The sequence below is a fragment of the Mesorhizobium sp. WSM4845 genome (assembly GCF_055811455.1).
In genome coordinates, this window is sequence record NZ_JBVVQA010000023.1 from 55117 (window position 1) to 111932 (window position 56816).

At 64.0% G+C, this 56816-nt stretch carries 51 protein-coding genes and 2 pseudogenes (2 of these 53 only partly in view); 30 read left to right on the forward strand and 23 right to left on the reverse strand.

Annotated features, from left to right (window positions below; all coding sequences use genetic code 11):
• From AC0L2C_RS23665 to AC0L2C_RS23680, 4 genes are all read right to left on the reverse strand, one after another.
• Window positions 1-251, reverse strand: the 5' portion of a protein-coding gene (locus AC0L2C_RS23665; RefSeq protein WP_287230031.1) for a hypothetical protein. It extends 178 nt beyond the left edge of the window; only the first 251 of its 429 coding nucleotides appear in the window; its start codon is at window positions 249-251; its stop codon lies beyond the left edge, outside the window.
• Window positions 252-516: 265 nt separating this feature from the next.
• The gene (locus tag AC0L2C_RS23670) at window positions 517-1854 is read right to left on the reverse strand and encodes a phosphatase PAP2/dual specificity phosphatase family protein (RefSeq protein ID WP_473524589.1); all 1338 of its coding nucleotides are present in this window, start codon (window positions 1852-1854) and stop codon (window positions 517-519) included.
• 2 nt (window positions 1855-1856) lie between these two features.
• Window positions 1857-3638, reverse strand: a complete 1782-nt coding sequence (locus tag AC0L2C_RS23675; protein ID WP_287240722.1) for a bifunctional alpha/beta hydrolase/class I SAM-dependent methyltransferase — start codon at window positions 3636-3638, stop codon at window positions 1857-1859.
• Between the two features lie 30 nt (window positions 3639-3668).
• Window positions 3669-4271 (reverse strand): CDP-alcohol phosphatidyltransferase family protein, encoded by a 603-nt coding sequence (locus AC0L2C_RS23680; RefSeq protein ID WP_473524590.1) that lies wholly within the window; start codon window positions 4269-4271, stop codon window positions 3669-3671.
• Between the two features lie 243 nt (window positions 4272-4514).
• On the opposite strand from AC0L2C_RS23680, the gene AC0L2C_RS23685 reads away from it, so the two are divergent.
• Genes AC0L2C_RS23685 through AC0L2C_RS23710 form a run of 6 tightly spaced genes read left to right on the forward strand, consistent with a single transcriptional unit; the run spans window position 4515 to window position 10980 of the window.
• On the forward strand, window positions 4515-5504 hold the full coding sequence (locus AC0L2C_RS23685; RefSeq protein WP_128247003.1) for a TIM barrel protein: 990 nt from the start codon (window positions 4515-4517) through the stop codon (window positions 5502-5504).
• Window positions 5505-5538: 34 nt separating this feature from the next.
• Window positions 5539-6597 (forward strand): sugar ABC transporter substrate-binding protein, encoded by a 1059-nt coding sequence (locus tag AC0L2C_RS23690; protein ID WP_128247004.1) that lies wholly within the window; start codon window positions 5539-5541, stop codon window positions 6595-6597.
• A gap of 56 nt (window positions 6598-6653) precedes the next feature.
• Entirely contained in the window at window positions 6654-8207 is a 1554-nt protein-coding gene (locus AC0L2C_RS23695; protein ID WP_128170724.1) for a sugar ABC transporter ATP-binding protein, read from the forward strand.
• Window positions 8204-9181, forward strand: a complete 978-nt coding sequence (locus AC0L2C_RS23700; RefSeq protein WP_128170725.1) for an ABC transporter permease — start codon at window positions 8204-8206, stop codon at window positions 9179-9181. Before AC0L2C_RS23695 ends, AC0L2C_RS23700 begins: the two co-directional genes overlap by 4 nt.
• Window positions 9178-10056, forward strand: coding sequence for a MurR/RpiR family transcriptional regulator (locus AC0L2C_RS23705; RefSeq protein ID WP_091598869.1), 879 nt, complete (start codon window positions 9178-9180; stop codon window positions 10054-10056). The genes AC0L2C_RS23700 and AC0L2C_RS23705 overlap by 4 nt, the downstream gene beginning before the upstream one ends.
• Before the next feature lie 33 nt (window positions 10057-10089).
• Entirely contained in the window at window positions 10090-10980 is an 891-nt protein-coding gene (locus AC0L2C_RS23710) for a ribokinase (RefSeq protein WP_473524591.1), read from the forward strand.
• 316 nt (window positions 10981-11296) lie between these two features.
• On the opposite strand, the gene AC0L2C_RS23715 is transcribed toward AC0L2C_RS23710, so the two are convergent.
• Both AC0L2C_RS23715 and AC0L2C_RS23720 read right to left on the reverse strand, forming a co-directional pair.
• Window positions 11297-11833, reverse strand: coding sequence for an Hsp20/alpha crystallin family protein (locus AC0L2C_RS23715; RefSeq protein WP_023799044.1), 537 nt, complete (start codon window positions 11831-11833; stop codon window positions 11297-11299).
• A 58-nt stretch (window positions 11834-11891) separates the two neighbouring features.
• On the reverse strand, window positions 11892-12356 hold the full coding sequence (locus AC0L2C_RS23720) for an Hsp20 family protein (protein ID WP_473524592.1): 465 nt from the start codon (window positions 12354-12356) through the stop codon (window positions 11892-11894).
• Window positions 12357-12602: 246 nt separating this feature from the next.
• On the opposite strand from AC0L2C_RS23720, the gene AC0L2C_RS23725 reads away from it, so the two are divergent.
• Window positions 12603-12821, forward strand: a complete 219-nt coding sequence (locus tag AC0L2C_RS23725) for a hypothetical protein (protein WP_023799042.1) — start codon at window positions 12603-12605, stop codon at window positions 12819-12821.
• A 132-nt stretch (window positions 12822-12953) separates the two neighbouring features.
• Entirely contained in the window at window positions 12954-13211 is a 258-nt protein-coding gene (locus tag AC0L2C_RS23730; RefSeq protein WP_473524593.1) for a DUF982 domain-containing protein, read from the forward strand.
• 114 nt (window positions 13212-13325) lie between these two features.
• Here the strand turns inward: AC0L2C_RS23730 and AC0L2C_RS23735 are convergent, their stop codons facing one another.
• Window positions 13326-13613, reverse strand: a complete 288-nt coding sequence (locus AC0L2C_RS23735; RefSeq protein WP_091598882.1) for an usg protein — start codon at window positions 13611-13613, stop codon at window positions 13326-13328.
• Window positions 13614-13989: 376 nt separating this feature from the next.
• Between AC0L2C_RS23735 and AC0L2C_RS23740 the strand changes: the two genes are divergently transcribed.
• The 4 genes from AC0L2C_RS23740 to AC0L2C_RS23755 all read left to right on the forward strand — a co-directional run bounded on the left by AC0L2C_RS23740 (window position 13990) and on the right by AC0L2C_RS23755 (window position 16694).
• Window positions 13990-14307: a co-chaperone GroES gene (locus AC0L2C_RS23740; RefSeq protein ID WP_023799038.1), complete on the forward strand. Its 318-nt coding sequence runs from the start codon at window positions 13990-13992 to the stop codon at window positions 14305-14307.
• A gap of 57 nt (window positions 14308-14364) precedes the next feature.
• On the forward strand, window positions 14365-15996 hold the full coding sequence (groL, locus tag AC0L2C_RS23745) for a chaperonin GroEL (RefSeq protein ID WP_091598885.1): 1632 nt from the start codon (window positions 14365-14367) through the stop codon (window positions 15994-15996).
• A gap of 111 nt (window positions 15997-16107) precedes the next feature.
• The gene (locus AC0L2C_RS23750) at window positions 16108-16314 is read left to right on the forward strand and encodes a hypothetical protein (protein ID WP_473480833.1); all 207 of its coding nucleotides are present in this window, start codon (window positions 16108-16110) and stop codon (window positions 16312-16314) included.
• A gap of 62 nt (window positions 16315-16376) precedes the next feature.
• Complete coding sequence (locus AC0L2C_RS23755; RefSeq protein WP_473524594.1) at window positions 16377-16694, forward strand: DUF982 domain-containing protein; 318 nt, start codon at window positions 16377-16379, stop codon at window positions 16692-16694.
• A gap of 209 nt (window positions 16695-16903) precedes the next feature.
• Here the strand turns inward: AC0L2C_RS23755 and AC0L2C_RS23760 are convergent, their stop codons facing one another.
• The 8 genes from AC0L2C_RS23760 to AC0L2C_RS23795 form a co-directional block, all read right to left on the reverse strand.
• Window positions 16904-17920, reverse strand: coding sequence for an ABC transporter permease (locus AC0L2C_RS23760; RefSeq protein WP_023799033.1), 1017 nt, complete (start codon window positions 17918-17920; stop codon window positions 16904-16906).
• Window positions 17917-19488 carry a sugar ABC transporter ATP-binding protein gene (locus tag AC0L2C_RS23765; protein ID WP_473524603.1) on the reverse strand — a complete coding sequence of 524 codons (1572 nt, stop codon included), beginning with the start codon at window positions 19486-19488 and terminating at the stop codon, window positions 17917-17919. Before AC0L2C_RS23765 ends, AC0L2C_RS23760 begins: the two co-directional genes overlap by 4 nt.
• Window positions 19489-19707: 219 nt before the next feature.
• The gene (locus AC0L2C_RS23770; protein WP_473524604.1) at window positions 19708-20658 is read right to left on the reverse strand and encodes a substrate-binding domain-containing protein; all 951 of its coding nucleotides are present in this window, start codon (window positions 20656-20658) and stop codon (window positions 19708-19710) included.
• 251 nt (window positions 20659-20909) lie between these two features.
• On the reverse strand, window positions 20910-22451 hold the full coding sequence (locus tag AC0L2C_RS23775) for a winged helix-turn-helix domain-containing protein (RefSeq protein WP_473524595.1): 1542 nt from the start codon (window positions 22449-22451) through the stop codon (window positions 20910-20912).
• A 63-nt stretch (window positions 22452-22514) separates the two neighbouring features.
• The gene (locus AC0L2C_RS23780; RefSeq protein ID WP_023799029.1) at window positions 22515-22745 is read right to left on the reverse strand and encodes a hypothetical protein; all 231 of its coding nucleotides are present in this window, start codon (window positions 22743-22745) and stop codon (window positions 22515-22517) included.
• A complete protein-coding gene (locus tag AC0L2C_RS23785) occupies window positions 22729-23457 on the reverse strand; it encodes a gamma-glutamylcyclotransferase (RefSeq protein WP_051407813.1) in 729 nt (242 codons plus the stop codon). Before AC0L2C_RS23785 ends, AC0L2C_RS23780 begins: the two co-directional genes overlap by 17 nt.
• A gap of 118 nt (window positions 23458-23575) precedes the next feature.
• On the reverse strand, window positions 23576-24457 hold the full coding sequence (locus AC0L2C_RS23790; RefSeq protein WP_023799028.1) for a DMT family transporter: 882 nt from the start codon (window positions 24455-24457) through the stop codon (window positions 23576-23578).
• 48 nt (window positions 24458-24505) lie between these two features.
• Complete coding sequence (locus AC0L2C_RS23795; protein WP_156942584.1) at window positions 24506-24955, reverse strand: hypothetical protein; 450 nt, start codon at window positions 24953-24955, stop codon at window positions 24506-24508.
• On the opposite strand from AC0L2C_RS23795, the gene AC0L2C_RS23800 reads away from it, so the two are divergent.
• The 7 genes from AC0L2C_RS23800 (at window position 24945) to AC0L2C_RS23830 (ending at window position 33186) form a co-directional block, all read left to right on the forward strand.
• On the forward strand, window positions 24945-26384 hold the full coding sequence (locus AC0L2C_RS23800; RefSeq protein ID WP_023799026.1) for a LuxR C-terminal-related transcriptional regulator: 1440 nt from the start codon (window positions 24945-24947) through the stop codon (window positions 26382-26384). The two genes, AC0L2C_RS23795 and AC0L2C_RS23800, sit on opposite strands and share 11 nt — an antisense overlap.
• A gap of 87 nt (window positions 26385-26471) precedes the next feature.
• Window positions 26472-26696, forward strand: coding sequence for a hypothetical protein (locus AC0L2C_RS23805; protein ID WP_023799025.1), 225 nt, complete (start codon window positions 26472-26474; stop codon window positions 26694-26696).
• A 254-nt stretch (window positions 26697-26950) separates the two neighbouring features.
• A complete protein-coding gene (gene ligD, locus AC0L2C_RS23810; protein WP_023799024.1) occupies window positions 26951-29431 on the forward strand; it encodes a DNA ligase D in 2481 nt (826 codons plus the stop codon).
• A gap of 89 nt (window positions 29432-29520) precedes the next feature.
• Window positions 29521-30435, forward strand: a complete 915-nt coding sequence (gene ku / locus AC0L2C_RS23815; RefSeq protein WP_023799023.1) for a non-homologous end joining protein Ku — start codon at window positions 29521-29523, stop codon at window positions 30433-30435.
• A 14-nt stretch (window positions 30436-30449) separates the two neighbouring features.
• The gene (locus AC0L2C_RS23820; RefSeq protein WP_287378003.1) at window positions 30450-31538 is read left to right on the forward strand and encodes a tetratricopeptide repeat protein; all 1089 of its coding nucleotides are present in this window, start codon (window positions 30450-30452) and stop codon (window positions 31536-31538) included.
• Window positions 31539-31761: 223 nt separating this feature from the next.
• Window positions 31762-32406: an alpha/beta hydrolase family protein gene (locus AC0L2C_RS23825; protein ID WP_128170365.1), complete on the forward strand. Its 645-nt coding sequence runs from the start codon at window positions 31762-31764 to the stop codon at window positions 32404-32406.
• Between the two features lie 9 nt (window positions 32407-32415).
• Window positions 32416-33186, forward strand: coding sequence for an exodeoxyribonuclease III (locus AC0L2C_RS23830; RefSeq protein WP_128247021.1), 771 nt, complete (start codon window positions 32416-32418; stop codon window positions 33184-33186).
• Window positions 33187-33246: 60 nt separating this feature from the next.
• On the opposite strand, the gene AC0L2C_RS23835 is transcribed toward AC0L2C_RS23830, so the two are convergent.
• A complete protein-coding gene (locus AC0L2C_RS23835; RefSeq protein WP_473524605.1) occupies window positions 33247-33747 on the reverse strand; it encodes a GFA family protein in 501 nt (166 codons plus the stop codon).
• A gap of 183 nt (window positions 33748-33930) precedes the next feature.
• Between AC0L2C_RS23835 and AC0L2C_RS23840 the strand changes: the two genes are divergently transcribed.
• From AC0L2C_RS23840 to AC0L2C_RS23850, 3 genes are all read left to right on the forward strand, one after another.
• Window positions 33931-35412 (forward strand): WD40 repeat domain-containing protein, encoded by a 1482-nt coding sequence (locus AC0L2C_RS23840; RefSeq protein WP_128170362.1) that lies wholly within the window; start codon window positions 33931-33933, stop codon window positions 35410-35412.
• Window positions 35413-35493: 81 nt separating this feature from the next.
• Window positions 35494-36768 carry a tetratricopeptide repeat protein gene (locus AC0L2C_RS23845; RefSeq protein ID WP_473524596.1) on the forward strand — a complete coding sequence of 425 codons (1275 nt, stop codon included), beginning with the start codon at window positions 35494-35496 and terminating at the stop codon, window positions 36766-36768.
• A 53-nt stretch (window positions 36769-36821) separates the two neighbouring features.
• Entirely contained in the window at window positions 36822-38828 is a 2007-nt protein-coding gene (locus AC0L2C_RS23850) for an amidase (RefSeq protein ID WP_473524597.1), read from the forward strand.
• 58 nt (window positions 38829-38886) lie between these two features.
• Here the strand turns inward: AC0L2C_RS23850 and AC0L2C_RS23855 are convergent, their stop codons facing one another.
• A complete protein-coding gene (locus AC0L2C_RS23855) occupies window positions 38887-39216 on the reverse strand; it encodes a hypothetical protein (RefSeq protein ID WP_473524598.1) in 330 nt (109 codons plus the stop codon).
• 177 nt (window positions 39217-39393) lie between these two features.
• Between AC0L2C_RS23855 and AC0L2C_RS23860 the strand changes: the two are divergent.
• Window positions 39394-41015 (forward strand): annotated as a pseudogene (locus AC0L2C_RS23860) (ABC-F family ATP-binding cassette domain-containing protein).
• 66 nt (window positions 41016-41081) lie between these two features.
• On the opposite strand, the gene AC0L2C_RS23865 reads toward AC0L2C_RS23860, so the two are convergent.
• Window positions 41082-41513, reverse strand: coding sequence for an SAM-dependent methyltransferase (locus AC0L2C_RS23865; protein WP_023799015.1), 432 nt, complete (start codon window positions 41511-41513; stop codon window positions 41082-41084).
• Window positions 41514-42082: 569 nt separating this feature from the next.
• Between AC0L2C_RS23865 and AC0L2C_RS23870 the strand changes: the two genes are divergently transcribed.
• From AC0L2C_RS23870 to AC0L2C_RS23895, 6 genes are all read left to right on the forward strand, one after another.
• A complete protein-coding gene (locus AC0L2C_RS23870) occupies window positions 42083-43387 on the forward strand; it encodes a mechanosensitive ion channel family protein (RefSeq protein WP_473524599.1) in 1305 nt (434 codons plus the stop codon).
• A gap of 328 nt (window positions 43388-43715) precedes the next feature.
• Window positions 43716-44813 carry a KamA family radical SAM protein gene (locus AC0L2C_RS23875; RefSeq protein WP_473524606.1) on the forward strand — a complete coding sequence of 366 codons (1098 nt, stop codon included), beginning with the start codon at window positions 43716-43718 and terminating at the stop codon, window positions 44811-44813.
• A gap of 157 nt (window positions 44814-44970) precedes the next feature.
• Window positions 44971-45729, forward strand: coding sequence for a BA14K family protein (locus AC0L2C_RS23880; protein WP_473524600.1), 759 nt, complete (start codon window positions 44971-44973; stop codon window positions 45727-45729).
• Between the two features lie 132 nt (window positions 45730-45861).
• Window positions 45862-46197, forward strand: coding sequence for a DUF2934 domain-containing protein (locus tag AC0L2C_RS23885; RefSeq protein ID WP_128172982.1), 336 nt, complete (start codon window positions 45862-45864; stop codon window positions 46195-46197).
• The gene (locus tag AC0L2C_RS23890) at window positions 46194-46343 is read left to right on the forward strand and encodes a hypothetical protein (protein ID WP_023799010.1); all 150 of its coding nucleotides are present in this window, start codon (window positions 46194-46196) and stop codon (window positions 46341-46343) included. Before AC0L2C_RS23885 ends, AC0L2C_RS23890 begins: the two co-directional genes overlap by 4 nt.
• Window positions 46344-46507: 164 nt before the next feature.
• Window positions 46508-48280: an adenylate/guanylate cyclase domain-containing protein gene (locus AC0L2C_RS23895; protein ID WP_287240700.1), complete on the forward strand. Its 1773-nt coding sequence runs from the start codon at window positions 46508-46510 to the stop codon at window positions 48278-48280.
• A 446-nt stretch (window positions 48281-48726) separates the two neighbouring features.
• Here the strand turns inward: AC0L2C_RS23895 and AC0L2C_RS23900 are convergent, their stop codons facing one another.
• The 5 genes and pseudogenes from AC0L2C_RS23900 to AC0L2C_RS23920 form a co-directional block, all read right to left on the reverse strand.
• Window positions 48727-49977 carry an adenylate/guanylate cyclase domain-containing protein gene (locus AC0L2C_RS23900; RefSeq protein ID WP_023799008.1) on the reverse strand — a complete coding sequence of 417 codons (1251 nt, stop codon included), beginning with the start codon at window positions 49975-49977 and terminating at the stop codon, window positions 48727-48729.
• Window positions 49974-50363 (reverse strand): response regulator, encoded by a 390-nt coding sequence (locus tag AC0L2C_RS23905; RefSeq protein ID WP_023799007.1) that lies wholly within the window; start codon window positions 50361-50363, stop codon window positions 49974-49976. The genes AC0L2C_RS23900 and AC0L2C_RS23905 overlap by 4 nt, the downstream gene beginning before the upstream one ends.
• The gene (locus AC0L2C_RS23910) at window positions 50360-53953 is read right to left on the reverse strand and encodes a GAF domain-containing protein (RefSeq protein WP_023799006.1); all 3594 of its coding nucleotides are present in this window, start codon (window positions 53951-53953) and stop codon (window positions 50360-50362) included. Before AC0L2C_RS23910 ends, AC0L2C_RS23905 begins: the two co-directional genes overlap by 4 nt.
• Window positions 53954-54615: 662 nt before the next feature.
• A pseudogene (locus AC0L2C_RS23915) lies at window positions 54616-55202 on the reverse strand (tyrosine-type recombinase/integrase).
• Between the two features lie 184 nt (window positions 55203-55386).
• Complete coding sequence (locus tag AC0L2C_RS23920) at window positions 55387-56268, reverse strand: AraC family transcriptional regulator (RefSeq protein ID WP_473524601.1); 882 nt, start codon at window positions 56266-56268, stop codon at window positions 55387-55389.
• Window positions 56269-56470: 202 nt separating this feature from the next.
• Between AC0L2C_RS23920 and AC0L2C_RS23925 the strand changes: the two genes are divergently transcribed.
• Window positions 56471-56816, forward strand: partial view of an SDR family NAD(P)-dependent oxidoreductase gene (locus AC0L2C_RS23925; protein ID WP_023799004.1) — the 5' portion only. It continues 410 nt past the right edge of the window; 346 of the gene's 756 nt are visible here — the first part of the coding sequence; the start codon lies at window positions 56471-56473; the stop codon falls past the right edge of the window.

Genomic DNA, 56816 nt, shown 5'->3' on the forward strand with positions numbered 1-56816 from the left:
CTGATGTGGCTGGCCATCAGCCGGAACAGCAACGCGTCGAAGGCAAGCAGGGCCGAGACGGCGAGAGTGACCACGCCGCTCGCTGCCGCGACCAGCCACGCCGCTGCCGCCAGCGTGGTCGCCTGCGGCTGCGCTGCCACGGCAATGACCGGCGCGGCCGCCAACGCGGCCAGCACAAAAAACAGCGGCCACACCGCCTGCGTCATCAGCCCGGCGGCGAACGCTTCGGCTTGGTCTCGATGGGCACTCATGCCGGAATAATCGCTTCAGGTTTGGTGCCGCCCTTTTCCAAGCGCCTGCGCCGCCCCTCATCGCCCTGCCGGGCACTTCTCCCCGTATAGTGACGGGGAGAAGAGGCTGGCCGCGGTGTCGGCGCCATTTCTAAAACGCTGGTGATTGGCGAAACCGCTGATGACGGCGCCCCTCTCCCCGTCACTATACGGGGAGAGGATGCCGGCAGGCAGGTGAGGGGCAGCGCCGACTTTGGCAAGTGGCTTCGTCTATTGCTCGAACTGTTCATGCCGGCTCGTCCATCGCGATCCGAAGATGCACCGGCCGGCCCGATGCTGCGAGCTTGGTTCGCGCTTGCGCCAGCGTGTCGGCGCGGCCGGTGGCAACCAGCCAGGCGGCGACGGCGCCGGCGCTGCGCTGGAAGCCGAGCGCGCAGCAGACAAGCACCGTGCCGTAGCTGCGCGCGTCCTCGATCGCCGCCACCGCTTGCGCCTGCGCCTCGGGCGAGGGCGGCAAAAGATCGACCATGGCGACAGCCGTCCAGCGGCAGGCGACGCCGCGCGGCCGCTCCAACTCGCCGGCAAGGTCGATCACCGTGCCGAATGCGCCAGCCTCGGCGACGGTGGGAAAGCGGCCGAGGAAGACACCGTCGGCAATGGCGACATGCGGCGGCAGCTTGCGCGTCCATATCCATGCATTGATCGTGGCGCCAAGCCGGTGGGGCAGCAGCAAGACACGGCTGGCCAGCGAGACGCTGCCGTCGGCCGTTTTCTGGAACACTTTGGCGCCGGCTCCGGCATAGGCGAAGGCAACGATGGCCAGCGCCAGCGCCGGCCACAACAGGATGAGCCACAGCGCCAAAACGAAGGCGCCGGCAGCGGCGCCGGCAAGCGCCAGCGCTGCAACCAGCGCGTAGAACAGCGCCAGCCGCCGCGCGCCGGCATCAGCGGTCAGTCGGAAGCCGGCGAACGGCAATTCGCCGTGGCGCGGAAACAGCCACAGGGCGAAGAAGCCGAGCAAAGCGCCGGTCGGGATATCGATGACATGGTGCTGCCACGTCGTCAGCACCGAGGCGCCGATCAGCAAACACCAGGCATGCCAGACGACGCCGGCCATGCCTTTCAGCCGATAGCGCCAATGATCCCAGATGATGACCAGCAGCGCGATGTGCAGCGACGGCGCCTGGTTGAACGGCTTGTCGAAGCCGCCGAGGACCGCGAACATGAAGCCTGGCAGGCCCGATGTCTGCGGCCGCACGAAGGTCGCCGTCAGCGGGAACAGGATGAAACAGGCGACGGCGACGATCTGCGCCGTCAGATAGCGGCCGGCAAGCCGATCGACGCCGCGCTTGGTATCGTTGAGCAGCAGCGACAGGCCGTAGAACAGATTGATCGACCAGTAGGGCACGATCGTCCAGGCGATGAACGGGATGTTGTGCTCCCAGGCGAAGACGATGCTGCCGACATCGTCGCGCTGCGACGCCAGCCAGTTGGCGAAGCCGTAGCTCGCGTAGAAGAACGGCGCCAGAAAGACCAGCCACAGCGCCGCCCGCAGCGCGATTCCAGCGTACGGCTCGCGCGCAGGGGCATAAGGGGCGGCAGGGCCAAGGACAGGCAAGACCATGCTCAGACGCGCCGCGCGACCGATACGGTGAAGATCCCCCACTGGTCGATGCGCTGGTCGAGCTTCTCGAAGCCGGCCGCCGCCACCAGCTGGTCCATCTCGCCTTGCGTGCGCCGGCGCATCACCCAGGCCTGGCCGCCGCGATGCGAGGTCAGGCTGCGGGCGATCATTTCGAGCTGCGGATGCCAGGGCTGGTTGGTGTAGACAAGCAGGCTGCCGGGCTGCATCGCCCTGGCCAGCCCGCCGAGCGAGCGGATGATCATGGCGTTGTCGGCAAACAATTCGTAAAGCCCGGAGACGATGGCCAGGTCCGGCGCCGGATCGAGCCCGGCAAGCATCTCGGCGTCGAAGGCGTCGGCCTGGTGGAACGAGACATCGGTCGGCAGGGGCCGCTCGGCGATCAGCTTGCAGCCGAGCGAAACGTTGAGCTCGGAAAAATCCTGCAACCGAACGCTGGCCGGCGGCTCGGTGCATTTGGCGACGGCGTCGAGCACGTAGCGGCCGTGGCCGGCAGCGATATCGACGATATGGACCGTGCGGCCGGCGGCCTTCAGCGTGCGAGTGGCGCTGCCGATCAGCTCTTCGAGATGCAGCTTGCGCTGGCGGATGCCGCGCCAGCCGATGGCGTCGAGAAAGGTGCGGTCGATCATGCGGCCGAGCGGACCGGCGCCCCGCGCCTGGTTCTCATAGACGTAGTCGAGGGTCGAGCCGGAATCGAAGCCGGTGGCGATCCCGGTCTTCATGCCTGACGACAGCCAGGCGCCCGCGCGGATCGAGGCGCGGCTCATTGCCCAATAGAGGCCTTTCGGTGACAGCAAAGCGAGCGGCGAGGCCAGCCGGTCGGCCTCGTCGCGTGTGTAGCCGGCGCGGTCGGCCGCGGTCAGGTCGACCGGCTTCTGTGGCGTCGAGAACTGTCTTTCGAGGAACGGCTTGATCAGGTCGAGTGCCTTGCGGCGGTCGCGTTCGCCCAGCGTGTCGTGGAAGAAGCCCGGCAGCACATGCCGCTGCTTGGCCGGGCTGGCGAGATTGACGAAGAATTCGTGCTGCGGTCCATGCCGCACAACCCAGTCGCTGCCGGAGATCAGCAATTGCGTCGGCACGGTGATGGCGCGGGCATCCGAGACGATGCGGGCGGCGTGGTCGTAGAGCTCGACCAGGATGTTGGAAGCGATCGGCCGCGTGATCAGCGGGTCGGCCTCGAAGGAGGCGATGCGCTCGGGATCCTGCGTCAGGAACTTGGCCTTGACGTAGGAATTGACGAAGAAGCGGCCCTTGATCTTCTGCCACAGCGCAATGCCTTGCCTGGCGAAAGGCACGTAGAGCTTGACCGAGAAGGCCGGCGAGGCCAGTACCAAGGCGCGAATCTGCGGTGCATAATCATGCACCCAGGCGGCCGCGAGCACCGCGCCGAAAGATTGCGCGATCAGCGCGATGTCGCGCTGGGAAAAACCGTCTCTGCCGATCTCGCGCACCAAACAATCGATGTCGCGCACAAGTGCGGCAAAAGACGGCGCATAGCCGCGCTCGCCGGCCGAGCGGCCATTGCCGCGCGCGTCCCAGGCGTAGAAGGCATGGCCGGGCATATCGAGTTCGTCGACCAGATGCGCCATGCGGCCGCCATGCTCGTGGCCGCGGTGGAACAGCACAACCGCGCCCCTGGCGGGTTGCCCGACCGCCGGCCAGTAGCGGTAGAAGATCTCGGTGCCGTCATGGCTGCGGAAGCTGCGCTCCTGCGCCACCCGCTGCTCAATTGCGGAAGCAGCAATCGTCGGTTCGTGAAGCATTTTTTTCCCCAGGCGGATGCGACCGGAATTTCAGTCGCCGCTCCCGTTAAGGCCGCTGCGTATCCGGTTGATGGCGGTCACCAGCGAGAGTGTAGCCATCGCCGGAAACACAAACGGCATGATGGCTTCCACCCACAGGCCGCAGGCGATGAGAAAGGCGACGATGCCGAGCGCCAGCGCCCGATCGCTCTTGCCGAACGGCCCGGCATAATTGCGCCCGGTGCCTGCCGCGATGCCGAGCACGCCGGCGAACTCCACAAGCATTGCTGTGACGGCAAAGGCGACGACCCCCCAGGCAGGGAAGAGAGCGGCAAAGGCCAGGATCAGCGCCAGGTCGGAGACGGCGTCGCAGAGTTCGTTGAGATACATGCCGAGTGTTGAGGCCTGGCCATGTTCGCGCGCAAGCATGCCGTCGATGGCGTTGAGCGCCATGCGCGCAAACAGCACCACCGGCATAAGCAGCAAGACCGCGCGATGGCCGGCAAGGGCTGCGACCACAACGCCGGTGGCAACCGACAGGGCGGCAGCCAGCAGCGTGATCTGGTTGGCGGTGACGCCGGCCGCGGCCAGCCGGTCGGCGAGCGGCCGCAGCCTGGCCTGGAAGGCCGGTTTCAGCGCATAAAGCGTCGGCATGTGCGAACCCCCCGGCCGCGGTGCAACTGCGGCGAGAATGATCAATTGGCGCGCAAGACGCAAGGGCGGCCAGCGGTTGTACAGGGTTGCGATCAGCAGCGCCCGCCCGGAACCTTACCATGCGCAGGCCCTACGGTTTGGCGGCGCCGCCACATCTTCAAGGTCGAATTCCCTAGAGCTCTCAAATGAGGACTTTACAAATTCTCGTATACATGTGAAGTTATGTTCACCAAAGGGTCATCCATGACAGCCAATCGTTTCGCCACACGCCTCAATTCCTTTGCCTCGCGGCCGCAGGCCGAATGGCCGGATCTTGTCGGCAAGCCGTCCATGCTGCAGATGGCGGCGCGTGCGGCGAAGGTTGCGGGGCTGACCGACCTCGACCTCAACTTTCCCGATCATGTCGATGAAAAACCTGCGGAAATGGCACAAAACCTCGGCGATCTTGGGCTTTCCATCAATGGTTTTGCCATGCGCTACTACTCCAATCCCGCCTTCAAGCTCGGCGCCTTCACCAATCCGGATCCGGCAGTTCGCCGCGAAGCCATCGACCTGACCAAGGCCGGCATCGACGCCGTGCGTGAGGCGGGCGCCAATCTGATGACGCTGTGGCTCGGCCAGGATGGCTTCGACTATGCCTTCCAGGCCGATTACGCGACGCTGTGGCAACACGAAATAGATGGTATTCGTGAAGTGGCGGCGCATGATCCCGACTGCGAGATCAGCCTGGAATACAAGCCCAACGAGCCGCGTTCCTACAGCCTGATGCCCGACGCGGCGACGACATTGCTGGCGATCCGCGAGATCGGCCTGCCCAATCTCGGCGTGACGCTCGATTTCGCCCATGTGCTCTATGCCGACGAGCAGCCGGCCTTTGCCGCAGCACTGGTGGCGCGCCACAGCAAGCTCCTGGGCGTGCATCTCAACGACGGCTATGCCAAGCGCGACGACGGCCTGATGGTCGGCGCAGTGCACACGCTGCAGACGATCGAGCTGCTCCGCCAGATCCGCCGCGACGGCTACGCCGGCGCCATCTACTTCGACACCTTCCCCGACATGACCGGCCTCGATCCGGTCCACGAATGCGAAGTCAACATCGCCACCGTCAAGCGCATGCTGCGCGTCGTCGACCGTCTGGAGAAGGACAATCGCCTGTCCACCGCCATCGACCGCCAGGACGCGGTCGCGTCGCAAGCCATCATCCAGGAAGCCATGCTCGGGCCGGAGAACTGAGGCCGGCGCCGTTTTCAACAAGGGAGGAAAGACCATGAAATTTCTGCTTGCCACCGCCACCGCTGCGCTGATGGCGCTGTCCATCGGCTCGGCCTTTTCCGCGGAACTCGCGCCGCTCAATTCCGATACCGAGAAGGACCGCATCGACTGGTCGCAGCTCGAGGCCAAGTTCGGCGCGTTGCCCAAGCTGCCCGACGGCACCAGGGCGGGCGCCGTCTCCAAGACGCTGACCAACGAATACTGGCGCTCGCTGGGTGAGGGCTACAAGTCGTTCGGCGATCGCGTCGGCGTGCCGGTCGTCTACCAGGCGGCGCAGAGCGAGGGCGACCAGCTCGGCCAGCTGACAATCGCCGAAGGCCTGGTCACGCAGGGCTACAACGTGCTGCTCGTCTCGCCGCAGACCGACTCCAACCTGCAGCCGATCATGGAACAGGCCAGGGCCGCCAACGTGCCGGTGGTCAACGTCAACGACGCGGTCATCCCGCAGGCCGAGCACTATGTCGGCAATGTCCAGCGCGACAATGGGGTGCGCGTCGCCAAATGGTTCATCAAGAACCGGCCGGATGGCGGCAAGATCGCCATCGTCGAAGGCCAGGCCGGCGTCTATGCCGCCGTCCAGCGCACCGATGGCTTCAAGACCACGATCACCGAAGCCGGCAAGTTCGAGGTCGTCGCCAGCGTGCCCGGCAACTGGGACCGCCAGACCTCCTTCGACGCGGCCAGCAACATCCTGCAGCAGCACCCCGACCTGATCGGCTTCTATGCCAACAATGACGGCATGGCGCTGGGCATCGTCGAGGCGGTCAAGGCCGCCGGCCTGCAGGACAAGGTCGCCGTCTTCGGCACCGACGGCATCTCCGACGCCTATGCCTCGATCCGCGCCGGCGAACTGACCGGCACTGTCGACAGCTTCCCGGTGCTGACCGGCGAGGTGGCGCTGGAATCGGCGCTGCGGCTGGTGGCCGGGCAGAAGCTGCCGCGCGTCGTCGCCACGCCGCAGGCGCTTATCACCAAGGACAATGCCGACCGCTATTCCGGCGCCGGCGACGCCGTGCGCAAGGCGCTGCTCGAGGACGCGGCAGCGGGCAATTAAGGGCAGGACTGCGGGTGCCGGCCGGGCTGGCGCCCTTTGCCTGGAGAATAGAACCAATGTCTGTCCCGCGGCTGCAATTCGAGGGCGTTTCCAAGGTGTTTCCGGCGGTGCGAGCGCTGAGCGATGTGTCCTTTTCCGTCGGCGCCGGCGAAATCCATGGCCTGCTCGGTGAGAACGGCGCCGGCAAATCGACGCTGCTGCGCATCCTGTCGGGGGTCTACAGGCCGACCGCCGGAAGCGTGCTGATCGACGGCAGACCGGTGGCGCTGAACAATCCGGTCGCGGCGCGCGCCGCGGGCGTCGCCATGATCCATCAGGAATTGCAGCAGGTGCCGCATCTCAGCGTCGCCCAGAACATGTTCCTCGGCCATCCGCTGACGCGCGGCGGCATCTTCGTCGCCCGCCGCGAGCAGGAACGCCGCGCCGCGGAAGCCCTTGCCGCCCTCGATCCGACCATCGATCCGGCAGTCCCGCTCGGCAGCCTGAAGGTTGCGCAGCGGCAGATCGTCGAGATCGCCCGGGCGCTGCTCGATCGGGCGCGCGTCGTGGCGATGGACGAGCCGACATCGAGCCTGACGCCGAGCGAGTTCGAGCGGCTGGCCGAAGTCATTGCCGGGCTGGCGCGCGACGGTGTCGCGGTCGTCTATGTCTCGCACAAGCTGGACGAGGTGTTCGGCATCTGCCAGCGCGCCACAATCATGCGCGACGGCGTCGTGGTCGGATCCGTCGATCTGGCGCAAATGTCGGAAAAAGCCGTCGTTTCGATGATGGTCGGCCGCGAGCTCGCCCAGGAACAGCACCGCTCCCACACCTCGAGCGAGGTCAGGCTGAGCGTGCGTGGCCTCGCCTCGGCGACAAAAGTCCGTAACGTCTCGTTCGACCTGCACCGCGGCGAGGTGCTGGGCATTGCCGGCCTGGTCGGCTCGGGCCGTACCGAACTGCTGCGGCTGGTGGCCGGCGCCGACCGCGCCTCGTCGGGCAGGGTCGAGATCGACGGCAAGGCGATAAAACTTTCCGGTCCGCGCGAAGCCATCGCCGCCGGCATCGGCCTGGTGCCGGAGGAGCGCAAGCGCGAAGGCATCGTGCCGCTGCGGTCGATCTCCAGCAATATGGCGTTGGCCTCGATGGGCGTGTTCGCACCGTGCGGCGTCATCGATCACGCCAGGCTGAAACGGGTCGCGGCCGAGAAGATGAAGCGGGTCAATTTGCGCCCGTTCCTGCTCGACCGGCCGATCCGGCTGTTCAGCGGCGGCAACCAGCAGAAGGCGATCATCGGCCGCTGGTTGGCGGCGGGAACGCGCATCCTTTTGTTCGATGAGCCGACGCGCGGCATCGACGTCGGCGCCAAGGCGGAGATCTACCATTTGATCGAGGAGCTCGCCGCCGAAGGGCATTCGGTCGTCGTCGTGTCGTCCGAGCTTCCCGAGGTGATCCGGCTCGCCGACCGCGTGCTGGTCATGCGCGACGGCACGGTCGCCGCCGAACTCGACCGGGCCGATCTCAGCGAACAGGCGATCGCGGCGCACGCCATACCCCAATCGGAGACGCAAGGCCGGCAAGGCGCAAGGCCATCGGGCCGGCAAGGCATAACGGACAGGACCAGCGTATGACTGATGTAACCGAACACACAGCAGCGCGCCCACGGGCTGAATTCCTGCACCGGTTTTCGCTGCGCGATGCCGGCACGCTGATCGGCCTGGTGGTGATCCTCGCCGTCTTCGGCGCGCTGGTCCCGGGCTTCTTTGCCGAGCGCAACTTGATCAACATCCTGCAGCAGTCGAGCATCAACGCCTGCCTGGCGTTGGGCATGACGCTGGTGATCATCTCGGGCGGCATCGATCTGTCGGTCGGGCCGACGGCAGCCCTTTCGGCCGTCATCTCGGCCTCGATGCTGATTGCCGGCGTGCCGTTTCCGCTGGCCATCGCCGCCGGCTTCGCTATCGGCCTCGTCTGCGGCCTGCTCAATGGCGTGCTGGTCGCCTATGTCGGGCTGCAGCCTTTCATCGTCACACTGGGAACGCTCAGCACCTACCGGGCGCTGGCGCTGATCTATACCGGCGGCAATCCGGTGCTCGGCCTGCCTGCCGGCTTCCGCGCCATTTTCAACGGCTCGCTGTTCGGGCTGCCATTGGCGGTCATCATCGTGGCCGTGGTCGCGCTGATCGCCTGGATCATCCTCAAGAAGACGCCTTTCGGCGAATATCTGCTCGCCGTCGGCGGCAATGAGGAGGCAGCCTACATAGCCGGCGTGCCGATCGCTCGCACCAAGATCGCCGCCTACATGATCTCGGGCCTGCTGGCGGCCCTTGCCGCGCAGATCCTGATCGGACGGCTGGGTGCCGCCGAACCCATTCTCGGCAATCTCTGGGAGCTCGATGCCATTGCCGCGGCGGCCATCGGCGGCGCCTCGCTGATGGGCGGCAAGGGCAGCGTCGTCGGCACCATCCTGGGCGCCGTCATCCTCGGCACCATGCGCAACGGCCTGACGCTGATGAATGTCCAGTCCTTCTATCAGCTCTTGGCAACTGGCCTTATAATCCTCGCCGCGATGCTCATCGATCGCGTGACGAGGGGACGTGGATGACCTTGACCAGCCTGGATCTGAAAGCAGTAGGACCGCGGATCCGCATGATGATGCCGCATTTGACGCCGCTCGAGGCGAAGGTGGTGGAAACCGTGTTCGGACGGCGCGGCTTCGACGAGACCATTCCGCTCAAGCAGATCGCCGAAGAAGCCGGCGTGTCGGAGGCGATGGTGGTGAAGATCGCCAAGAAACTGGGCTTTTCCGGCTATCGCGACTTCCGCACCGCGGTTTACGAATACAGCCGCCTGCCGACCGCCGAAATGCACCAGGAACTGTCGGTCGACGACAGTTCGGCCGAGATCGTCCAAAAAGTGTTCCGCACCTCGATCCAGGCGCTGGAGGAGACGCTGGCGATCCTCGACATGGACGATTTCGACCGCGCCGCCGATCTTTTGTACCGCGCCAGGAACCGCGATTTCTATGGCGTCGGCGGTTCGGCGCAGATCGCGCGCGACGTCTCGCACAAATTCCTGCGCATCGGCATCCGCGCATCCGTCTACGACGATTCGCACATGATGCTGATGTCGGCCTCGCTGCTCGGCGCTGACGACATCGCCGTCGGCTTCTCGCATTCCGGCAACACCAGCGCCGTGATCGATGCCATCCATCTCGCCCGCAAGAGCGGTGCGCGGACGCTGGCGATCACCAATTACGACAACTCGCCGCTGGCCGCCGTCGCCGACATCGTGCTGTGCTCGACCGCGCAGGGCTCGCCATTGATGGGCGAGAACGCGGCGGCGCGCATCGCCCAGCTCAACATTCTCGACGCGCTGTTCGTCGCGGTGGCACAGCGCGACTACCAGGCGGCGGAGCGCAATCTCGGCCGCACGATGTCGGCGGTGACCTCGAAACGCCGGGACAAGGGCGGTTCATGAAAGATTGGGGCGGCTCATGAAAGATTGGGGCACATGACGGCTCCGCTGGTCACCGTGTTCGGCAGCCTGCATTACGACATCATGGTCGAAGCGCCTGACCGCCCGCGCAAGGGCGAAACCGTAACCGGCCATGCCTGGCAGCCGAAATGCGGCGGCAAGGGCGGCAACCAGGCGGTCTCGGCGGCGCGGGCCGGCGTGCGCTCGGCAATGATCGGCGCCGTCGGCGATGACGATTTCGGCCGCGCGCTTGTCAGCAATCTCGCGCGCCGCGGCGTCGACAGCCGCTTCGTGCGGGTCGCACCTGGCGCCGGCTCGGGCATGAGCGTGGCGATCTTCGACGCCGGCGGCGATTATGGCGCGGTGATCGTCTCGGGCAGCAATCTCACCTTGGGCGAGAAGGACATCGTGGCCGCGACCGAGATGGTTGCGCAAACGGCGGTGCTGCTGCTGCAGAACGAGGTGCCGGAAGCCGCCAACATTGCGGCAGCGCGGGCGGTGAAGGCGCATGGCGGCCGCGTCGTGCTCAACGCCGCCCCCGCGCGAAAACTGTCCGGCGAATTGATCGCACTCACCGATCTCGTCATCGTCAACGCCATCGAGGCGGAATTTTTGGCCGGCGTTGCGGTCGTCGATACGCTCGAGGGTGCTGCCGAGGCGGCACGCATGCTGATCGATTTCTACCCGGCGGCGATCGTCACGGCCGGCGGGGAGGGCGTTGCCTATTGCGGCCGCGACGGCCAGGCGTTCGCGCGGGCCGCCCTTCCGGTGAAGGTGGTCAGCACCCATGGCGCCGGCGACGAGTTCGTCGGCGCGTTCGCGGCAGGCCTTGCCCGCGGGCATCGGGTCGAGGCCGCACTTGCTGCCGCCAACGCCGCCGCGGCCTTGCTGGTCGCCACGCCGGAACGGCAGCGCGAGGCGATCTGAGACGGGTGGCTGCCTCCGCCCGCGATCGTGACACGAAGCGGATGGCGAGGACTTTTCACAGGCCGATAAAGCCGACAATTGATACGAAAGCCCGCCACCCCAAGGGATGACGGGCTCCGTAGCCTGTGCGCCAGGAACGCCACGGTAGCGACGCTGCTACTCAATGCTCCGTAGATACTCACTATGCGGCCTTCGCCCCGTCAGGCGCATCGGCCGAACAAATGAAGCCCGTGCCTTTGGGCGGAGCGCGCGGGCCGATCGGGATGCAGCCCGATCTGCAGCCGGGCGCGGCTGGCGCGTCCGGCTGCCGATGTCGTCAGTGCTTGCTCTTGCCGGGGCTGGCGGCACTGCCACTGATGGCGATGCGCTTGGCTTTCGTCCGTGCGCGCTCCGTCTTGGGCAGCGTCACGGTGAGCACGCCGTTATGGAAGGCGGCGTTCACCTTGTCCTCCTCGACCTCGTAGCCGAGCGGGATGCGGCGCTCGAAGCGGCCGTAGAACCGCTCGGAGAACTGCCTGTCCTTGTCTTCGGTCTCGGAGCGCTTCTCGCCACGCAGCGTCAGCACGCCGTCATCGAGCATCACCTCGACGTCCTTTTCGTCCATGCCGGGAATTTCCGCGGTCACGCGGATCTCCTTCTCGCCGTCGGCGATTTCAACGCTCGGCCAGCTGCCGCGCGCCGACGAAAATCCGCTGAGCATCGGCATGCGCGTTTCGAAGCCGCGGAAGGCGTCGTCGATCAGGCGGTTCATCTCGCGATGCAACGCCATGAACGGGTCGCGGTCCTCGTCACGATAGAAGCTGGGAACCGGACTGTTCTCCCGGCCCCAGGGTATGAGATCACGAATAGCCATTGCTGTTCTCCTTTCTCGACTGGTTGTGTCAAAGGCGAACGCCAGAGATCGCCTTCGCTCAGGCGGCCTGCTTCGGCTTCTCGACCTGTCCGGCCTTCGGCGCGCCGTCTTGCTTGGCGATCGTGATGCGACGCGGCTTCATCTCTTCGGGCACTTGGCGCACGAGGTCGATCGTCAGCAGGCCGTTATTAAGCGAGGCGCCGGTGACCGTCATGTGATCGGCAAGCTCGAAGCGCCGTGTGAACGGTCGCACCGGAAGGCCGCGATGGAGATATTCCACCTCGTCCTGTTCCTTGCGCTCGCCCGAGACGATGAGAAGGTTCGGCTCGTGGCTGATGTCGAGGTCGTTCTCGGAAAAGCCGGCGACGGCGATCCTCACCCGATAGGTGTTCTCGTCGCTTCGCGCGATGTCATAGGGCGGCCAGGTTTCGACTGCCTGAGGCGCGTTTTCCAGCAAGTTGAAGATGCGGTCGAAACCGATGCTCGACCGATAGAGCGGGGAAAAGTCGAATGCGGTTCTCATAGCTACATCCTCCGTGGAGCAACATAGTACGAGGGACGCCAAAGAGCTTGGCGCTCCCTGGGTTCTGCCGGTCCCATTCGGCAACCGGCAATTTTCATTTGGTTATTGTCAGGCCGAAATCAAGACCCAGATTCTGTCCCGCTGCCAGAATTTTTGTTGCCAGATTGTACTGGCCCCGATTGTGCTGGCAATGCCGGTTTCAACCGACGTTTGAGGGTCGCGCCGGCACGCCGCATGGAGGACATCATGACCATGACACGCGACGACATCATTTCGGTGCTGGGCCCGGTCGACGACGCCGTGATCGCCGACATCGCCTCGACCGGCGCGACGATCGAAGAGTTGCGCGAGGCCTTTGCCTGGGTCGGCGCCGATGAGGCGCTGGTCAACGAGGGCCGCCCGCTGCCGTCGGCAAGGGTGGCGACGCTGATCGGGCTTCTCGAACCGCCGGACGACGACATATAGCGCCGGGTTTCGGCAAGCAGACTGGGAGACGGGGGAGGTCTTGAAGCGTGCAGCCATACGAACCATCTCGTCAGTCGGGCGCCGATCGGGCCGCCTTCCTGGTTATTCTCAAAAAGAAAAAAGGAGGAAGTGATGAACGACGTCCCATTCTCCGAGCCGATCACGCTCAAGCTCCAATCCGTCGGAGAGCGCAAGGTCGCCAGCAGCTGGGAAGCCATCGAATGCATGCAGCGATGGCCGGACCGGGCGCGCGGCCGGAGCTGGCGCGCAGCCTATCGCGCCTGCCGCGACGCGCTCGACGGCTGGCGCACCGCCCGCGAGGCGCGAACCGCCTTCGTCAAGGCGGCGCGCACCGCCGGACTGCTGGTCACGGGACGTAAATCCACCTGAACGCCAATCCACCTGAACGCCAATGAACCTGAAGCCGGGGAACCTGAAGCCGGGGCGGACGCGCTGTGCTGCAGAGGCGGCGCCATTCATTAAAAGCGCCGCCTTTTTTCTATTTCACTGCAGCGTAATGACGCCGTCCACCGCCCGCCATTCGGAGGGCTGAATCAGACGGTGATGGGCGACGCGCACAGAATGCAGCGGGCCCTCGATCTCACGTTCCCAAAATTCAAGGAAATGCTTCAGCGTCGGGAAATCCGGGGCGATGTCGTATTGCTGCCAGATGAAGAGCTGGAGCAGGTCCCGATAGTCGGGAAGACGATAATGGATCTCTGCCGTCGTCAGGCCAAAACCCTGCATCTGGAGCCGGAACTCGTTGCTGACCTGGAACTCATTACCGACCATGCCCGTCTCCTTTCCGAACGATCAGGCGTCCATCCTCCGCGGGGGAAAACGCTTCCACTTCCTCATCGGTTCCGGCCGCCGGCAGACGGTGCCGGGATCGACGATGATGTCGGAAGGTTGCGCCCCGATTTCAAGCCGCATCCGTCGTTTCAAATCCTGGAATAGCGCCATTATTACAGTGTGTTATTACGGTGCGTTGGCACTCGACAACGGCGAGTGCTAAAATTTTTTCGGCGTCCTCTTGAAAGGCTGGATAGGCAGACTAATTCGATAGGCGCGTGATGCCTGAGCAGGGGTCGCGCACCGTCGCACCGACCCATTGGTCGGCTGCGAAGGGAGGTCCAAGAAAATCTGTTTGTCCTATGAGGAGAACGACATGGCGTTCCGTCCATTGCATGACCGTATCCTGGTCCGCCGCATCGAGGTCGACGAGAAGACCGCGGGCGGCATCATCATTCCTGACACAGCCAAGGAGAAGCCGCAGGAAGGCGAGGTCATCGCCGCCGGCCCCGGCGCGCGCGACGATAGCGGACAGCTGCAGCCGCTGGACGTCAAGGTCGGCGACCGCATCCTGTTCGGCAAATGGTCGGGCACCGAGATCAAGCTCAATGGCGAGGACCTGCTCATCATGAAGGAAAGCGATGTGCTGGGCGTGATTGAAATGACCGACCAGATAAAAAAGAAGGCCGCCTGAGCGGGGCCTGAACAAGCCATCAGTCAACGTAAGCTGCCTATTTGAAGGAGTTATCCAATGGCTGCCAAGGATGTGAAATTCCATACCGAAGCCCGCGAGAAGATGTTGCGCGGTGTCAACATCCTCGCCGACGCGGTGAAGGTGACGCTCGGTCCCAAGGGCCGCAATGTCATCCTCGACAAGTCATTCGGCGCCCCGCGCATCACCAAGGACGGCGTTACCGTCGCCAAGGAAATCGAGCTTGAGGACAAGTTCGAGAACATGGGTGCGCAGATGGTGCGTGAGGTCGCCTCGAAGACCAGCGACGTCGCCGGCGACGGCACGACGACCGCTACCGTTCTGGCGCAGTCGATCGTCCAGGAAGGCGCCAAGGCGGTTGCCGCCGGCATGAACCCGATGGACCTGAAGCGCGGCATCGACAAGGCGGTCGACGCCATCGTCGCCGAACTCAAGGCCAATGCCCGCAAGGTGACAAGGAACGACGAGATCGCCCAGGTCGGCGCCATCTCGGCCAATGGCGATGTGGAGATCGGCCGCTTCCTCGCCGAAGCGATGGAAAAGGTCGGCAATGAGGGCGTCATCACGGTCGAGGAGGCCAAGACCGCCGAGACTGAACTCGAAGTGGTTGAGGGCATGCAATTCGATCGCGGCTATCTCAGCCCTTATTTCATCACCAACCAGGACAAGATGCGCGTCGAGCTCGAAGAGCCCTATGTGCTGATCCACGAGAAGAAGCTGTCCAACCTGCAGGCCATGCTGCCGGTGCTCGAAGCCGCAGTGCAATCGAGCAAGCCGCTGCTGATCATCGCCGAGGATGTCGAAGGCGAGGCGCTGGCGACGCTGGTCGTCAACAAGCTGCGCGGCGGGCTGAAGGTTGCCGCCGTCAAGGCGCCGGGTTTTGGTGACCGCCGCAAGGCGATGCTGGAAGACATTGCCATCCTGACCGGCGGCACGGCCATCAGCGAGGATCTCGGCATCAAGCTCGAAAACGTCACGCTGGAGATGCTCGGCCGCGCCAAGAAGGTGCTGATCGAGAAGGAGAACACCACGATCGTCGATGGTGCCGGCCGCAAGGACGAGATCCAGGCACGCATCAGCCAGATCAAGGCGCAGATCGAGGAGACCACCTCCGACTATGACCGCGAGAAGCTGCAGGAGCGGCTGGCCAAGCTCGCCGGCGGCGTCGCCGTCATCCGCGTCGGCGGCTCGACCGAGGTCGAGGTCAAGGAGCGCAAGGACCGCGTCGACGACGCCATGCACGCCACCCGCGCTGCGGTCGAGGAAGGCATACTGCCTGGCGGCGGCGTGGCGCTGCTCAGGGCAGCGAAGGCGCTCGACAATGTCGCCGTCGACAACCCCGACCAGAGGACCGGCGTCGAGATCGTGCGTCGGGCCATCGAGCAGCCGGTGCGCCAGATCGCCGAGAATGCCGGTGCGGAAGGCTCGATCATCGTCGGCAAGCTGCGCGAGAAGACCGAATTCGGCTATGGCTGGAACGCCCAGACCAATGAGTTCGGTGATCTCTACGCGCAGGGCGTGATCGACCCGGCCAAGGTGGTGCGCGCCGCTCTGCAGGACGCCGCGTCGGTGGCCGGCCTGCTGGTAACCACCGAGGCGATGGTGGCCGAGAAGCCGAAGAAGGAAGCTGCCGCACCGGCAATGCCCGGCGGTGGCGGCATGGACTACTAAGGTCAGGCCTCCAAAGCGAGGCTTCTGAACGGCAGATGGACCGTGTCCGCCAAAGCGGGCACGGTCTTGCCGGTCCGGGATTAATGCGGAGCAGGTGTTGCGATGGATGTGATGGACAGTTTTGGAAAGATCGCGGCGCCGACCCGCCCGAAGAACGATTTCAACTATGAAACCGATTGCAGGGCGGCGCTGGCGCCCCTGGTCGACGGCTTGCTGGGCATGGCCGAGCAGGCCGGCTGGGATCGCCGCAAGGCGGCCTATACGCTGATGTTCCTGTCGGCCCAACGCGTCGGGGCCGGCCAGGAGGAGCGTAAATGATGGTCGCGCGGGCGCGCATGCCTGCGCCTGTTGGAGACAGTTGAACCGGAAAGGAGAGTGTCATGGACCGTTCTTCTTTTGAAAAGCCGGTCACCATCCTTACCGGCCTCGGCACGCCGACCAGGATAGAAAGCGCGGCTGAGGCCTATGCGCTGCTTGCTGACTGGCCGCGGGCGAGCCGGACGGCCGCGCATGACATCGCCGCCAACGCCTGCCGGGCGGCGATGGACGGAGAGATCGACGCCGAGACGGCGCGGGCGACCTTCGTGGCGTTCGCCCGCCGCAACGATCTTCTCGCGCCGCTGACGAGTTCTACCGTTGCCGGCGGGACAGTCATCGATTGGGCAACGCGTTCGCAGCGTCTCAACGCACCGGCATGAACGCGGCTTTTCCCCAAGTTGGAGAATGGCGAAAGCCGCAGCAACATCCAATCTCCCCCTCAAGGGGGGAGATTGGCAGCTTCGCCGGTAGCGTTATTCTGAGATTGGCGAAAGCCGAAGCGACATCCAATCTCCCCCTTGAGGGGCAGATGTCCGGTAGGACAGAGGGGGTACTGTCCCGCCGACCTAGGTCTGTATTGCCCCTCGGACTACCGCCTTACCCGCGATTTCAGCCAGCGGTCGAAGGCCACGGCGAGGATCAGGATCAGGCCGATGACGATGCTTTGCGTGTAGGACGAGACGTTGTTGAACTGCAGCCCGTTCTGCAGCACGCCGATCAGTGCCGCACCCACCACCGTGCCGCCGACCGAGCCAATGCCGCCGAACAGCGAGGTGCCGCCGATGACCACCGCCGAGATCACCGTCAGCTCGTAGCCGATGCCGGCGACGGCTTCCGAGGAATTGAGCCTGGCCGATAGCACGAAGGCGGCAAGGCCGGCGAAGAAGCCGACGATGATGTAGACCGAGATCAGGATGCGGTCGACGCGCAGGCCGGACAGCCGCGCCGCCTCGGCATTGCCGCCGACGGCGTAGACGGCGCGGCCGTAGCGCGTGTAGCGCAGGACGATGTGGCAGAGGATCGCCGCCGCCGCGAAGATGATCGCCGGCACCGGCACCGGGCCGATCAGCCCGGTGCCGAACCAGCGCATAGAAGCGTCGAAGCCGGAGATCGGGCCGCCATTGGAGATCGTCAGCGTCAGGCCGCGAAAGACGGTGAGGCCGCCGAGCGTGACGACGAAGGGCGGCACTTTCAGCCGGGTGATGGCAAAGCCCTGGACGCCGCCGGCCAGGGCGCCGACGACGACGGCAGCCAGAAGGGCGGCGAACCACCCATAGCCTTGTGCGCCGGACGTCGACAGCGACAGCGTGTTGGCGGTGCCGCCCTTGGCCACCACCGCCGCGACCATGCCGCAGAAAGCCAGCAGCGAGCCGACCGACAGGTCGATGCCGGCGGTGAGGATGACGAAGGTCATGCCGAGCGCGATCAGCCCGGTGATCGAGATCTGCCGCATGATGTTGAAGATGTTAATCGGGTCGATGAAGCTCGGCTTCAGCACGGTGAAGACGACGATCAGCAGCGCCAGGAACATCAGCGGGCCGAAGCTCATCAGCAGGCGCGCGACATTGATGCCGCCGCGCTGGCTCTGTTCGGTCGTGCTGGTCATTGCGTCGCTTCCTGCGTTTGATCGAGCGCCATCAGTTCCATCAGTTTTTCCTCGGTCGCCTCGATGCCTGGCATCTCGCCGGTGATGCGGCCGCGCCGCATGGTGACGATCCTGTCCGAGACCGCAAGCACTTCGGGCAATTCCGACGAGATCATCATGATGGCGATGCCGCGCCCGGCGAGTTGCACCAGGATCTGGTGCACCTCGGCCTTGGCGCCGACATCGACGCCTCGCGTCGGCTCGTCGACGATCAGCACCTTGGGGTCGCGCGCAAGCCAGCGGGCGAGGATGACCTTCTGCTGGTTGCCGCCGGACAGCCCCTCGATGGGCTGCTCGGGCGAGGCCATGCGGATCGACAGCGTTTTTCTGTAGCTCGCCAGCGCCTGGCGCTCGCGGCGCTCGGCCATGAAGCCGAGAGCGTTGGAGTAGCGGCCGAGCGCTGCGACGGAAAAGTTGGTGAGAATGCCGAGCGCGGCGAAGATCGCCTGATGCTTGCGGTCTTCCGGCACCAGGCCGATGCCGAGGGCGATGGCGTCGGCGGGTGTTTCAGGTGCGATCGTCTTGCCGTCGAGGGTGATGGTGCCGGCGGCGATGCGGTCGGCGCCGAAGATGGCGCGGGCAAGCTCGGTGCGGCCGGAGCCGACGAGGCCGGCGACGCCGAGGATCTCGCCCGCCTTGAGGTCGAGATCGATGCCTTCGAGCACGATGGCGTGCGGCGCCTGCGGATCGCGCACCGTGCGCAGGCCGCGCACGGAAAGCCTGACGTCGCCGGCGACATCGCGCAGCGTCGGCCTGGCATAAAGCTCGGACGCGGCGCGGCCGACCATTTTCTCGATGATTTTCGGCAGCTTGATCGGCCCGCCATCGCGGTCGAGATGGCCGGCCAGCCTGCCGTCGCGCAGCACCGTCATGCGGTCGCAGATCGCGGAGGCCTCTTCCAGCCGGTGGGTGACGAACATGATGGCGACGCCGTCCTTGCGCAGCCGGCCCATGATCGACATCAGTTTTTGCACTTCGGTTTCGGTCAGCGCCGAGGTCGGCTCGTCCATGATGATGAGCCGGCTCTTCAGCGACAGCGCGCGGGCGATCTCGACCAGCTGCTGCTCGGCCACCGACAGCGCAGACACCGGCGTCGCCGGGTCGAGGTCAAGGCCGACGCGGGCGATGATCGCGCGCGAGTCTACCTCCATCTTCCGCCAGCTGACCAGGCCGAAGCGCCCGAGCGGCGCGCGGCCGATAAAAATATTCTCCGCCACGGTCAGCGTCGGGATCAGGCTCAGTTCCTGGTAGATGGTGACGATGCCGAGGCGCTTGGCATCCTGCGGATTGTGCGGATTGAATTCTACGCCGTCGAAGACGATGCGGCCGCTGGACGGCGGCATCACGCCGGACAGGATCTTGAGCAGCGTCGACTTGCCGGCGCCGTTCTCGCCGAGCAGGCCGAGGATTTCGCCGGGCGGAACCTCGAGCGAGACATCGCTCAGCGCGGTGACGCCGGCAAAACGCTTGGTCACGCCCTCGACGGCCAGGAGGGGGGTATTGGGCGACGCAGTGGCTTCGGCTGGCAAAAGTTTTCCCTCGATGCAGTTGTTCACGCCGCGCTTGAACACCCCCTCTGTCCTGCCGGACATCTCCCCCTCAAGGGGGGAGATCGGATGTCATGGCCGCTTTCGCTAATCTTCGGCGTTGAAGAAAGGGCGACGCGTTGAAACTGCCAATCTCCCCCTTGAGGGGGAGATGGCCGGCAGGCCAGAGGGGGTGCTTTCCCACCGGCCTCGCCAATTGGCCTACTTCGTCTCGCCCAGCCTTTCCGCCTTGTCGAGATTGTCCTTGCCGATGACGATCGGCGTCAGCAGCACAAGCTTTTCCTTCGGCTCGGTCTTGTCCCTGGCATAGGCGACGGCGATCTGCACCGCGGTGCGCGACTGCTCGCCGGGGAACTGTTCGACGGTGCCGGCCAGCTTGCCGTCGCGCACGGCGACCAGCGCTTCGGGAAGCGCATCGAAGCCGTAGATCTTGACGTCGGTAAAGTTGCGCGCCGCGCAGGCTTCGACCGCGCCAAGCGCCATGTCGTCATTGGCGCAGATGATCGCGTCGGGCTTGCCGTTGGCGGCAAGGCCGGCCTCGGTGACCGAGAGCGCCTCGGCGCGGGCGAAATTGGCGGTCTGCTCGAAGATGATCTGGTACTTGTCCTTCATCGGATCGAGGACGTTGTGCACGCCCTTGTTGCGGTCGATCGCGGGCCCAGCACCGGGCTGGCCCTGCAGATGGAAGATCTTGGCGCCGTTCGGGAAAGCCGCCACCATGGCCTGCGCTTCGGCCTCGCCGCCCTTGACGTTGTCGGCGCCGACATGGGCGAGGATGCCTTCGACCCCGTCGACGCGGCGGTCGATGGTGACGACGGGGACGCCGGCCTGGATCGCTTGCTCGATGGCCGGGGCCAGCGCGTTAACGTCGAGTGGCGAGATGACGATGGCGTTGATCTTCTGCACGAGCGCTGCCTCGATATCGGCGGTCTGCTTGGGCGCCGAGTTCTGGCCGTCGCTTTCGACAAGATTGACGCCCTGCGCCTGCGCTTCCGCCTTGATCTGGTTCAGCATGTGCACGAAGAACGGAAAGCCGAGGCTCGGCACCGAACCAAGGATGGTCAGCTTGTCCTGGGCGAAAGCCAGTTGCGGAGCGGCCAGCGCCATCGTGCCCATCGCCACGGACGACAGCAGGAATTCACGTCTGTTGATCAATTTAGTCTCCTCCCACATGAGCGCATGAACCGAAAACCGGTTCCGGTTTTCCGAAAATTCCTGCGTCGATCCAGAAATGGAGTGTCCTTTGAGCGCCCAAGGGGACGCAACGGCGCTCCAGCCGGTCCACCGCGACGTTCTCCTCCGCTCGGCGCCGGCGGGCGGATGCTAGCCAAGGCCGGAGATTTGCGCAAGAACGGGCGGATCCGACACAGGGCCGCGTCACGCGCCCAACGCTCCGATGCTGCTCATGGTGTTGTCGGCAATTGCGCTTCATCCCATCCGGCCAACTCGAGACCGGATCGTATCCGCTCCCGATCTTCCGAGCGCATCATATGAAGGTCCGCCATGATTTCCTGCACGGTCAGCCCGGGGTTTAGGCGACGGCCCTCCCTGGTGCAGGCCCTTGCCTTGTCGATATTGCCGTCAAGCGCGTGACAAGCCGCCAGCCGCGACCATTGCCAGGCACTTTTTCGCGGAAGGCAGGAAAAAGACGCGGCCGCTTCCGGGTAGCGGCCAACGACAAGCAGGGCCTCACCCCGGTCGTAATAATACCAGGCGGGATGCATCGGATTGAGTTGAATCGCCTGGTCCAGCAGCACCAGGCCGGTCTCGCCATGACCGCGTATGACCTCGAAGAAGCCCGTCTGGGCCAACGTGTCGGCATCATAGGGGTTCAGATCCAACGCGCGCGCGAAATGGCGTGCGGCGGCGTCGAATTCGGCCAGGTAGAGGAGGATCAACGCCAGGATGCGATGGCAGCGTGCCTCGTCCGGGCTGAGTGCAGTGGCGTGCAAGGCCCGGTCCCGAGCCTGATCGAGCAAGGCGCGGGGCGCACCGCCATAGCCGCCTATGATTGTGTCCGCCAAGGCGAGATAGGCGTGAGCGAGCCCCGAATCCGGATCGCGTTCGAGCGCCTTCAGCAAATGTTCGCGGGCCTGCTGGTTGACACCCTCGCCATAGCTGCGCAGCAGTGCCATGCCGCGCAGGATATGGACGTAGGCCTCAATGTTGGCGGCGGGCGCGGGGGACATGCGCCGCATCGCCGCGCTCTCGATGTTGGCAACCAGCGCGGTCGCGATCCGTTGCGCCACCATCCTTTGAAAGACGAAGATATCGCTGGTCCTGAACGAAAATGCCTGCGCCCAGATGCGCCGGCCGGACGATGTCTCGGACAGCACGACATGCGTGCTGTAACCATCCTCAGCGCTCTCGACGCTGCCTTCCGCAACATAGTCGGCGCCGAGACGCTCAGCAGTCGCCCAGATGTCCTGGTCGGAATGTTCGGCAAGCGCGAAGGCCGAATGGCGCGCCAGCACCGCGATGGTCTTGAAGTAGGAAAGCGCGTTGATAATCTCCTCGACCGCGCCGTCGAAGAGCGGCTTTGCCGTCGCATCGTCAATGTTAACGCGAAACGGCAGGATGGCGACCATCGGCTCGGGCGCTCGTTCAATCTGAACCGCAGCGCTGGCCGGCGGCAGCGAAGCGGACAGATCGTCGGCAGCCTGGAACATGTAGCCGCGCCGGGGCACGGTGCGAACCAGCGACTGCGTCTCGTCGCCTATGCATTTGCGCACATCGCGAATGCATTGCGTGAGCGAATCCTCTGTCACGATGGTGTTGGGCCAGACCGCTTGGAACAGTTCGTCCTTGCTCAGCACACGGCCGGGATTGCGCACCAGGAAGGCCAGCAGCTCGAAGGTCTTTGGCCGCACCGGCACGATCTCGCCGTCACGCCGCAATGTGCCGCGGTCGAGATCGAGAACCGAGCTGCCGACCTGGTGTGCCAAGCTCCTGCACCACCGCTGCGCCTGATTGCGCAACGATCATCGGAGCCGCATAAGCCGGTAAGGTCAAGCCCGAAAGATGCGGGAAAGGCGCTGCCACAGGCGCGGCCTCGTTTCAGCAGGAATCGTTTCGGCAGGAATCCTGGCTGTCTCACTCGGCATCAGTCGGTCGAGATAGTGCAGCATCTGGGCCGTTTCGCCGCCACAGAATTCAACGTTGCCCGTCGACAGGATCCGGTGCACGGCTTCCCGTGCCAGAACCGACGGGGAGAATGGTCCTTCAGCCTTCGCATGCATAATCGATCTCCACGGTTGGTGCCGGCAAGGGCGTGCCGGATTGCAATGATCCGAGGTAGGCGGCGACCTTGCCTTGCAGCCGCCATAGCGTGGCGTCGCGGATGTTGCGGGCTTCAAGCTGAACGACGGTCCGGCGCAGATAGTCGGCGCAACTTCCGATGTGGCCCGCGGCGAGCGACAGGATTTCCACTGTGGTCTGCTCGGGCAGGTCTGCTGCATAGGCGGGGCCACTCCGGTCGGCGACGAAGGCGATGGCCCGCAAATTCCCAGCCGCGCCTCGAACGGAAACCCAGCGCGGAATGTTGGTCGGCGGGTTGGCGCTCATCTCCCGGCGCAGCAGCCGGTCGATTGCCGCGTCGATATCAAGGTCGGGGAGACGATAGACGACACCGCGGCAGCTGCCGCCGCGGTCGAGCGCAAGCATCAGCCCGGGCCGCTCGCGCGTGCCGCGCCAGCGGGTCAGCCACAGCGAAAATCGCCGATGCCAGCCATGCACGGTTGCCGGTCGCTCCTCGACGAATTCGAAGCAAGGGTTCCACAGCAGGGAGCCGTAGGCGAAAACCCAGACGTCACGCGGGCGTCCCGCAAGCAGTTGCTTGCGAATGCCGACATAGTCGCGATCCTCCAGATTGCGCAGTCCAGGCGCCGGGCCGGCGTCTTCGATCTTGCGATCGATCCTGGCGAGGAGGTCTTCTGTCAGGGCGATTGTCATGGTCGCTCATCGGGTTTGTCTCCCGGGAGCATCGCCGCGACAAGGCATCCGCGTCCTGAACGGATGCTGATATTGTGCTGAAATCGAATGGAGCCGCAGCGCCTGGTCTCACAATCTCTCAGTCTGCCACCGCCGGCTTGCTGATTTTATCGGTTGTCAGCGACAGCAACGTGATTGATCCAAATATGACCGCAGCACCGGCTGCTCCGGTCGGCGACAGACGCTCGCCCAGAAATATGGCGGCGCCAACCGCTCCGAACACGCTCTCTGCGCTGACGATCACCGCGGCATGGCTGGCCGAGGTGAAGCGTTGAGCGATCGTCTGCATGCCGAAGGCGGCCCCTGTCGAGAAGATGCCGAGCACGGCGAGTTCCGGGGCGGCATCGCTGATGGCGGCCAGCGACAGATTACCCAAAAGGGCGCCGAGCGGCAGCGTGATCACGGCGGCGCCGAGAAATTGCGCGGCAGCCGCTGCGATCGGCGCGCCGTGGGTCTGCATGTGGCGACCAAGCTCCACCATCCACAGCGCGTAGCACGCGGCCGAAAGTGTCGCAGCGAGATCGCCCTGGCTGAAGCTGGTGATCAAGCCTCCGGACAGCAGCAGGACACCGGCCAATGTCATGGCAGCCGCAAGCCCGCCGACAGCAGTCGGGCGCTCGCCAATCAGCAACCAGGCCGCAAGCGGTGTCATCACCGTTGCGGTGCTCACCAGGAAACTCGCATTGGTAACCGACGTGTCGAGATAGGAGACCTGCTGGATGATGATGGATATCGAGAACAGAGCGCTGACTTTGGCGAGGCTGATCCAGTAGCCTGGCCCGGATTTCGTTCCCCATTCGAGCCCCGTCAGCGGCGCGACCATGAGCCCCGCGATCAGGCAGCGCATGCCCACGGCGCTGAGCGGATCGAGATGATCCAGCACAGTCTTCTGCGCAACATTGCCGAAGCCCCAAAAGGCAGCGGCAAGCAGAAGCAGACAGTTGGCCTGCACCTTCGACATATCGATGTCTCGGCAAAGCTTGCGCCGCAAAGGGCGGATCGCTGGTTGCTAGCGGGCGGCGAGCTTGTCCCACCGCTTGCAATACAGGCGGACGCCGACGGGCATGATCTCATAGCCGGCGTCATTCAACTGGAGCTTCATCTCCTCGAAATGCCGCTTTGAGCCGCTGACGATCGATTCAGGCGTGTAGTCCCAGCCGTTGCGGGCGGCATTGGCCAGGATGTCGGCATAGAGGCGCATGCTCGTGATTTTCACATCCGATTCCAGCACCTGCCTGCATCCTCTTGCGAACGACGGCGACTGGGCGGCGGAAAAACTCAAGATCGTGCATGCCAGCATTATCGAAACAGGACGCATGGAAACCTCCCCCGGATTGCCGCTTTTTGCGGCAAACGACCTTGCAATTTGTGCGCCTGCGACGGGATCGGGCAGATGCAGTATTCGGCCTCCTGCATTTGTAGTATTCTGTCCTGGGACGGGTTCCACCATGACGGTCAATGACGCTTCGAAAGCGCAGACGCTCGATGCCTTGTCGGGTCGCGAGCGCGCGGTCGCGGAAAAATTCGCAACCGGCATGACCTATCGCGAAATCGGCAATGCACTTTTCATTGCCCCGACCACTGTTCGCACCCACCTTGCGGCCATCTACGAAAAACTTGGCGTGCGCACCAAGATCGGACTCGCGGCGTATTTTGCCGGCGCTTCCGGCGCTCGGCCGGGCGGGCAGTCACCCCCGTCGGACGCTCCGCCGGTGCTCGCCATATTTCCGATTGAATGCCTGAATTCCGAAGAGCGCTGGAACCGCTTTGCCGACGGCCTGTCGTCAGACATCACCATCAACCTGGCGCGATACGCGGGCCTGCCTGTCATCGCCTTCCACACGATGAAATCGCTGGGCAGCAAGCCGGCCGATTTCGCGGCGGACGGCAAGGCGCTCGGCGCCACCTATTTCGTATCGGGCCAGTTGCGTGCGGACGACCAGAGGATTCGCTTGACGATAGAGCTTGCCGATGCCCGTAGCGGCGTCGACCTGTGGAGGGAGCGCTACGATCGCCCGGCCGAGGACATTTTCGCGCTGCAGGACAGCCTGACCGAAAGCATCATCAATGTGTTCGCCGGCAGTTATGGAACGCTGGCCACGGTCGGCCGCAACGCGGTTCGCCGCAAGCCGCTGGCCAGCTTGCGGGCCTACGATTTTTATCTGCTTGCCCTCGAACAGCACACCATGTTCAGCCGCGCCAGCAATGCCGAGGCGATCCGCTTGTTTTCCCGCGCGCTGGAGCTTGATCCTACCTTCGCAAACTGCTGGGCCGAACTCGCCTACGCCTATTCGATCGAGGCCTGTAACGGCTTTGGCGACGACGTGCTGACGTCGATCGAGAACGGGTGGATCACGGCCGAAAACGCCTTGCGTCTCGACCCGACGGACAGCTGCGCTCACGCATGCCTTGGCAATGTCAGGGCATGCCTTGGCGATCTCGAAGGAGCGGAGCGCGCGCACCGGCGCGCTCTCGAATACGGCTCCAACCACGCCGGCATACTGGCGCTGCTGGCCGGCAGCAAAGCGCTTGTCGCCGGTGATCCAGCCGAGGCGATCCCGCTCATCGAGCGTGCCATGCGCCTCAATCCATTGGCCCCGCCCTGGTATTTCGGCATGCAAGGCCGCATCCTGTTTGCCGCCGGCAGGCATCGGGAAGCTGTCGCGGCGCTCCGCAGGAGTTCGCCGGAGTCGCCGGACGTGCTGATGTTCCTGGCGCTTTCGCATGCGGCCATGGGCGAGACCGGCGAGGCGGCGCGCGCCGCGGCCCGCTTGAGAGCCGAATTTCCAGGCTTTTCGGTCGAACGCTTCATCGCAGGCTATCCGGTGGCCAACCGGGACGCCTTGCTTGCCATCCGCCACGCTGCCGAGCTGGCGAAGCTGCCGTAGGCAAGTTGAAAAATTGACACAACCGTCTGTCTCGGCCATCCTTATGCCAGCCGTCTTCTCCTGCGGCGGCGTGTGTATGAGCAGTCCATGGCCAGTTCCGTCACCAGCCAGAATTCCAAGCGCGCTGCAGTGCGCAGGGCGCTCGGCCGCCACAAGGTCTACATCACCGCACAGAGCTTTTCCGCCGGCGCCTACAAGGCGCGTGTCCTGGTCGACGGCGAGGCTTATTGGGTCGACGAATTCCGGCTGAGCCAGCTCCAGCAGGGTCTGTCGCCTGCCGAGCTCGAATTGACGCCGGCCACCGACGATTGAGCTGCGTGAGCGCCGCTGCGGTGGAATTTTGATGCTGGCGGGACAGCGCCCCCCTCTGTCCTGCCGGACATCTCCCCCACACGGGGGGAGATCGGCAGCGTCACTGTTGGCGCCCTCTTTGCGACGTCGGAGATTGGCGAAAGCATTCGTGACATCCAATCTCCCCCCTCGTGGGGGAGATGTCCGGCAGGACAGAGGGGGGCGCGAAGGAATGAGACGCTGGTTGCTGACTGCCGCGCGCTTCGATCTTTGACATGCCAGCTCCTTCAAAACTCAAGGCCTATCGCGCCAAGCGCGAATTCAGCAAGACGCCGGAGCCCGCCGGCGGGCCGGTTGCCGCAGAAGGCAATCGCTTCGTCGTCCACAAGCATCATGCTACTGCCGACCATTACGATCTTCGCCTGCAGGTCGGCGATGTGCTGAAGAGCTGGGCGGTGCCTCGCGGCCCGTCGCTCAATCCGGCCGACAAGCGGCTGGCGGTCGAGACCGAGGACCATCCGCTTGAATATATCGACTTCGAAGGCGTCATTCCCGAGGGCGAATATGGCGGCGGGCCGATGATCGTCTGGGACACCGGTGTCTGGGCGCCGATGGACGATGTCGAAAAGAGCTTGCGCACCGGCTCGTTCAAATTTCGTCTCGCCGGCGAGAAGCTGAATGGCGGCTGGATGCTGACCAGGCTGAAACCGAAGCCCGGCGAGGATGAGGGCAAAAAGAACTGGCTGCTGTTCAAGGAGCGCGACCTCGCCGCCGACGCCAGGCTCGACATACTGGAAGCCCGGCCGGAAAGCGTCAAATCCGGCCGTCGCATCGAGGAGTTGGTGGCAAAGCCTGCCGCAAGGCCTGCGAAACCGGTGGCATTGAAACCCGGTGCGCTGCCGGGTGCGGTCAAGGCGCCGCTGCCTTCCCGGATCGAGCCGCAGCTGGCCACGCAGGTTCCGAAGCCGCCGGGCGGCGAAAGCCCTGCCGAAAAAACGCGCGAAATCTGGCTGCACGAAATAAAATTCGACGGCTACCGCACCATGGCACATCTGGCCGACGGCGCGGTCAAATTGATCACCCGCGCCGGCCTCGACTGGACCAGGCGCTATGGCGACCTGCCGCTCGCCTTTGCCAGGCTGCCCTGCCGCGATGCAATCATCGACGGCGAGGTCGTTGCGCTCGACGCCAGGGGCGTCAGCCGCTTCGCGCTGCTGCAGGAGGCATTGGCGCAAGGCGCCGGCAACAAGCTCCACTTCTATGCCTTCGACCTGTTGTATCTCGACGGCTGGGACCTGACAAAAGCGCCGCTCGGCCGGCGCAAGGCGCTGCTGTCGCAATTGCTGTCCGGCCTGGGCGCCAACTCCGCCATCCAGTTCTCGGACCATGTCGAAGGCGATGGCCAGGCGCTCTACGACCAGGCCTCCGAGATGGGGCTGGAAGGCATCGTCTCCAAGCGCGCCACGGCGATCTACCAGAGCGGCCGCACCAAGACGTGGACCAAGACCAAGGCGCTGAAGACCGGCGATTTCGTCATCGCCGGCTACACCACCTCCGCTGCAGCCGAGGGGCTGGCCGCACTCGGGCTCGGCGAATTCGAGGATGGCGAGCTGCACTATCGCGGCAAGGTCGGCACCGGCTTCGACGCCGCCACCGCCACCGCGTTGCTGGCCCGGCTGGAGCCGCTGCGCGCCGGCGCGTCTGCACCCGAAGGCGTTCCACGCGAGATCATGCGCGAGATGAACTGGGTGCGGCCGCTGCTTTCGGCCCATATCCACTATGCCAACCGGACCACCGACAATGCGCTGCGCCATGCCGTGTTCCGCGGACTGCGCGACGTCGGCCTGTCGACGCCTGTATCGGCCAGGCGCAAGCGGCTGATCGCCGAGGCCGACCTCGCCACGATATGGGTGACCAACCCGACGCGGCGGCTGTTCGGCAGAACCGGACCGACCAAGCTCGATATCGCCGTCTATTACGCGCTGGTCGGCGACTTCATGCTGCCGCATATTTTGGGCCGCCCGGTGTCGCTGGTGCGCTGCCCGACCGGCAAGCCGCAGGACTGTTTCTTCCAGCGCCATGCCTTCACCGGCATGCCGAAATCGGTGGCGACTTTCGAGGCGACCAATTCCGAGGGCGAGACCAAATCCTACCTGTCGGTCGAGGACGCCAAGGGCTATCTGGCGCTGGCGCAGTTCGGCGTCGTCGAGTTCCACACCTGGGGCACCCATCGCACTCGGCTCGACAAACCCGACCTGATCGTCTTCGACCTCGATCCCGGCGAGGGGGTTAGCTGGCGCGAGGTGGTCGAGGCGGCGGTGCATATCCGCGCCGAACTGGAGGCGATGGGGCTGGTGCCGTTTGCCAAAACCTCGGGCGGCAAGGGCATCCACATCTCAGTGCCGGTGACGCAAAAACAGAACTGGAAAAAGCTGCACCAGGCGACCAGCGCCATCTCCTCGGCATTGGCCGCCACGGCGCCCGACACCTTCACCACCACGATGGGCAAGGACAACCGCAAGCGGCGCATCTTCATCGACTTTCATCGCAACGCGCGCGGCCACACATCGGCGGCACCTTACTCGCTGCGCGCCCGCACAAACCTGCCGGCCTCGACGCCGGTGAGCTGGTCCGATCTGGAATCCATCGACGCTCCGGAAGATTTGAATTATTCTTCACTGCCGGGCCTTCTGGCCACCTCCGGCGACCCCTGGGCCGACATGGAAGATTTCGCTAGGGATTTGCCGGTATTGTGAGGGCGATGTAGGTTTTGCGCAGCGTCGTTCGTCCTTTGGACGAAGCGCTGCGAACAGTTCGACAGTGCACGGCCGCGTAGGAGAGTTTCATGGCGCCCAGGGCAAGTTGGAAAGGTTACCTCAAGCTCAGTCTCGTCAGCTGTCCGGTCCGGCTGTATCCGGCGACGAGTGCCAGTGAGCGCATCAGTTTCAACCAGCTGCACAAGGACACCCACAACCGCATCAACATGAAGCCGGTCGACCCCGAGCTCGGACTGGTCGAGCGCTCGGATCTGGTCAAGGGCTACGAATACGAGGACAAGCAGTATATTATCATCGAAGATGCCGACCTCGAGGCGGTGCGCATCGAATCCAACCACACGATGAACATCGAGGCTTTTGTCGACGAGCATTCGGTCGACGTCATCTACCAGGACGCCCCCTACTATCTGGCGCCGGATGGCGCGATGGCCGAGGAAACTTTCGCGGTGCTGCGCGAAGCCATGCGCAAATCCGGCAAGCTGGCGATCGCACGGCTGGTGCTGTCCAGCCGCGAGCGCGTGGTGACGATCGGGGCGCGCGAGAACGGCATGTTCGTCTGCACCTTGAGGAACCCGAACGAAGTGCGCGGCACGGCTGAATATTTCGGCAATATCCCGGCCGGCAAGCCCGACCCGGAAATGCTGCAGCTTGCCGAAGCGCTGATCAAGCAGAAGGAAACCACCTTCGATCCGAAGAACTATGAGGATCGCTATGAGATCGCGCTGATGGCGATGATCCGCGAGAAGCTCAAGGGTCACAAGCCGATCATTGCGGCCGCGCCCGAGCGCGGCAACGTGATCAACCTGATGGATGCCCTGAAGGCCAGCCTGTCGCAATCGGCCAAGCCGCCGGCCAAGAGCAAGAGCAAGGCCGATGAAGCGGCGAAACCGGCAACGAAATCCGCCAGGGGCGGCGCCGGCGCGGCCAAGGAAAATCCGCTCAAGGCCAATCTGCTCAAGGCCGTCGGCAAGAGCAAAGGGTGACAGCGCCCACCGGTATGATTTCCGGCAGCGTCTTCGGCGCGATCGGCGCGCTGGCGGCGTTCCCGCTGAGGCTGGCGGCGCGTGAAGTCGAGCGCCGGCAGGGCCAGTTGCGACGCGGCGTCAACAGGCGCACCAGCCATGTCGTGTTCGGCCGCAAACTTCTGGCCAAGGCCGGGGATGCCGAGATCGAGCGCCGCGTCGCCGCCGAGCGTGCGGCCGGGCGCAAGCTGATCAGCGAAAACGGTTTTTTGCGCCTGCTCGGGCTGATCAAGGCGCCAGAGGCCTCGGCGTTGTCGCGGCAGTCGCTTCTCGATCAATCGCGATTGGCCGCATCCGACCTCGACCTGTTGTCGCTTTTCGATGCCTTTGAGCATGATTGCGAACCCTATTCGTTTCGCGATTTGATCCTGGCCCGCAAATATGCCGGGCTGGTCGCCGGCGGCGCCTCGTGGGGGGCGATCGCGCGCTCGGTGCACCGCTGCGGTCCGGTCGCTTCGCTGACCGCCAAGTCGCTGAATGTCGGCTCGCAGCACGGGCGCGCCGATCAGATCTATCTCGAGGGCGGCCAGAGCGAACTCGACGGCCAGCTGCTGTTCGATCTGGGAACGCCTGACGATGACACGCTGGAAGAACTGTTCGCCGATGCTGAAGCCGCGGAAGAGGCTGAAGACCACGAACAGGCGGCTGCACTCTACCAGCGCTGCCTTGCCATCGATCCGAGCGATGCGATCGCCGCCTTCAACCGCGCCAACTGCCTGCGCGCCGCTGGACGCGCGCCCGAGGCGGCGCACGACTATGCCCGCGCCATCAAGTGTGACCCCGGCTTTGTCGAGGCCTGGTTCAATCTGGCCGGGCTGATGAGCGATGAGGGTCGCGAGGCCTCGGCGCGCCGGAATCTGCAGAAGGCGATAGCGCTCGACCAAAACTATGCCGATGCGGTGTTCAACCTGGCAAGGCTGGAGTTCGACGCCGGCAACCTCGCCGAGGCGCGGCGGAACTGGGCGCGCTATCTCGAGCTCGACGCCGGCTCCGAATGGGCGCGGATGGCGGCCAAGGGTATTCAGTTCATCGATTTGCAGCTGGCGCACAAATCGGCGGGGTGAGGGCTCGTTTGGTCGCGCTTGAACACCCCCCTCTGTCCTGCCGGACATCTCCCCCTCAAGGGGGGAGATTGGCTGTCACCGACGGTTTCGCCAACTACCACCGTTGGGGAGTGGGCGGGGAGACGAAGCTGCTAATCTCCCCCCTTGAGGGGGAGATGGCCGGCAGGCCAGAGGGGGGTGGGACGGAACGCGGCCTCTATAAGTGGGATAAGTGGGCCGCCCCATGACCACCTTCCTCTACGACGGCCCAGACACCGCTCCCATCACCATCCTGCTCGCCCATGGCGCCGGCGCGCCGATGGATTCTGCCTCGATGAATGCCACGGCAAAAGCGCTGGCCGAAGCCGGGTTCCGCGTTGCGCGCTTTGAATTCCACTACATGGCGGCCCGCCGCTACGGCCACCGCAAGCCGCCGCCGCGCGCCGAGACGGTGAACCCGGAATACATCAAGGCGATCGCCGACCTCAGGGCGAAGGGCGTGAACGGGCCGCTCATCATCGGCGGCAAGTCGATGGGCGGCCGCGTCGCTTCGATGATCGCCGACGAGGTGTTTTCGAAGGGCGACATTTCAGGGCTGCTTTGCCTCGGCTATCCCTTCCATCCGCCGGGGAAACCGACGCAGCTTCGGACAAAACACCTCGCCGGTCTCAAGACGCCGACATTGATTTTTCAGGGCACACGCGACGAATTCGGGACCAGGGACGAGGTCGCGACCTATGACCTTTCCGACACCATCGAAATGCGGTGGCTGGAAGATGGAGACCACGATTTGAAGCCGCGCAAGAGCATCTCCGGTTTTTCGGCCGCCGATCATCTGAAGACACTAGCCGATGCGGTGAAGGCGTGGACCGAGCGCATCGTGCGCTGAAGCAGGCCAATGAAGATCGCCACCTTCAACGTCAACAACATCAACGGCCGGCTGCAGAACCTGCTCGCCTGGCTGACTGTCGCCAAGCCCGACATCGTCTGCCTGCAGGAACTGAAGGCCAGGCAGACGCAGTTTCCGCGCACAGCACTCGCCGCGGCCGGCTATGGCGCGGTTTGGGTGGGACAGCCGACCTGGAACGGCGTCGCCATACTGGCGCGGGGTTCAGAACCGGTTCTGACCCGCGAGGCGCTGCCCGGCGACGACAGCGATAACCAGGCCCGCTACATCGAGGCGGCGGTCAGCGGCATCGTCGTCGCCTGCCTCTATGCGCCGAACGGCAACCCGCAGCCCGGCCCGAAATTCCAGTACAAACTTGCCTGGCACCAACGCCTGAACGCGCATGCGGAAGAACTGTTCGACACCGGCCTGCCGGTGGTGCTGGCCGGCGACTACAACATCGTGCCCGAGCCGCGCGACATCTATCCGACCCGCTCCTATGACGACAATGCGCTGGTGCAGCCGGAAAGCCGCGCCGCTTTCGCAGCGCTGCTCGACCAGGGCTGGACCGATGCGCTGCGCAAAAAACACCCGAAGGAGACGCTCTACACATTCTGGGATTATCGCCGCAACCGCTGGCCGCGCAACGCCGGCCTGCGGCTGGATCATATATTGCTGTCCAAGAAACTGACGCGCCGGCTGGCCGGGGCAGGCATCGACCGCGACGTCCGCGGCGAGCCCGGCGCCAGCGACCACGCCCCGGTGTGGGTGGAGTTGCGGTGAGAGCGGAGATTGGCCGTCATCGGCGGTTTCGCCAATCTTTAATCCTTCATGCGCAACCGGTCAGCCCGGTCGCGCGCCTTCGCGGGCGAAGGCCTCGATCAATGGCGTATACCCCTCAAGGTCGGGTTGGGTGGCGAAGCTGTGGCTGGCGGCGGTCGTTGCCCAGGGCAGCCTTTCCGACGTGAAGACCTCGACGAAGGGCACATACCAATGATGCTCGTCCAGCATGGTCGCGCGAACATTGACGAAGAAGTCCAGGCCGTGCGGATGGGTGAACATCCAGTTCTTGCAATGCGGGCAGTAGAGTTGCCGGTGCGGGCCATGCATGCCGCCGACCAAGGGCTCGCCTTGCGTAACGGTGAAGCCGCTGCTTGGCACCGCCACAGTCAGGGAATAAGCACTCGCGCTCAGCTTCTGACAGCCGGTGCAATGACAGGCCATTGTCAGCAAGGGCGGCGCACTTATGCGAAAGCGTATCCCACCGCACAGGCAGCCGCCGTCCCAGGGTAGTTTCCAATCATCCGTCACTTGGCCTCGGTGCTGAGTTCCCTGCCAGGCGATTCTAGCGCGCGACCGGGCAACATTGCGGCGACCGAGAGTGTCGCCAGGCCATATCGAGCGCTTTGGCGCAGGCGCGCGTTTTGCGCTCGCTGTTTCGCTCTTCGGAATTGACCGGGCATCGACAAGCCCGGCGCCGACCTGCATCATTGCGGACGAAGCGAACAGCGGCGCGAGGGGAGCTCGATGAACAGGTTTGTCGACAGGCTGCTGGCAATGCTGCTGCTGGCGATCGGCATGCTCTGCTTCACACGCGTGTATTTCGCGCTGGGCGGCGGGGGCGTCGGCGACGCTTTCGCGTCGGTGCGCCTGGCTTTCTTCGGGACAGCGGGTGTTGTCTCAGCTCTTGCAGCCCTGCTGTTCTGGGCCGGCCTGTTGCCGGGCCGATCGACGCTCGCTCCGAAGACGCCTCTGTTCGGCAGGGGCGCCGAACTGCAACCCGCCGGAAGACCACGCCTGCGGCGGCTCCTTGCCGTCGTTCCGTTCCTCGCCGTGCTCGCTCTGGTGGCCGACCAACTCGGCCCGTGGTCGCGGCAGCCACAGGACGCCGGCAAAAGCCTGATCGCCGAGCAAACCGTGCCGAGCGCGCCGGAAAGCCAAGAGGTCACCAGCGCACCGGCCCCGGAACCGGAAGCGGCTCCTGCCTCGCCATCCGAGGTCGCGCTTGCCCCACCTGTCTCACCGCCGGAGCCTGCTCCAGCCCCGGCTGCGCCACCGCAGACCGTCGCGCCGCTGCCTCAGGCCCCGCCGCCGCAGCCGACGCAGCCCGATGGCCACCGCGAGCCCGTCGTCTGGCTGGCGGTGGCGTCCGACGGTCACTCGATCATGAGCGCCAGTACCGACCGCACGATCAAGCTCTGGGATATCGATGGCAAGCGCCTGATCCGCACTCTCGGCATCCACAAGGACATGGCGCGTACCGCGCTTTTCCTGCCCGATGGGGCGCGGGCGCTGACGGCGGGCGACGATGGCGAGATCGTGCTGCGCCAGCTCGCCGATGGCGCGGTGCTGCACGTCTTCTCATCAGGCCAGAACGGCGGCGTCAACAAGCTGGCGATCAGCCCCGACGGCAAACGTGCCGTCAGCGGGCACGACACCGGCAGGGTCATCGTCTGGGATATCGATAAGGGCTCGGTGCTGCATGTGATGCCGGGGCACGACTGGTCGATCAGCGGGGTCGCCGTCTCGCCCGACGGCACACGCGCGATCAGCGGCAGTATCGAGGGCACGCTAAAACTATGGGACATCGGCGCCGGCAAGCAGCTGCGCAGCTGGCACGGGCATGAGCGCGGCCCCTATGGCGTCCTGTTCATGGCCGACGGGCGCCATCTGATCACCGGCAGCGGCGATTATACGATCAAGCTCTGGGATCTCGACAGCGGCCGCGAAGTCCGCCGCCTCGAGGGCCATTCGGGCACGGTCTATGCGCTGGCGCTGTCCGCCGACGGCAAGCGGCTGCTGTCCGGCTCCCTCGACGGCACGGCGCGGCTGTGGGACATGGAAACCGGCAGCGAGATCGCCCTGTTCGACAGCTGGTCCGGTCCGGTCTACGCGGTGGCGTTCGCCGCCGACGGCACGGTGCTGACCGGCGGCTACGACCGCACCATCCGGGACTGGCCGGCGGGCGGCGGCGACGGGGTGGTGCTTTTCGCTGGAGCGCCAGATTGATTAGATTTTCAAGGTGCGAATATTTCGGAAAGAGGCGGCGTGCGCTAATGATTACCGCTATCGACAAATGGATTGGCGAACGTGAGCAGTGAAGACTGGCCGCTTGAGGCGAACACAACTGTGTCCATTTTGCCCGAGCCACATCGCCGAAGAATCTTTCCCATCGTCTTGCTTGTGTTGGCTGCTGTCGTGGTGTTTTGGCCAGCTCGCAATTATTACGCTCAGTGGTCGGCCATCCAGAAGGCGCAAGCGGCATTCCTCGCCAAGGACTACGCCGAGGCATTCCGCCAGTGGAAGATAGTGGCCGACGCCGGCAACCCCGATGCGCAGAACAATATTGGTTTGATGTATTGGTTAGGCCAAGGCGTTGCTCGGAATGACGCGCGGGCAGTGAGCTTTTGGCGCAAGACCGCCGAGGCAGGAAACCTAAACGGTGCGTCCGGCCTCAGCCAAGCTTACTATTATGGCAGAGGTGTCGAAGAAGACGATCAGTTGGCCTTTATGTGGGCGCGGAAGGCTGCGGATAAGGGAAACGCAAATGGTCAATACATCCTTGGAGTTCACTATTCGCAAGGCCGGGCGGTGGCGAAGGATGACCGCAGGGCGTTCGAATGGTGGATGAAAGCCGCGGCCAGTGGCCTCGCCGATGCACAATATGCTGTTGGAAGTGCATATGCGTTGGGAAAAGGTGTGGGCAAGGATGACGCACAGGCATTTGCCTGGTTCAGCAAGGCGGCCGATCAGGGACATCCCAACGCTCAATTCGCTGTTGGCCAAGCCTATTCACAGGGTTGGGGGGTACAACATGATCATGGTCGGGCTGCCGTCTGGTGGCGTAAAGCGTCCGAACACGCCAACCCCCAGGCACAAGCCGCGCTTGGCTATGCATATTCAATCGGCAACGGTGTTACCCAAAGCGATGCGGACGCAGCGTCTTGGTGGCTCAAGGCGGCCAATCAGGGAGACGTCAGTTCGCAACTGAACCTGGGGGTCGCCTATTCGAAAGGCGCCGGTGTTAGCCAAAGCAAGGCGGACGCGGTTTCGTGGTGGCTCAAGGCCGCAAAGCAGGGAGATACCCAGGCCCAGCTCCTCGTGGCATACGCCTATGCCAATGGTGAAGGCATCGCCAGAGACCACAAATCTGCTGAGTTCTGGTGGCTGGCTGCCGCGAAAACGGGAAATGTCGATGCCGAAGCCAGTCTTGGGATGCTGTACTATCGCGGCATCAATGGACAGCCGGACTACAAAGAAGCTGCCAAATGGCTGCTCAAGGCTTCATCCCATGGCCATCCCGCTGTCCAGATTTATCTGGATATGATGAAGGAAGACGGTCTGTTGGACACCAAGACATTGTAGGTAAAGATCATAGTTGAAACTGTTGCGGATAACAGACGTTTGGCTTTCCCAAAGTGACCGATCTCCACATCGTCGAGGCGTCGATCGCAGAGCTGCGGCGGGCGCTGGAGGCCGGCACTGTCACCAGCGTCGAGCTGGTCGGCGCCTGCCTGCGCAGGATTGCGCATTACGACCGCCATGGCATCGCCCTCAATGCCGTTCCCTTGCTCAATCCCAAAATGTTCGAGGAGGCGGCCGCGTCCGACTGGCGCCGCAGGAATGGTGCTGCGCTCGGGCCGCTGGACGGCATCCCCTATACCGCCAAGGACAGCTACAAGGTATCAGGCATGACAGTCGCCGCCGGCTCGCCGGCCTTCGAGCATCTCATCGCCAACGAGGACGCCTTCACCATCGGGCGGCTGCGGGCCGGCGGCGCGGTGCTGATCGGACTGACCAATATGCCGCCAATGGCCAATGGCGGCATGCAGCGCGGCGTCTACGGCCGGGCGGAAAGCCCCTACAATGCCGATTACCTGACCGCCGCCTTCGCGTCGGGCTCGTCGAGTGGCTCCGGCACCGCGACCGCCGCCAGCTTCGCCGCCTTCGGGCTTGGCGAGGAGACATGGTCGTCGGGCCGCGCGCCGGCGTCGAACAACGCGCTGGTCGCCTACACGCCGTCGCGCGGCGTCATTTCCGTGCGCGGCAACTGGCCGCTGGTGCCGACGATGGACGTGGTGGTGCCGCATACGCGCAGCGTGCCCGACATGCTCGAACTGCTCGACGTGATTGTCGCCGACGATCCGAACACAAGGGGCGATTTCTGGCGTGCGCAGCCCTGGGTGGCGCTGCCGAAGAGCTCGGATGTACGGCCGCCAAGCTACACCGGCCTCGAGCTGGAGGGAGCGCTCCGAGGCATGCGGCTCGGCGTGCCCCGCATGTATATCGGCCGCGATGCGGACGTTGCGATCCAGACCCGCGCCTCGGTGCTGGAACTGTGGCAGCAGGCGGCGGCCGATCTGCGGCGGCTCGGCGCAGATGTGGTCGAGGTCGATTTTCCCGTCGTCTCCAACTACGAGCGCGACCGGCCGGGAGCAAAAAACATGGTCGATCGCGGGCTGATTCCCAAAGGATTCGCCGAGCGCGAGATCTGGGACCTGTGCGTCTTCGCCTGGGACGATTTCCTGCGCGCCAATGCCGACCCTGCCATCGCCGATCTCGCGTCGGTCGACGGCCCAAAGATCTTTCCGCAGCCGCCGGGCACGCTGCCGGACCGTTATGAGGACAGTTTTGATGTGGCGGAATATGTCGAGCGGGCCAAGCGCGGCGTCACGCCATTCCTGGCCATTCCCGAGCTGGAGGCCGGCCTGAAAGGCCTGGAGGCGACGCGGCGCATCGATTTCGAGGATTGGCTCGCCGCGCAACGGCTCGACGCGGTGGTGTTTCCCGCCGTCGCCGATGTCGGGCCGGCCGATGCGGATGTCAACGAGGCCTCCGCAGCACTGGCCTGGCGCAACGGCACCTGGGTCGCCAATGGCAATCTGGTGCCGCGCCATCTCGGCATTCCGACCGTCACCGTGCCGATGGGCGCGATGGCCGATATCGGCATGCCGGTCGGCCTAACCTTCGCCGGCAAGGCCTATGACGACACCCGGCTGCTGCGGCTGGCCGGCGACTTCGAGCGTTTTGGCCAGCGCCGCAGCCGCCCGCCGCGCACGCCGGAACTTCCCGACGATTTTTTTTTCGCCCGACACAACGCGAGCATGCCCGGCGAGACGCCGCCGCTGACCGTGGCGCTTGCCGCCGAGACGCGCCATGCCGGTGATCAGGACGAGATAACAGTCACGCTACATGTGGCCGGAACGGGAATCGAGACCAGCGTGAAAGTCCATGTCAACGGCGAGCCCATTCGCATGCAACGGACCGGCGCGCGCTTCACCGGGCGTGCAGTCGTACCGGCCAAAGAGCATGAGAGAATTCACAGCGTCTGGCGCGGCTCGTACGGCTCCGTCGTCACCGCTGTCGTGCATCTTGAAGACGGACGCGCCGCCGGCGCCTATATGGTGACCGGCGGGATCGGGTGACCATCGCGCTTCGCCTTGTGCTGCGGCGCGCCGTCTGCAAACGGCTTTTCAATTCGCGTCAGTCCGGCTTGCAGGGGTCGGCCTTGGCCGCTGCTGTCTTCTCGCCCTCCTGCTGCGCCTCGACATCCTGCTGCGAGGTGGCAAGGTTTTTATCGCCGCCGGCTTCCTGGTTGGCAAGCGGCATGGTGTTGCCGGTCTTGTTGGCCGGGCCGCCCTTTACCCTGTTACCGGTATTCGCGTCGGTTTCGAGGGGCGCGCGCGTTGCGTCTTTTGCAACGCCTGATTGAGCTTCGATCGATGCGGTCGTGTCGTGGCAGGTAGCGCTTGCCGTGCCGGCCGTCACCCCGATCATTGAGGTGGCGAGCAAAATAGCGGTTAGGGTCTTCATCTCGTCCTCCTTCGCTGTTTGAGGTCATCTTTCTAAACTGCCGGCCCTATCTGAGGTTCCGCCAATTCAGTTCGAACTTCGAATGTGGCGTCGTATTCCGATTGAGTTGCGGGCTTCCGCAGGCGCCGCCTATCGCGTATTGGCGCGGGGAAACTCCCTTGGGCGCGCGTGAAAAGCATGATTCGACTGGAAAGCATCAGCAAGCAGAACGGCCGGCAGATCGTCTTCATCGAGGCCTCCGCCTCCTTGCAGAAGGGCGAGAAGGTCGGCCTGGTCGGCCCGAACGGCGCCGGCAAGACGACGCTGTTTCGCATGATCAACGGCGAGGAGCAGCCCGACGAGGGCCAGGTCTCGGTCGATCGCGGCGTCACCATCGGCTATTTCAGCCAGGAAGTCGGCGACATGGCGGGCCGCAGCGCGGTTGCCGAAGTGATGGACGGCGCCGGGCCGGTGAGCGAAGTGGCGGCCGAGATGGGCGCGCTCGAAGCGGCCATGGGCGATCCCGATCGCGCCGACGAGATGGACGCCATCATCGCCCGCTACGGCGACCTGCAGGCGCGTTTCGAGGAGCTCGACGGCTATGCGCTGGATGGCCGCGCCCGCGAGGTGCTGGACGGCCTCGGCTTCAGCCAGGAGAGATGGACGGCGACGTCGGAAAACTTTCCGGCGGCTGGAAAATGCGCGTGGCGCTGGCCAGGATCCTGCTGATGCGGCCCGACGCCATGCTGCTCGACGAGCCGAGCAACCATCTCGACCTGGAAAGCCTGATCTGGCTGGAACAGTTCCTGAAGAATTATGACGGCGCGCTGCTGATGACCTCGCACGACCGCGAGTTCATGAACCGCATCGTCGACAAGGTGGTCGAGATCGATGGCGGCTCGCTGACCGCTTACTCCGGCAACTATGAATTCTACCAGCAGCAGCGGGCGATCGCCGACCGGCAGCAGCTGGCGCAGTTCGAACGCCAGCAGGCGATGCTGGCCAAGGAGATCGCCTTCATCGAGCGCTTCAAGGCGCGCGCCTCGCACGCTGCCCAGGTGCAGAGCCGGGTGAAGAAGCTGGAGAAGATCGACCGCGTCGAGCCGCCAAAACGCCGCCAGAAAGTGTCGTTCGATTTCCAGCCGGCGCCGCGCTGCGGCGAGGACGTGGTGACGCTGAAGAACGTCCACAAGGGCTATGGCAGCCGCCCGATCTATCAGGGGCTGGATTTCCAGGTGCGCCGCCGCGAGCGCTGGTGCGTGATGGGCATCAACGGCGCCGGCAAGTCGACGCTGCTGAAGCTGGTCGCCGGCGCTTCCGCGCCGGACAATGGCACGGTGGCACGCGGGCCCAGCGTCAAGATGGGCTATTTCGCCCAGCACGCCATGGAAGTTCTGGAGGGCGAACGCACCGTGTTCCAGACGCTTGAGGGCGCCTTTCCGCACGCCGGCCAGGCGCCATTGCGCGCGCTGGCCGGCTGCTTCGGCTTTTCCGGCGACGAGATCGACAAGAAATGCCGGGTGCTGTCGGGCGGCGAGAAGGCGCGGCTGGTGATGGCGCTGATGCTGTTCGACCCGCCCAACCTGCTGGTGCTGGACGAGCCGACCAACCACCTCGACATCGCCACCAAAGAGATGCTGATCACGGCGCTTTCGCAGTATGAGGGCACCATGCTGTTCGTCTCGCATGATCGGCATTTTCTGGCGGCACTGTCGAACCGGGTCCTGGAACTGACGCCCGAGGGGATTCATACCTACGGCGGGGGCTATACGGAGTATGTCGAGCGAACGGGGCAGGAGGCGCCGGGGCTGCGGAGCTGAGGCGCAGAGCGGCGTTGCCGCTCACCATGACCCAAACGCTCGATTCCGGAAGGAAGCACGGGCTGCTCAGCCGTGTATCACAATTTCGCGCAGCGGATCGCCGCCGTCGATGAACAGTCGGCCTTGCGCCGTCAACGCGGCCTTGAGCCGTTGCAGGGCGATTTTCCTTGCCTCGGGATGACGCCCGTCCAACGCGCCGACGCGCACCGCAACGGCAATGTCGAAATGCTTCTCGTCCGCCTCCAACTGGAAATCCTCGATGGCGACCTGACGCAGGCTCAGCCGGCCCGCTGCAATCTCGGCGCGCGAGGCGGCCCTGGCCTGCGTGATGGCCTTGGCCGAGCGGTCGATCGCCAGCACGTGGCCGTCGCCAATCCGGCGCGCGATCTCGCGCGCCGCAGCACCCGGTCCGCAGCCGATCTCCAGAACCCGCATGCCGTGCCGCAAAGGCAGCGCATCGACGATCGCCAAAAGCCTTGGCGACAAGTTGTTCGCCATTCCGCTTCTCCAGCTCTTTCCGTGAGCCGAGATTAGCGACCATGGCTGGCGACGGGAAGGCCGACACCTGAGGGGATCGCGGACGTCGTCGATGTTTTCACCGCCGGTGGTGAACGCCCCTTGATCGATTATCGAAGAGGCCGACGATCGGTCGACTTCTCAACTGCGCGACAGGAACAGTAGGGGATACTTAAAGCGGAAATAGACCCCGAGCGGCCCGGCGTCGTTGGCCTGAGGGGGGCGGGACTGGCGCCGAGCCTAACCGGTTGGGGGGTAGATCACCGGCCACCTGCATACATACGCTAAATCTAATTTAAGAGCAAGCTAATGTAACAGTGATTCAATGTTGCGCGTTGGCGATTCTCCAGCGGTTGTCTCCAATCAGTTGTTGTTTCTGGCGGCCGCTTCCTGGCCGCGCGCGTCACTCCTATGGCGGCGGCTATACCTGGCATGTTGAGCGCACCGGCCAAGAGGCGCCGGGGGCGGGGCTGAAGCGCAGAGCGCCGGCTTGACCCTGCACCAGGCCGGCGACATTGTGCTGGTCGCCAGTCCATAACGGTCGTGTGGGAATGGATTTTCGTAACGCCATCGATGAATCGCTGGCCTGGGCCAGCCGATGGTTCGACTACGCCGTCACGCCGTGGTTTTTCTATCAGGCTGCCATCATCGTCGTGCTCTTCCTCGTCGCGAAGCTCGCAGCGCAGCGCATCGAACCGCTCATGGAGAACCGGGCACGCCAGATCAAGGGGCATCCCGGACTGTTGAGGGTCGTCGTTGCCCTGTTGCGGCGCACCGACTGGATTCTGTTCACGGTCTTCCTGCTTGCAGCGCTCGTTCTCATGCGCGCCGTCACCTGGCCAAGCCGGACCCATTTCATCTATATCGCGCTCTCGCTATCGCTTGCGTGGCTGTTTGCGTCGGTGCTGTCGCGCATCGTCCGCAATCGCTTTGTCGCGCGGGCTCTCGCCTGGCTGACCTGGATCTATGCGGCCCTCGTCATCCTGGGCATCGATGACGACGCCGCGACTTTCATGGAAGGCCTCGCAATACCTTTGGGCGCGGTGCGCCTTTCGGCGCTCATGGTGCTGAAAGCGGCGCTGCTGCTGATCGCCACGGTTTGGCTTGCGGTGGTCGTCGGCAAGTATATCGACGAGCGCGTCCGCATCTCCGAAGAGCTGACACCCTCGATCCGCGTCCTCGTCGGCAAGGTCGCAAAGGTCGGCCTTGTGCTGGTGGCGGGTGCCATCGCCCTGTCTTCCGTCGGTCTCGACCTGACCGCTCTGACGATATTCTCCGGTGCCGTCGGCGTCGGCCTGGCTTTCGGGCTGCAAAAGGTCGTTTCAAATTTCGTCTCCGGCATGATCATCCTGCTCGACAAGTCGATCAAGCCGGGCGACACCATTTCGCTCGAAGGCACTTTTGGCTGGGTACGCGAATTGCGGGCGCGGTTTGTCTCGGTGGTAACGCGCGACGGCCGCGAGTACCTGATCCCGAACGAGGACTTCATCACCCAAAGGGTCATCAACTGGTCGTTCAGCGACAACCTCGTGCGACTCGACGTGAATTTCGGGGTCTCTTACGACGCCGACCCGCACAAGGTCAGTGAACTGGCGATCAAGGCCGCCATGAGCGTCGGCCGGGTCGAAGCGGACCGACGGCCGGTCTGCTGGCTCACCGACTTCGGCGAATCCTCGCTCAACTTCGTCCTGCGCTTCTGGATCCACGACCCTCAGCAAGGCCTGACCAATGTGCGCGGCAGGGTGCTGCTGGCGCTGTGGGACACTTTTAGGGAAAACGGCATAGACATCCCCTATCCGCATCGCGAGATCATCATGAAGCCGGGCGGGCGTGCTGAGAAACCAGGCGGGCGCTGAAGCCTGCCAATCTCCCCCTTGTGGGGGAGATGTCCGGCAGGACAGAGGGGGGCGCTGTCCCGCCGACTTCTCTCACCGATCCGCTCTCACGCGCATTCGCTTAGAAAGTCCTTTGCGCGTTCAGAACGAACAAGGTGGGCGATCCTTCGCGCCCCTCTCTGCCCTGCCGGGCATCTCCCCCACGAGGGGGGAGATTGGCAGCTTCGGCGCCGTGCGCGTTCGCGAGTGCATCCGGCAAGGGTTCGCACCTCGGCTCCAATCCTGTATCCAGCCCGAATTCAAGGAGCCTGCGATGACCTCACACCTCGACATCCCCGACGCCAGCCGCATGGCGGCCGACGACGAGCACGCCTACTACGCCGCGTGGCAGGACGATGTTCGCGCCGGCGTGCGGCAGGTGCGCGATCTCGACTCCCTGCCGCTGTCGCCAGCCGAGCGCGCGGCGGCTCAAGCCGCGGCCACGCGCCACAAGGTTCGCATCCCAAAAGCCTATCTCGAGCTGATCGACTGGAGCGACCCCGCCGATCCGATCCGGGCTCAGGTCATCCCGTCGCCCGAAGAGCTGGCCGAGCAGGAAGGCGAGCTCGACGATCCGATCGCCGACCACGCCTTCAGCCCGGTGCCGAGATTGACGCATCGCCATGCCGACCGGGTTCTGCTATTTGCGACCTACCAGTGCGCGGTCTATTGCCGGTTCTGCTTTCGCAAGGAGTCGCTGACCTCGATCGGCCGGGGTTTTTCGCGCGAGGCGCTGGAGCCCGCCTTCGCCTATATCGAGGCCCACCCCGAAATCCGCGAGGTGATCCTGACCGGCGGCGACCCGCTGTCGCTGCCGGACAAGGCGCTGGCAGAAATCCGCGCCCGCATCGAGGCGGTTGCGCATGTGCGGCTCTTGCGCATCCACACCCGCGTGCCCGTAGCGCTGCCCTCGCGCGTCACGTCAGGGCTGGTTCGCTCGCTGCAGGGCCGGCTGATGGTCACAGTCGTCACCCATTTCAACCACGCGCGGGAGATCACGCCGGCCACCGAAGAAGCCTGCCGCGCGTTGCGGCAGGGCGGCTTCGTGCTGCTCAATCAGAGCGTCCTGCTGAAAGGCGTCAACGACACCGTCGAGGTGCTGGAGGAACTGTGCCGCGAGCTGATGTACCGCCTCGGCATAAAACCCTATTACCTGCACCACGGCGACCTCGCGCGCGGCATGGCGCATCGGCGCACCACGATTGCCGAGGGACGGGCGCTGGTCAGCGCCTTGCGGGCGCGCCTGTCGGGCATCTGCAACCCCGTCTACGTGCTGGACCTGCCGGACGGCGGCGGCAAGGTGCCGCTCGGGCCGTGCTATGTCGAGGCGCAGGACGGCGATGCCTGGCGGATTCGCGGGCAGGATGGCGAGCTGAGGACCTATACTGAGCTTGTCGGTGACCCTTGAAAGCTTGGTTCCTCGCCCAGCGAAGCGGGGAGGTGGCTCGGCGAAGCCGAGACGGAGAGGGGGCTTCCTTTGCGCACGGAAGTTCATGCTGCCGCGCTAGTTGGAACCGGATCCAATGCCTCGCATTTTAACAGATGACGGGGCAAAGGAGCGCAAGGTGAGAGCTTTATCGGCGGTACTTGGCGGCTTCGTGCTGACGCTGGCGGTTTTCGCCAGTGGATTGGCTTTCGCCCTGTGGATTCTCTCCGCCGAACCGGTGCGGCCGGTCGCTCCGACTTCCAGCGTTGCCGAACTGTGGCCGAGGGAGCCGCGGAAGGTGAATCCCGCTTTGCAGCATCTTGAGCGCCTTCCCGCCCGTGCGGTCCCAGAGGTCCCGGAGGTCGCAGCGGTCCCAGCGGTCCCAGAGGTCCCAGAGGTCCCAGAGGTAGCAGAGGTCCCGTCTGATCAGGCCCCATTTGATCAGGCCCCAGTTGATCGCGCCGCGAAACCTGCCGATGCCGCAGCTTCGTCGCCCGACACCACCGCTACCGCCTCCGTCAAGCCGGCAACGCCGGCAACGGACGAGCAGCAGGCGATGCCCGCCGCCCATGTGGAATGGTGCGCGAGCCGCTACCGCTCCTACAGGCCTAGCGACGACCACTACATCTCCTACAGCGGGGAGCAGCGTCCCTGCATCTCGCCCTATCTCGATGCCGGTGCGGCCGACCGCGCCGCACAGCCTGCCGACGATGGCGCCAGCTATGTCGAGGCGACCGACACGTGGTCGATGGATGGCGATGTTCCGGCGGATGAGACCGGCGGCGCCTGGCTTCCGCCCGACCACGTGCAATATTGCTTCAGCCGCTACCGCTCCTACCGGCCGGAAGACAACACCTACCAGCCCTATTCCGGCGGCCCGCGCCGGCAGTGCGAGTAGGTGGGGACAGGGCGGCGGACTGGCGGCCGCAGTGCATAGCGCCTTGTGCGGTCCCACCCCACGATCACGCAGACTTCTTGGATCGTTCGGGCCGGCGCGGCGTTCATCCGATTCAAAAAGGAGGAAATCAACATGGGCGACGACCGGGAAGACAAGATTCGTGAGCGCGCATACCAGATCTGGGAACGCGAAGGCGGGATTCATGGCGATCCCGAGCGGCACTGGCACCGGGCCGAGGCCGAGATCGACAGGGAGGCAGCCCTGCCTCTAACCGCAGGCGATGCCCTGCCGGAAACCCGCGAGGTCGCGAGCTCCGACGTCTTGACGGTGGAGGCCCTGGCTGTGCGCACCGGCATATCGGGCGAACAGGCGCAGGAACTGATCGACAGGCTGGGCAACGACCGAGCGGCGATCGAACAAGCCGCGCGCAACCTCAAGGGGAAGCAGCGGCTGGGGAGTGGCAGATGATCAGAAAACTCAAAGACGGAAAATACCGCCTCTATTCGCGCAAGAACGACGAAAAGACCGGCAAGCGTCGCAATCTCGGGACGTTTGACAGCCGCGAGGCTGCGCAGAAGCACGAACGCGAGGTGCAGTATTTCAAGAGGCATTGAGTGGGGCGTTGATGGCCGTCCCTTGCCAGGCAGCCGCGCCGGATGACCCCTTACTTCGGCGTAGGGTGTAGAATTCTAGCGAGTGCAGGATACCGCTCTGGGGACAGCGAACTTTCATGTTTCCCTGCCTCTTCGTGTTATTGTGGATACGAGGAGATTGGCCCGTGAGCGAGAGCCGCAAGCTAGCCGCGATCCTTGCCGCTGATGTGGTCGGGTACAGCCGGCTGGCGAGCACGGATGAAGATCGTACGTTGGCCCGGTTGCGGGCACTTCGAAGCGACCTGATCGACCCGACCATCGCCGTGTACAACGGTCGTATGGTCAAGCGCACAGGCGATGGTGCGTTGGTCGAATTCCGCAGTGTGGTAGACGCCGTGCGCTGCGCCATAGAAGTGCAGAATGGCATGGTCGAGCGCAACGCCGGCGTGCCCGAGGACCGCCGCATCGAGTTTCGGATTGGGATACATTTGGGCGACGTGGTCGAAGAAAGCGACGGCGACCTGATGGGCGACGGCGTCAACATCGCCTCGCGTCTGGAGGGTGTCGCGGCCCCGGGCACCATCTGCCTGTCCGAAGACGCCTATCGGCAAGTCAAGACGAGACTAGACGTTTCGGTCAGTGATCTCGGCGACACCCAGCTCAAGAATATTGCCGAACCGATCCGGGTTTATTCACTCCGAGTCGGCACCGCGGCTCACGCAAAGGCGCCTGTGACCCACGAACTTTCGGAAGCTCTGCTTTCCACAGCGGCACCGCCTCAGTTATCGATTGCCGTGCTGCCCTTCGCCAACATGAGCGGTGATGCCGAGCAGGAATATTTCGCCGACGGAATCTCCGAAGACATCATCACAGCTCTCTCAAAGCTGTCGCAGCTGTTTGTGATCGCTCGCAATTCGTCCTTCACTTTCAAGGGCAGGAACGTGAACGTTCAGAAGGTGGGCCGGAACCTCGGCGTACATTACGTGCTGGAGGGCAGCGTCCGCAAATCCGGCAACAGGGTACGTATCACCGCGCAGCTTATTGACGCGACCACAGGCGGACATCTGTGGGCGGAGCGCTTCGATCGCAACCTGACCGATATCTTTGCCGTACAGGACGAAGTTACGCAGCAAATTGTCGACGCGCTGGCGCTCAACCTGACAAAGGGCGACCAGCAGCGGCCCGCGACCGAGCAAACCGGCAACCTGGACGCATATGACTGCTTTCTTCATGGCCGAGAGCAGCTATGGCGGTTCACGAAAGCGGAAAACATCAAGGGCCGGGAACTGTTGCAGCGCGCCGTCGAATTCGACCCGAAATTCGCTCCCGCCTACGCGTTCCTCGCGTTCGCAAACATACTGGACTATGCAAACCAGTGGAGCTCGTCGTGGTCGAACGCAATGGCACAAGCGGAAATGTTCGCGGCACGGGCAGTGGCGCTCGACGATCGATATCCTTACGCACATTGGGCGCTGGGCATCGTCGAATTGTATTCGCGACGGCATGAGGCGGCCATCTGCTCGGCTAAACGCTTGATCGCTCTTGCGCCAAATCTTGCCGAGGGGCACGAAAATCTCGGTTACGCACTGCATTATTCCGGCAAGCCTGAGGACGCACTCCGGTGTTTCGACAGGGCAATGGCCTTGAACCCGTATTATCCGGACGTGTACCTTCACTTCCAGGCGCAAGCGATGTTCCAGTTGCGCAGGTACGAAGAGGCAATTGGGATCCTGAGGCGGCGACTTGTTCGTAACCCTTCCACCGACGTCTCACGCGTGCTCCTGGCGGCGAGCTACGGCCATCTGGGTCGGTTCGAAGAAGCCCGTCGCGAGTGGCAGGAAGTGTTTCGCGTCAACCCCCAATATTCACTGGAACATCGCCGCAAAGTATTGCCCTACAAGGATCCCAACGATTTCGAGCTGATCGTGGATGGCCTTCGCAAAGCCGGCCTCGTATGAGCACCTGACCGGGCGAGGTCCGGTATTGAACCTCCTGCAGCCACTGCTTCGAAGGAACAGCACGACCGCTGTGCGGCACGCTGATGACTGGGGCGGGGCGGGCAGCGGACTGGCAGCTTCGGGCGGCGAATATTCAACAGCGGACATTCAAGTTGGTGTGGGCATCGTCGTGACCTGACCCTGAGCTGCCCTTCATCGGCCGACTTCGTCGCCCGAAAGCCGACTTTCACCGCAAGCAGCGCCCATGACCAGAAACGGAGATTCTTATGATCGGCTCTGAGATCAACGAGCAGTCGTCGTTGATTCGGCTGATAGCGTCCCGCGAGCCCGATAGGACGCGTTCGGACGTCTCCGTAACGATAGCGTCGCCGCACGAAGACGTAGGTGATCACGTGGGAGCATGTTGGGGTCCGCCTTTCCTTCCCCCAACCTTCAAGCGGGGCGCCTCAATCGATCGAAATCCTGGCGCCCACCGCGCCGTTCAAGAGGCGTCTGAGATGGAAACTGGCCAAATGATCTTCAGGCCACTGTCCGACTTCAGCGGCGAACGCGGCAAGCGCGCCCGGATCGCCAGTTTCCAGCTTCGCAAATGCCTGTAGATAGGCGGCCGTTGCTGGCTCGTCGTATTGCTCCCGCCTGAGTGGCTCGAAGGCGCGCAGCGGTTCGGACCTACCCCTCAGCACCAGGTCTCCGACCGGCAAGCCGCGAAAATCGGGCACTTGCTTGGCGGCAGCCTCGCTGACGCAGATGCGCGTGCCGAGCTGCTTGTTTGCCGCCTCCAGCCGCGCCGCTATGTTGATGGAGTCGCCGTAGGCGGTGTAGTCGAAGAAACGTCCGCGGCCGAAATTGCCGACGATTGCAGGCCCTGCATTGACGCCGATGCGTGTCACGCCGAGCGCGATGCCGCGTTGGTGCCAGGTCTCCCGGAAGGCTTGAGAGAAGGCGTCGAGGTCGAGCGCGCACGCGATCGCGCGTACCGCATGATCCGGCTGGTCGCCGGGCGCACCGAACAATACGTGAAGCGCGTCACCGACGATCTTGGCTAACGTCCCCTCATGCCCAAAGACAATGTCGCTCATGCCAGCGAGATAGTCGTTGAGCAGGTCACCGAGCACGCTCGGCTCGATCGTTTCGGCCAGCATCGTGAAGTCGGCAATGTCGGTGAACAGCGCCGCCACATCGCGCCGCTGCCCAGCGAGATCGATGCTGTCTTGCGCGCCCGCGAGCCGCTCCGCAAGGTTAGGAGAGAAGTAGCGCGACAAAGCCGCATGCGCCCGCTCGGCGGCGGCCTGACGGCGCCGCGCTTCGCGCAGGATCTCGATGTGGCGCAGCGTCTTGGCGATCGTAGCCTCAAGGTCGGGAAAGTCGATCGGTTTGGTGAGAAAGTCGAAGGCGCCGCGGTTCATCGCCGTGCGGATGTTGGTCATGTCGCCGTACGCCGAGACGATGATGGTCGACAGCTGAGCCTCGGCCTCTTGCAGCCGTTGCAGGAGCGAAAGGCCGTCCATGCGCGGCATGTTGATGTCGCTCACCACCATGTCTATGTCGTGGTTTCCATCGAGTATCGCCAGGGCCTCCACACCATCGCGGGCGAACATGAAGCTGATCGCGCCGTCGCGGATATGACAGCGGAATTTCTGCCTGACCAGATCCTCCAGGTCCGGCTCGTCGTCGACCACCAGGATGTGCGCAGTCACGCGACCCACCGTAGCCTGGTTTCGATTTCCGCTCGCAAAGCGGAGAAGTCGATCGGCTTGGTCAGAAACGCCGCGGCGCCTTCCTCCATCGCAGTACGCCTGGTCTCGGAGTCGCCATAGGCGGTGATCATGATCACCGGTACATCGGGACGGGCCTCTCTCGCCTTCGGTAAGAATTCGAGCCCGCTCATGCCAGGCATGTTGATGTCGGAGAGAATAAGGATCAACGTCGTGCCCTCCACCTCCCCGATCACGCGAAGAGCCGCGTGTGCAGAGAGCGCGAATTCCATAGCGAAGCGGCCAGAACGTAGGTCCCGGCGGAATCGCTGGCGGAACAGGACCTCGACGTCTGGTTCGTCGTCGACCACCAGTATGAGCGGGTTCATTGGGCGGCTGCCTTCTTGCCGACCGATGCAGCGCCGCGTGGCAACAGGATGCGGAACTCGGTGAACTCGCCCGGCTTTGTGTCCACCTCGAGCGTGCCCGCGTGCTGTTTCACGATGATGTCGTGGCTGAGCGACAGGCCGAGCCCAGTCCCTTCGCCAGCTGGTTTCGTGGTAAAGAACGGGTTGAACATCTTCTCGACCACCTCCGGCGGGATGCCAGTGCCGTTGTCGCGCAGCCTGATCTCGACCTTGTCGCCAAGGCTCTTCGTCGAGGCGCACAGCACCGGCGAATAGGCGTTGCCATCGCCCTGGCCGCGATGCGTTGTCGCATGAAAGCTATTGGAGATCAGGTTGAGCAGCACGCGCGTGATCTCCTGAGGATATAAGTCGACATCGCCGGCGTCGGGATCGAGGGACTTCTCGACTGTGATGTTGAAATCCCTCCGTTCGGCGCGGGCCCCATGATAAGCGAGATTGAGGCTCTCCTCGACGATGGCGTTGATGCTGGTCGGCCGGTGCTCTCCGGATCCTTGTCGCGAATGGAGCAGCATGTTCTTGACGATCGAGTCGGCTCGCCTGCCGTGCTGCACGATCTTTTCGAGGTCGCCCTTGAGCAGTCCAGTCAGTTCGTCGACCTCTTTGCGAATTGGTCCGTCCAAAGGGGCACTGTCCAGCGCTTGCCGCAGCTCTTCGACAAGTTCCAGGGAGACGGCAGAGAAATTGTTGACGAAGTTGAGCGGGTTCTTGATCTCATGCGCGATGCCCGCGGTGAGCTGGCCAAGCGAAGCGAGCTTCTCGGTTTGGATAAGCCGATCCTGAGCGGCCCGAAGTTCCTCCAGGGAGCTCGACAATTCGCTGGTGCGCTTCTGCACTTCCTCGAACAGGCGCACGTTCTCGATAGCGATAACGGCCTGATCGGCAAACGTTTCAACGAGTTCGATCTGCTTTTCAGTGAACGGCCGCACAGTCGAGCGGGTCAGGATGAAGACGCCTACTGCCGATCCCTCACGGACCAGCGGCACGGCGAGCAACGAGCGGTAGCCGCCGAGGCTCTGAAAGTCGGTCAAGGTGTAGCTGGGGTCGGCGAGCACGTCCGGCAGGTGCACGGTGTGCCGGTCCAGCACCGCACGCGAAGTGGCGCTGCCTTGGCCGATTGTCAGAGGGTTTTCTTTCGCATAGTCCACCAGTTCCTGCGGGAATCCTGCATTCGCGGCAAATTGATAGGTTTCGCCATCGCGGCGCATGATAGAGCCCATATCGGCTTCGCATACGCGCGTAGCCGTCGCGGCAAGAGCGCCAAGCACCGCCTGGAGGTCAAAGGTCGAGCGACTGATGACCTTCAGCACGTCGGCGATTGCGGTCTGCTGCCGCAGGGTTTCGCCGAGCTCGGCGGTGCGCGCCTGCACCTCGTCAAACAGGCGCACGTTTTCGACAGCGATGACCGCCTGATCTGCGAAGGTTTGCAGGAGCGCAATCTGCTGGGCCGGAAAGAGTCCTGGCTCCGATCCCGCAACCGCAATCGCGCCGATCGCTTGGCCGTTCTTCAACATAGGCACTGCGGCGATGCTGCGAGCGGTGACAGCCGTCACCACATCGCCAAGCGCGTAGTCGGGATCCTCATACACGTCGGGTATCTGCTCGACATTGCCACTCAGTACCGCGCGGGCCGTAGCCCCAGAGCGGCCAGGCGAAAGGGGATAGGCGCCGCTCATCGCCTGATAACCAGCCGGAGAGAGCCCATGTTGAGCCACGAAATGGATGAGCGCGCCGTCGTATCTAAAGACTGCTGAAAACTCCGCCTCGCACAGCCGCGCCGACGCCTCGGCGATCATGTCGAACACTGGTTGTACGTCGGTCGGCGAACTCGAGATGACGCTGAGAATGTCGTTGGTCGCCGTCTGCTGCTCCAGCGACGCTGTTAGCGCACGGTTCCGCGCCTGCACCTCTTCGAATAGCCTGACGTTCTGGATAGCAATGACAGCCTGGTCGGCGAAGGTTTCGACCAGGTTGACCTGCTTCGCAGTAAAGGGTGCGACCTCGGTCCGGCGCAGCAGGATCGTTCCGATGGCCTCTCCGTCGCGCAGAAGGGGAGTCCCCAGTATGGTGCGATGGCCGAGCCGCTCAGCCATTGCGCGCCCCGCCGCGAACTCGTCGCCTGCCGACATGAGATCGGGCACCTGGATAGTCCTGGCATCGACAACCGACCGACCGGCCACCCAATCGCGTCTGAGTGGAAATTTCGTAAAGTCGATCGGGATCGGGCCGAAATGCGCGGCGATGACCAGCGAATCCTGCTCCTTCAGCAGAACCGCGGCGTCATAGGCCGCGCAGAGCCTTGCCGCGTTTTCCACGACCGTCTTCAGGACGGGTTGGATGTCGGTGGGTGAAGCGGCGATGACGCCCAGCACCTCGCTGGTCGCAGTCTGCTGCTCAAGCGCTTCGCCGAGATCGCGCGTGCGTGCCTCGACCTCTTCGAACAGGCGCACATTTTCGATGGCGATGACGGCCTGGTCTGCGAAGGTTCCGAGGAGCTCGATCTGCTTGTCGGTGAAGGGCGCTACCGTCCGGCGGGCGAGCACCAGCACGCCGATCGCCTTGCCTTCGCGCATCAAGGGGACGCCGAGCAGTGTTCGGTAGCCGGCCTTCGCCTGCGGTTCGAAATAGGTATAATCCGGATCGGCGAGTACGTCGGCGACCTGCACCAGGGCCCCGTCGAGGAGCACACGGCCGACAATCGAGCCACGCCCCGTGTCGAGCCGACGGTCCTTGTTGTAGACGAGCCAGTCGGGCGGAAATCCGAAGCTGCTGGCATAGTAGAAGCCGGGGCCTTCGCTACGGCAGATGCCGGACATGTCCGCTTGACAGAGACGGGCTGCAGACTCTGTCAAGGTATCGAGAACGGTCTGGAGGTCGAATGCTGACCTGCTGATGACCCTGAGCACATCGGCGGTGGCGGTCTGCTGTCTGAACGCTTCGGCCGCCTCGCGGTTCCTGGCGTCGAGGCTGGTGACGAGACGTACGTTCTCCATAGCGATAACGGCCTGGTCGGCGAATGTCTGCACGACCGCAATCTGGCGGTCGCTGAAGAGTCGCGCTTCGGTTCGCGACAGCGAAATCACACCGACCACCTCGCCATCTCGCTTCAGCGGGACTGCGAGCGCGGCACCATAGTCGGCGAGCTTATGGCCAGCAAGCGAGCTGCAGCGCGAGTCGCTCTGCACATCCTCAATGTTGAACACCTCGCCAGCAAACGCGGCACGGCCCGAGGTGGTAACTGCGTCCGCTGCGGGCGTGATCGGATTGGCTCGCACATAGGCGACCCATTCGTCCGGATAATTGACGTGCGCTGCTAAGAATAGCTGCCCGTTGCGGCTCAGCCATATGACGCCGCGCGATGCCTCACACAGGCGGATGGCCGTCTGCGTCAAAGCAGTGAGCACCGCGTCGAGGTCAAAAGCCGAACGGCTGATCACCCTCAGGACGTCGGCAGCGGCTGCCTGTTGCTCGCGAGTCTCGTCCAACTCCTGGGTGAGGAGCGCAACCTTCTGCTCGAGCTCGATGAGCGAGCCCGGCACACCCAGTTCCTTCATCGGAATGGTCCCAGACACAGCGTTAAGCATAGCCCGAATACGTCATTGGTACCACTGCCGATCGCGGGCGCTTCGTGTCCTGAAAATTAGGGACAAACCGTGTCATCTGCACCACCTCCGGTTCGATGATACGGATCACGGAGCGCTGGGCGCGATTGCCAAGTTGATCGCGCTGCAGACCAATCGCAGGCCGGTCAACGGAACCGGGCGCCCCCGTCCCCACGAAGCAGCGGAAGCAACGCAGCCATTTTACACGACGCAGCAAGACTCTCCGTGTCGATGCGCTGCAAATTGCCAATATTGGTTGAGGTGGCGACAATGTCGGATTAGGAACTGTTCTTTCCCCCGCTGACTTGCGACGAGGGCTTGCCTTTCGGCTTCTTCGAGGGAAAATCCGCAAGGGATCGATTCCGGGGCTTGGCGCGAAGGTCCGGTTCGCAGAAGCGCTCGGAATGTCAAGAAATGGCGCAACCACGACCCTCAGCGAGGTTCTTGGGATGTCGGCTTTCAGGAAGCGGCAATGCTGATCTCAATGTCCGACATCGTCGCCCTGCCGCTCGACAGAATTTGGCGTGAGCGGCAAGGCGACGTTGGGGTGACAAGTTGCTGCCAAGATTACGAGCGGCAGCCCGGTAGCAGAGCCAGTGGCCGCCGTCCTGCGGTCAGATCTCAGTTCCCTCTGCAAGAGCGAGCGCGTCTTCCATGTCCACTCCTGCACCGCTCGGAGATTGCCGGTAGCCTTGTAGATGATCGATGCCTTGGTGCGGCGAAGCGAATGCGTGCCGTATTCCTCGGGACGCAGACCGATCGCTCCGACCCATTCATCGACCAGACGGGCATACTGCCTCCTACTGATGTGGGCCGAATGGTCAATTCTGCTCGGGAAGGCATAATCGTCGACGCTTCCGCCTCGCCTTTCCAGCCAAGCAAGCAGGCTCGACCGCGCGTCAGCCATCAGCTCAAACTGAACCGGCCGGCCCGTCTTCTGCTGCACCACCATCGCATGCGTCCGAATCTCGTGACCGACCACTAGGGTGCCGATCTTGATTTTCACGAGATCGCAGCCGCGCAACTTGCTGTCGATCGCGAGGTCGAACAACGCTCGATCGCGCAATCGGGCCTCCCGATCCAAGAAAAACCGGATCGTCCATATCTGCCGAGGCTTCAGCGCTCGTTTCGCGCCAACCTTCTTCCCAGCATTCCAAGCCCGTCGCTCCTGCAGCACAGGATCATATTGAGAATGTCCAATCGTGTATCTCCTTCCGGCTATCATCGGCCGAGAGGGAAACGGGTATCCAAGAAAGGGCTTGGGGGCCGACTGCGGACTGTCAGTTTTCGGCCATCGAGGTGCAGAAGCGGACGTACGCAGCGCTCAAGGGTGGTCTGGATGTGACCCACAGCGGACTCTCGCTTTCTTCTGAAGCAGAGTCAGACTACGCAGCCATCTGTGCCCGCCGTATGTCGCGGGCCGGTGGTTTGCCGAACAGACGGCCATATTCGCGGGTGAACTGAGGCACGCTCTCATAGCCCACCGCATATGCCGCCGAACTCACGCTCGTGCCATCGGCCAGCATCTGGCGCCGAGCCTCGATCAGGCGCAACTGCTTCTGGAATTGCAAGGGAGACAGCGTGGTGGTCTGGCGGAAATGCTGGTGGAAGGACGAGGTGCTCATCCCCGCGGCCTCGGCCAGTTCCTCGATGCGGATCGGCCGTGCATAGCTTTCGCGGATCATGGCGACCGCACGGGCGATGCGTTGTGCATGGCCATCGGCCCCGCCGAGGCTGCGGAGGGCCGATCCGTGCTGTCCCGCCAGAAGCCAGAAATGAATCTCGCGCAGCAACGGCCCTTGCAGGACCGGGAGGGCAAAGGGATGGTCCAGAAGCCGCATCAGACGCCGCACCACATCGGCGACATCTGCGTCGGTCGGCTCCACTCGGACAGGCTTGCGCGGATCGCCCGGGACCGCCGCTATCTCGACCGCGAGTTCCCGCATAAGGACTGGGTCGAGTTCCAGCGCCAGCGAATAGTAGGGCGTGCCGAGGGTTGCCTGCGTGATCTGGCTGACCGTGGGCACATCGGCCGAGATCAGCAGCGACTCGCCCGGACCGAATTCCAATGTCTCGGCCCCTATCGTGACCCGCTTGGCACCTTGTAACAGCATGGCCACCAGCGGCCGATTGACAGCCACCTGCAATTCGCCGGGCTCCGTGGCGCGGATCGCGGTCAGGCCGGGAATAGGCGTCGACGCTGCCCCGAAACGGTCGGCATGAGTGTCGGCAAAGCTGCGCATAAGGTCGAGAAGCGTTCGGCTCATATGAGCAAGATGAAGGGTGGTGGCGCTTCAGGCAAGACCTGAAGAAGGATCAGGCAAGAAATCCGAACATTCTGGCAAACCCTGTATGGCAAGGCCGATCCAGATTTGCAGGAACAGGCAAGACTACGCGAGGAATCGGCAACAACTGGAGACGCTCTTGCCGCATGTTGTCCCCATCACTTCGGATGAAAGGACTTCCCGCATGACCAAGATCGCACTCGTCACCGGCGCCAACCGCGGCCTCGGCCGCAACATCGCTGTCAGCATCGCGCGGCATGGCCGCGACGTTATCGTCACCTATCGCGGCAACGCATCTCAGGCCCGCGAGGTTGTGGCCGAGATTGAAGCCCTGGGCCGTAAGGCGGTTGCTCTGCAGCTCGATCTCGGCGTGGTCGCCAGCTTCGCGGCGTTTGCCGAGACCCTGCGCGCGGCGCTGAAAGAGACCTGGGGCCGCGACCGCTTCGATTACCTGATCAACAATGCCGGCCACGGCGAATTCGCCATGATCGGCGATACGACCGAGGCGCAGTTCGACGGTCTGTTCGACG

Excerpts from the sequence above, each read along its gene's own strand:
- AC0L2C_RS23690 (WP_128247004.1), top strand. The coding sequence starts at position 5,539 with ATGAAATTTCTGCTTGCCACCGCCACCGCTGCGCTGATGGCGCTGTCC.
- AC0L2C_RS23755 (WP_473524594.1), top strand. The coding sequence starts at position 16,377 with ATGGACCGTTCTTCTTTTGAAAAGCCGGTCACCATCCTTACCGGCCTC.
- AC0L2C_RS23705 (WP_091598869.1), top strand. The coding sequence starts at position 9,178 with ATGACCTTGACCAGCCTGGATCTGAAAGCAGTAGGACCGCGGATCCGC.
- AC0L2C_RS23855 (WP_473524598.1), bottom strand. The coding sequence starts at position 39,216 with ATGAAGACCCTAACCGCTATTTTGCTCGCCACCTCAATGATCGGGGTG.
- AC0L2C_RS23905 (WP_023799007.1), bottom strand. The coding sequence starts at position 50,363 with ATGAACCCGCTCATACTGGTGGTCGACGACGAACCAGACGTCGAGGTC.
- AC0L2C_RS23800 (WP_023799026.1), top strand. The coding sequence starts at position 24,945 with ATGACGGTCAATGACGCTTCGAAAGCGCAGACGCTCGATGCCTTGTCG.
- AC0L2C_RS23830 (WP_128247021.1), top strand. The coding sequence starts at position 32,416 with ATGAAGATCGCCACCTTCAACGTCAACAACATCAACGGCCGGCTGCAG.
- AC0L2C_RS23785 (WP_051407813.1), bottom strand. The coding sequence starts at position 23,457 with ATGACAATCGCCCTGACAGAAGACCTCCTCGCCAGGATCGATCGCAAG.
- AC0L2C_RS23725 (WP_023799042.1), top strand. The coding sequence starts at position 12,603 with ATGACCATGACACGCGACGACATCATTTCGGTGCTGGGCCCGGTCGAC.
- AC0L2C_RS23700 (WP_128170725.1), top strand. The coding sequence starts at position 8,204 with ATGACTGATGTAACCGAACACACAGCAGCGCGCCCACGGGCTGAATTC.
- AC0L2C_RS23820 (WP_287378003.1), top strand. The coding sequence starts at position 30,450 with ATGATTTCCGGCAGCGTCTTCGGCGCGATCGGCGCGCTGGCGGCGTTC.
- AC0L2C_RS23865 (WP_023799015.1), bottom strand. The coding sequence starts at position 41,513 with ATGGCGAACAACTTGTCGCCAAGGCTTTTGGCGATCGTCGATGCGCTG.
- AC0L2C_RS23790 (WP_023799028.1), bottom strand. The coding sequence starts at position 24,457 with ATGTCGAAGGTGCAGGCCAACTGTCTGCTTCTGCTTGCCGCTGCCTTT.
- AC0L2C_RS23670 (WP_473524589.1), bottom strand. The coding sequence starts at position 1,854 with ATGGTCTTGCCTGTCCTTGGCCCTGCCGCCCCTTATGCCCCTGCGCGC.
- AC0L2C_RS23805 (WP_023799025.1), top strand. The coding sequence starts at position 26,472 with ATGGCCAGTTCCGTCACCAGCCAGAATTCCAAGCGCGCTGCAGTGCGC.
- groL (WP_091598885.1), top strand. The coding sequence starts at position 14,365 with ATGGCTGCCAAGGATGTGAAATTCCATACCGAAGCCCGCGAGAAGATG.
- AC0L2C_RS23685 (WP_128247003.1), top strand. The coding sequence starts at position 4,515 with ATGACAGCCAATCGTTTCGCCACACGCCTCAATTCCTTTGCCTCGCGG.
- AC0L2C_RS23890 (WP_023799010.1), top strand. The coding sequence starts at position 46,194 with ATGATCAGAAAACTCAAAGACGGAAAATACCGCCTCTATTCGCGCAAG.
- AC0L2C_RS23715 (WP_023799044.1), bottom strand. The coding sequence starts at position 11,833 with ATGGCTATTCGTGATCTCATACCCTGGGGCCGGGAGAACAGTCCGGTT.
- ligD (WP_023799024.1), top strand. The coding sequence starts at position 26,951 with ATGCCAGCTCCTTCAAAACTCAAGGCCTATCGCGCCAAGCGCGAATTC.
- AC0L2C_RS23720 (WP_473524592.1), bottom strand. The coding sequence starts at position 12,356 with ATGAGAACCGCATTCGACTTTTCCCCGCTCTATCGGTCGAGCATCGGT.
- AC0L2C_RS23910 (WP_023799006.1), bottom strand. The coding sequence starts at position 53,953 with ATGAAGGAACTGGGTGTGCCGGGCTCGCTCATCGAGCTCGAGCAGAAG.
- ku (WP_023799023.1), top strand. The coding sequence starts at position 29,521 with ATGGCGCCCAGGGCAAGTTGGAAAGGTTACCTCAAGCTCAGTCTCGTC.
- AC0L2C_RS23740 (WP_023799038.1), top strand. The coding sequence starts at position 13,990 with ATGGCGTTCCGTCCATTGCATGACCGTATCCTGGTCCGCCGCATCGAG.
- AC0L2C_RS23730 (WP_473524593.1), top strand. The coding sequence starts at position 12,954 with ATGAACGACGTCCCATTCTCCGAGCCGATCACGCTCAAGCTCCAATCC.
- AC0L2C_RS23695 (WP_128170724.1), top strand. The coding sequence starts at position 6,654 with ATGTCTGTCCCGCGGCTGCAATTCGAGGGCGTTTCCAAGGTGTTTCCG.
- AC0L2C_RS23675 (WP_287240722.1), bottom strand. The coding sequence starts at position 3,638 with ATGCTTCACGAACCGACGATTGCTGCTTCCGCAATTGAGCAGCGGGTG.
- AC0L2C_RS23760 (WP_023799033.1), bottom strand. The coding sequence starts at position 17,920 with ATGACCAGCACGACCGAACAGAGCCAGCGCGGCGGCATCAATGTCGCG.
- AC0L2C_RS23825 (WP_128170365.1), top strand. The coding sequence starts at position 31,762 with ATGACCACCTTCCTCTACGACGGCCCAGACACCGCTCCCATCACCATC.
- AC0L2C_RS23870 (WP_473524599.1), top strand. The coding sequence starts at position 42,083 with ATGGATTTTCGTAACGCCATCGATGAATCGCTGGCCTGGGCCAGCCGA.
- AC0L2C_RS23875 (WP_473524606.1), top strand. The coding sequence starts at position 43,716 with ATGGCGGCCGACGACGAGCACGCCTACTACGCCGCGTGGCAGGACGAT.
- AC0L2C_RS23840 (WP_128170362.1), top strand. The coding sequence starts at position 33,931 with ATGAACAGGTTTGTCGACAGGCTGCTGGCAATGCTGCTGCTGGCGATC.
- AC0L2C_RS23920 (WP_473524601.1), bottom strand. The coding sequence starts at position 56,268 with ATGAGCCGAACGCTTCTCGACCTTATGCGCAGCTTTGCCGACACTCAT.
- AC0L2C_RS23680 (WP_473524590.1), bottom strand. The coding sequence starts at position 4,271 with ATGCCGACGCTTTATGCGCTGAAACCGGCCTTCCAGGCCAGGCTGCGG.
- AC0L2C_RS23885 (WP_128172982.1), top strand. The coding sequence starts at position 45,862 with ATGGGCGACGACCGGGAAGACAAGATTCGTGAGCGCGCATACCAGATC.
- AC0L2C_RS23750 (WP_473480833.1), top strand. The coding sequence starts at position 16,108 with ATGGACAGTTTTGGAAAGATCGCGGCGCCGACCCGCCCGAAGAACGAT.
- AC0L2C_RS23735 (WP_091598882.1), bottom strand. The coding sequence starts at position 13,613 with ATGGTCGGTAATGAGTTCCAGGTCAGCAACGAGTTCCGGCTCCAGATG.
- AC0L2C_RS23780 (WP_023799029.1), bottom strand. The coding sequence starts at position 22,745 with ATGCATGCGAAGGCTGAAGGACCATTCTCCCCGTCGGTTCTGGCACGG.
- AC0L2C_RS23710 (WP_473524591.1), top strand. The coding sequence starts at position 10,090 with ATGACGGCTCCGCTGGTCACCGTGTTCGGCAGCCTGCATTACGACATC.